40 protein-coding genes and 1 tRNA gene (1 of these 41 running past the window's edge) are annotated in these 57,671 nt (G+C 60.6%); 32 read left to right on the top strand and 9 right to left on the bottom strand.

Annotation, left to right across the window (positions count from 1 at the left end; translation table 11 throughout):
- Nucleotides 1-36 carry the 5' end (the start) of a LysR family transcriptional regulator gene (locus CAF63_RS05470; RefSeq protein WP_074690647.1) on the bottom strand. 879 nt of this gene lie to the left of the window's left edge, so only the first 36 of its 915 coding nucleotides appear in the window; its start codon is at nt 34-36; its stop codon lies beyond the left edge, outside the window.
- A gap of 270 nt (nt 37-306) precedes the next feature.
- Here CAF63_RS05470 and CAF63_RS05465 point away from each other — a divergent pair, with 270 nt between their 5' ends.
- The 4 genes from CAF63_RS05465 to pgm all read left to right on the top strand — a co-directional run bounded on the left by CAF63_RS05465 (nt 307) and on the right by pgm (nt 6,532).
- On the top strand, nt 307-1,329 hold the full coding sequence (locus CAF63_RS05465; RefSeq protein ID WP_085683703.1) for a zinc-dependent alcohol dehydrogenase family protein: 1,023 nt from the start codon (nt 307-309) through the stop codon (nt 1,327-1,329).
- A 545-nt stretch (nt 1,330-1,874) separates the two neighbouring features.
- Nucleotides 1,875-3,329 carry a hypothetical protein gene (locus CAF63_RS05460; protein WP_085683956.1) on the top strand — a complete coding sequence of 485 codons (1,455 nt, stop codon included), beginning with the start codon at nt 1,875-1,877 and terminating at the stop codon, nt 3,327-3,329.
- 49 nt (nt 3,330-3,378) lie between these two features.
- Nucleotides 3,379-4,809, top strand: a complete 1,431-nt coding sequence (locus CAF63_RS05455; protein ID WP_085683702.1) for a PLP-dependent aminotransferase family protein — start codon at nt 3,379-3,381, stop codon at nt 4,807-4,809.
- 76 nt (nt 4,810-4,885) lie between these two features.
- Nucleotides 4,886-6,532, top strand: a complete 1,647-nt coding sequence (gene pgm, locus CAF63_RS05450; RefSeq protein ID WP_085683701.1) for a phosphoglucomutase (alpha-D-glucose-1,6-bisphosphate-dependent) — start codon at nt 4,886-4,888, stop codon at nt 6,530-6,532.
- A 62-nt stretch (nt 6,533-6,594) separates the two neighbouring features.
- Here the strand turns inward: pgm and CAF63_RS05445 are convergent, their stop codons facing one another.
- Complete coding sequence (locus tag CAF63_RS05445; RefSeq protein WP_085683700.1) at nt 6,595-7,290, bottom strand: pirin family protein; 696 nt, start codon at nt 7,288-7,290, stop codon at nt 6,595-6,597.
- A 279-nt stretch (nt 7,291-7,569) separates the two neighbouring features.
- Between CAF63_RS05445 and CAF63_RS05440 the strand changes: the two genes are divergently transcribed.
- A complete protein-coding gene (locus CAF63_RS05440; protein WP_085683699.1) occupies nt 7,570-10,044 on the top strand; it encodes a UvrD-helicase domain-containing protein in 2,475 nt (824 codons plus the stop codon).
- A gap of 57 nt (nt 10,045-10,101) precedes the next feature.
- Here the strand turns inward: CAF63_RS05440 and CAF63_RS05435 are convergent, their stop codons facing one another.
- Nucleotides 10,102-10,374 carry a DUF1652 domain-containing protein gene (locus tag CAF63_RS05435; RefSeq protein ID WP_011334086.1) on the bottom strand — a complete coding sequence of 91 codons (273 nt, stop codon included), beginning with the start codon at nt 10,372-10,374 and terminating at the stop codon, nt 10,102-10,104.
- A 264-nt stretch (nt 10,375-10,638) separates the two neighbouring features.
- On the opposite strand from CAF63_RS05435, the gene CAF63_RS05430 reads away from it, so the two are divergent.
- The 14 genes from CAF63_RS05430 (at nt 10,639) to CAF63_RS05365 (ending at nt 32,135) form a co-directional block, all read left to right on the top strand.
- Nucleotides 10,639-11,454, top strand: coding sequence for an AraC family transcriptional regulator (locus CAF63_RS05430; protein WP_085683698.1), 816 nt, complete (start codon nt 10,639-10,641; stop codon nt 11,452-11,454).
- Nucleotides 11,455-11,505: 51 nt separating this feature from the next.
- Entirely contained in the window at nt 11,506-12,912 is a 1,407-nt protein-coding gene (locus CAF63_RS05425) for an FAD-binding oxidoreductase (protein WP_085683697.1), read from the top strand.
- A gap of 29 nt (nt 12,913-12,941) precedes the next feature.
- Complete coding sequence (locus tag CAF63_RS05420; RefSeq protein ID WP_011334089.1) at nt 12,942-13,286, top strand: cupin domain-containing protein; 345 nt, start codon at nt 12,942-12,944, stop codon at nt 13,284-13,286.
- Between the two features lie 56 nt (nt 13,287-13,342).
- Entirely contained in the window at nt 13,343-14,428 is a 1,086-nt protein-coding gene (locus CAF63_RS05415) for a polyamine ABC transporter substrate-binding protein (protein ID WP_085683696.1), read from the top strand.
- 386 nt (nt 14,429-14,814) lie between these two features.
- Nucleotides 14,815-16,281 carry a serralysin family metalloprotease gene (locus CAF63_RS05410; RefSeq protein WP_085683695.1) on the top strand — a complete coding sequence of 489 codons (1,467 nt, stop codon included), beginning with the start codon at nt 14,815-14,817 and terminating at the stop codon, nt 16,279-16,281.
- A 93-nt stretch (nt 16,282-16,374) separates the two neighbouring features.
- The gene (locus tag CAF63_RS05405; RefSeq protein ID WP_158090782.1) at nt 16,375-16,803 is read left to right on the top strand and encodes an AprI/Inh family metalloprotease inhibitor; all 429 of its coding nucleotides are present in this window, start codon (nt 16,375-16,377) and stop codon (nt 16,801-16,803) included.
- Between the two features lie 205 nt (nt 16,804-17,008).
- Nucleotides 17,009-18,796, top strand: a complete 1,788-nt coding sequence (locus CAF63_RS05400; RefSeq protein ID WP_011334093.1) for a type I secretion system permease/ATPase — start codon at nt 17,009-17,011, stop codon at nt 18,794-18,796.
- A complete protein-coding gene (locus tag CAF63_RS05395; protein ID WP_085683694.1) occupies nt 18,793-20,142 on the top strand; it encodes an HlyD family type I secretion periplasmic adaptor subunit in 1,350 nt (449 codons plus the stop codon). Before CAF63_RS05400 ends, CAF63_RS05395 begins: the two co-directional genes overlap by 4 nt.
- Nucleotides 20,143-20,144: 2 nt before the next feature.
- Nucleotides 20,145-21,512, top strand: coding sequence for a TolC family outer membrane protein (locus tag CAF63_RS05390; RefSeq protein WP_085683693.1), 1,368 nt, complete (start codon nt 20,145-20,147; stop codon nt 21,510-21,512).
- A gap of 57 nt (nt 21,513-21,569) precedes the next feature.
- Entirely contained in the window at nt 21,570-24,521 is a 2,952-nt protein-coding gene (locus CAF63_RS05385) for an autotransporter serine protease (protein WP_085683692.1), read from the top strand.
- A gap of 96 nt (nt 24,522-24,617) precedes the next feature.
- Nucleotides 24,618-27,704, top strand: coding sequence for an autotransporter serine protease (locus CAF63_RS05380; protein WP_085683691.1), 3,087 nt, complete (start codon nt 24,618-24,620; stop codon nt 27,702-27,704).
- Between the two features lie 57 nt (nt 27,705-27,761).
- On the top strand, nt 27,762-29,450 hold the full coding sequence (locus CAF63_RS05375) for a polyurethanase (RefSeq protein WP_085683690.1): 1,689 nt from the start codon (nt 27,762-27,764) through the stop codon (nt 29,448-29,450).
- Nucleotides 29,451-29,657: 207 nt separating this feature from the next.
- Nucleotides 29,658-31,511: a polyurethanase gene (locus CAF63_RS05370; protein WP_085683689.1), complete on the top strand. Its 1,854-nt coding sequence runs from the start codon at nt 29,658-29,660 to the stop codon at nt 31,509-31,511.
- A gap of 249 nt (nt 31,512-31,760) precedes the next feature.
- Complete coding sequence (locus CAF63_RS05365; RefSeq protein WP_085683688.1) at nt 31,761-32,135, top strand: hypothetical protein; 375 nt, start codon at nt 31,761-31,763, stop codon at nt 32,133-32,135.
- 58 nt (nt 32,136-32,193) lie between these two features.
- On the opposite strand, the gene CAF63_RS05360 is transcribed toward CAF63_RS05365, so the two are convergent.
- Entirely contained in the window at nt 32,194-32,418 is a 225-nt protein-coding gene (locus tag CAF63_RS05360; RefSeq protein WP_007951417.1) for a YgdI/YgdR family lipoprotein, read from the bottom strand.
- A 195-nt stretch (nt 32,419-32,613) separates the two neighbouring features.
- On the opposite strand from CAF63_RS05360, the gene CAF63_RS05355 reads away from it, so the two are divergent.
- From CAF63_RS05355 to CAF63_RS05340, 4 genes are all read left to right on the top strand, one after another.
- A complete protein-coding gene (locus tag CAF63_RS05355; protein ID WP_085683687.1) occupies nt 32,614-34,266 on the top strand; it encodes a VRR-NUC domain-containing protein in 1,653 nt (550 codons plus the stop codon).
- A complete protein-coding gene (locus CAF63_RS05350; protein WP_085683686.1) occupies nt 34,263-36,548 on the top strand; it encodes an ATP-dependent DNA helicase in 2,286 nt (761 codons plus the stop codon). The genes CAF63_RS05355 and CAF63_RS05350 overlap by 4 nt, the downstream gene beginning before the upstream one ends.
- 176 nt (nt 36,549-36,724) lie before the next feature.
- Nucleotides 36,725-37,639, top strand: coding sequence for a zeta toxin family protein (locus tag CAF63_RS05345; RefSeq protein ID WP_085683685.1), 915 nt, complete (start codon nt 36,725-36,727; stop codon nt 37,637-37,639).
- Between the two features lie 100 nt (nt 37,640-37,739).
- Nucleotides 37,740-39,659, top strand: coding sequence for a PAS domain-containing sensor histidine kinase (locus tag CAF63_RS05340; protein WP_085683684.1), 1,920 nt, complete (start codon nt 37,740-37,742; stop codon nt 39,657-39,659).
- A gap of 2 nt (nt 39,660-39,661) precedes the next feature.
- Here CAF63_RS05340 and CAF63_RS05335 read toward each other — a convergent pair whose 3' ends face one another.
- The 4 genes from CAF63_RS05335 to CAF63_RS05320 form a co-directional block, all read right to left on the bottom strand.
- Nucleotides 39,662-41,005 carry a sodium:proton antiporter gene (locus CAF63_RS05335; RefSeq protein ID WP_085683683.1) on the bottom strand — a complete coding sequence of 448 codons (1,344 nt, stop codon included), beginning with the start codon at nt 41,003-41,005 and terminating at the stop codon, nt 39,662-39,664.
- A 30-nt stretch (nt 41,006-41,035) separates the two neighbouring features.
- Nucleotides 41,036-41,647, bottom strand: coding sequence for a Yip1 family protein (locus CAF63_RS05330; protein ID WP_085683682.1), 612 nt, complete (start codon nt 41,645-41,647; stop codon nt 41,036-41,038).
- Nucleotides 41,648-41,738: 91 nt separating this feature from the next.
- Entirely contained in the window at nt 41,739-42,596 is an 858-nt protein-coding gene (locus CAF63_RS05325) for an SDR family oxidoreductase (RefSeq protein ID WP_085683681.1), read from the bottom strand.
- A gap of 204 nt (nt 42,597-42,800) precedes the next feature.
- Nucleotides 42,801-43,943 (bottom strand): MalY/PatB family protein, encoded by a 1,143-nt coding sequence (locus CAF63_RS05320; protein WP_085683680.1) that lies wholly within the window; start codon nt 43,941-43,943, stop codon nt 42,801-42,803.
- A 322-nt stretch (nt 43,944-44,265) separates the two neighbouring features.
- On the opposite strand from CAF63_RS05320, the gene fdnG reads away from it, so the two are divergent.
- The 7 genes from fdnG (at nt 44,266) to CAF63_RS05280 (ending at nt 53,332) form a co-directional block, all read left to right on the top strand.
- Complete coding sequence (fdnG, locus tag CAF63_RS05310) at nt 44,266-47,331, top strand: formate dehydrogenase-N subunit alpha (RefSeq protein WP_143492425.1); 3,066 nt, start codon at nt 44,266-44,268, stop codon at nt 47,329-47,331.
- 14 nt (nt 47,332-47,345) lie between these two features.
- Nucleotides 47,346-48,281 carry a formate dehydrogenase subunit beta gene (gene fdxH / locus CAF63_RS05305; RefSeq protein ID WP_085683677.1) on the top strand — a complete coding sequence of 312 codons (936 nt, stop codon included), beginning with the start codon at nt 47,346-47,348 and terminating at the stop codon, nt 48,279-48,281.
- Nucleotides 48,278-48,931, top strand: coding sequence for a formate dehydrogenase subunit gamma (locus CAF63_RS05300; protein ID WP_085683676.1), 654 nt, complete (start codon nt 48,278-48,280; stop codon nt 48,929-48,931). The genes fdxH and CAF63_RS05300 overlap by 4 nt, the downstream gene beginning before the upstream one ends.
- Before the next feature lie 3 nt (nt 48,932-48,934).
- Nucleotides 48,935-49,861 carry a formate dehydrogenase accessory protein FdhE gene (fdhE, locus tag CAF63_RS05295; RefSeq protein ID WP_085683675.1) on the top strand — a complete coding sequence of 309 codons (927 nt, stop codon included), beginning with the start codon at nt 48,935-48,937 and terminating at the stop codon, nt 49,859-49,861.
- Nucleotides 49,862-49,907: 46 nt separating this feature from the next.
- On the top strand, nt 49,908-51,317 hold the full coding sequence (gene selA / locus CAF63_RS05290; RefSeq protein ID WP_085683674.1) for an L-seryl-tRNA(Sec) selenium transferase: 1,410 nt from the start codon (nt 49,908-49,910) through the stop codon (nt 51,315-51,317).
- Nucleotides 51,314-53,230 carry a selenocysteine-specific translation elongation factor gene (selB, locus tag CAF63_RS05285; protein WP_085683673.1) on the top strand — a complete coding sequence of 639 codons (1,917 nt, stop codon included), beginning with the start codon at nt 51,314-51,316 and terminating at the stop codon, nt 53,228-53,230. Before selA ends, selB begins: the two co-directional genes overlap by 4 nt.
- 6 nt (nt 53,231-53,236) lie before the next feature.
- Nucleotides 53,237-53,332: transfer RNA gene (locus CAF63_RS05280), tRNA-Sec, on the top strand.
- A gap of 8 nt (nt 53,333-53,340) precedes the next feature.
- On the opposite strand, the gene CAF63_RS05275 is transcribed toward CAF63_RS05280, so the two are convergent.
- Complete coding sequence (locus CAF63_RS05275) at nt 53,341-54,633, bottom strand: OprD family porin (RefSeq protein ID WP_371807391.1); 1,293 nt, start codon at nt 54,631-54,633, stop codon at nt 53,341-53,343.
- A 166-nt stretch (nt 54,634-54,799) separates the two neighbouring features.
- On the opposite strand from CAF63_RS05275, the gene CAF63_RS05270 reads away from it, so the two are divergent.
- Together CAF63_RS05270 and CAF63_RS05265 are read left to right on the top strand one after the other, a co-directional pair.
- Nucleotides 54,800-55,264 (top strand): MaoC family dehydratase, encoded by a 465-nt coding sequence (locus tag CAF63_RS05270; RefSeq protein WP_085683671.1) that lies wholly within the window; start codon nt 54,800-54,802, stop codon nt 55,262-55,264.
- Nucleotides 55,265-55,342: 78 nt separating this feature from the next.
- A complete protein-coding gene (locus CAF63_RS05265) occupies nt 55,343-57,538 on the top strand; it encodes an OsmC domain/YcaO domain-containing protein (protein ID WP_085683670.1) in 2,196 nt (731 codons plus the stop codon).
- The last annotated feature ends 133 nt before the right edge of the window (nt 57,539-57,671 follow it).

The following is a 57,671-nucleotide window of genomic DNA, read 5'->3' as shown; positions in this document are numbered from 1 at the left end:
GTTGAGGTCGACACGACGCAGGTCATTACGATTCATCTGGAGTCCTGGCAGAGTCATCAAGCTTGACGAGAGCGACCATATGAGAACAATGGCCGGCATGAATCTTACGGGGAAAGGCTGGTAGTCTGCACCGGGTAATTCAGCTTTACTGAGAAGGCGGCAGCAGTTTTTTCATGGATTTTCTCAATGCTGACCATGCTGCGGAATCAATGACAGGCATGTCGACTATTAATAGCCACTGATAGTCTTGGCTGGAAAGCCCAGATAGAGTTCATGGCATTAGAGGTTACTTTGACGAGGTTTGCGATGTCCCGCACGATCCGTTTTCACAAGTTTGGTCCAGCCGAGGTGCTCAAATGCGAAGAGCATGCGGCTGCTCAGCCAGGTCCTGGCGAAGTGCAGGTGCGTGTCGAGGCGATCGGCATCAGCTGGTATGACACGCTCTGGCGCCAGAATCTGGCGTCGTCCCAGGCGCGTCTGCCTTCAGGCCTTGGCCATGAAATGGCCGGCGTAGTCACAGCCATCGGCGATGGCGTCGAAGATCTGGCCGTGGGCGACAAGGTGGCCAGTTTCCCGGCCGAAAGCCCCAATGATTACCCGGTCTACGGCGAACTGATCGTTCTGCCGCGTACTGCGCTGACCCGCTATCCGGACGTGCTCAGCCCGATCGAAGCCAGCGTGCATTACACGCCGCTGTTGATCGCCTATTTCGGTTACGTTGATCTGGCGCGGGTCAAACCCGGCCAGTTCGCCCTGGTGACCGACGCCAGCCACTGTGCCGGTCCGTCCTTCGTCCAGTTGGGCAAGGCGCTGGGTGTGCGGGTGATTGCTGCCACCAAGACGGCGGAGGAGCGTGAGTACCTGCTGTCCCTCGGTGCCGAGAAAGTGATCGTTACCGAAGAAGAAGACCTGTTGATGCGCATCAACAAGATCACTGACAACCGCGGTGTCGACGTGGTGTTCGACGGTCTTGGCGGCCCTCAGATGTCGCTGCTTGGCGATGTGCTGGCACCGCGTGGCAGTCTGGTGCTGTACGGATTGCAGGGTGGCAACCAGACACCGTTCCCGGCCTGCGCAGCGTTCCAGAAGAACATTCAGTTCTTCGTGCATTGCATCGGCAACTTCACCGGCAAGCCGGAGCTGGGCATCATTCAGGATCACGTCGCCTTGCAGCGTGCCCTGCGCGATATCAACCAGCTCACCGCCGACCGTGTGCTGCTGCCGCTCAAGACTCGTGTGTTCGCGTTCAACGAGTTTGTCGAAGCTCACCGGTACATGGATGAATGCCCTTGCCGCGAGCGGGTCGCCCTGCAAATCGAACCTGCCTGACCCTTCCGATCAGAGTCCGTGGCCCCACGGACTCTTGTGCGTACCTTCCTTCAGACATCGAGAAACCCTGGGCCAGGCGCCTGGGGAAGTTCAGCAACTGAACTGGTATTTGTTCTCGATCTGTATCTTCTAATCGCCATTCAGACCCTGATAATTGAATGACTACTTTCATCTCAAGGAATGAGCTATGGCTGTGCATTCTATTTGTCTCGTACCAGATCAGTCGGCTGTTTATAGGCGAACATCAAACTCCTGTTTAATATTTGTAGGGCTGCTACGTAATCCCTTCTTTTTTTCTTGTGCTCATCTTGCGCAGGACTCTGTAAGACGTTTCCTAAGTATTGGTTGCCTTGCGGAAAACCCTGTACCGACAAGGGGTTGCGCGAATGTGTCTGCCCGGCCTAAATCCATTGGGCTTAACTGTTTCAAATAACTACAAAAGCTTAAGTGTTAGCATTTAGCGTCTATTAATTAATGAAGAATGATTGTGCATCCGCTATTCGTGGCTGCGCGATATGAAACCTTTGATATCGGGTGAAGTACTGATGAGCACGATCCATGATCAGGCAATGAACTATGTCTACCAGCAAGTATTGCAGCGCCTGCTGAGTTTCTTTTCCCGTGCCGAGCGTACGGCGTTGCAACTGCTGATTCAGCGATTGGCGGTCGCTGCTGGCGGTATGGATCGCATCGGAGAGTTCAAGGTCCTGGTGAATCAGTCCGGCACACGTGACTGTTGCTACAACCTGGCTCTGTTGCGTGCGGCGCAATTGAGTATCGCCGGACGCGCGCCGGGTACGTTCCAGTTGCGGGTTGCGACCCAGCGCTGGAGCGGCGCGCCGGCCTCGGCATTGCAAAACATGCATCGTAGTTTCGGCGCGTTGTTTCTGTATGACGATCCGCGGGTTGAGCTTCTGATGGTGGATCATCGCGAGGTGCTCCCTTTCAGTCATCAGACGTGCGTCAGCGACGAAGGCCGTGAGGCCGGTCGCTTGAATCTGCTGATGTTGGGGCATCGTCGCGGATGGGATGAGGGGCTGGTGCTATGGGATGACCTGTATCTGACCACGGCCGAGTTCTACGGTCAGGTCGCACGCTGGAGCAATGGTGTCGATGCGTTGATCGGCAGTGAAAGCGTGAGCAATCAGGAGCAATTCATCGAAGGTCTGGATCGAGCCGCGCGCAAGGCGAACATTGGCGCTTTGCCGAGAACGGCTGGCGGATTCGGTGAACTGTTCAGCTTGCTCGACAGCATGGGCGGTGATTGTTACCGCGCGTTGTACCCCGAAGCGGAACTGGCATCATGGCGACCGCTTGGAGAGTTCGAGGCCTGCCGACGTACCAGCTACATCGGCATCGACGACGTGGTTGTCGGCAAGATGGAGGAACGATGGCCCTTGCTCAGTGACTTCCTCGGCTTCCAGGCCGATGAACTGATGTTCGAAGTCCGTACCGGCGAATGCGCCGATCCCTTGATAGGGGCTTACCTGAGCGGCCTGCAGGCCAGTCATATCGAAGGGCGCAGCTACGAAGACGGTGTGGCGGAGTATTTGCAGAACTGTCTGGCGTCGATGCGTCGCAGTGGCGCGCCGGAACAGCTCTGCGAACGTTTCCTCGCGACATTCGGCAATCTGTCCGATCTCGACGAACACAGATCGCTGGCTACCTCATCTCTGCAACGAAACTTCAGCGTCAATGAACCACAACTGACCTGTCTGCTGTTCGCCCCCTTTATCGATGGTGGTGTCGGGCTTGAGCGTTTTTTGCGCACCTGCCATCCGGGCATGCTGGTCGCGATGCCGGAACTGCACCGCGCCATGCAGGGGTTGCACGCACCGGAGCAAGTATTGCAATGGATGACCGATGTCAGCGGATTGCCCGTCCGGCTGATCAGCCGTTTGTACGCGATGGGCGGCATCCGGATGGACATGCCGGCAGCGAAAAAACCGGAGCTGTCAGATCGCGAGGTCTCCCTGGGTGACCGTTCGGCGGAAGGGTGAAGGTGATCGTATCGCTCGAGCACGGGAAAAATGATGTGGACACTGGCTCATGAGCATTTCGCGAGAAACTGATTTTGCCTATCAGGCGGTCTATCGCTACCTGACCCAACTGATCAATGAGCCGGGCAATCAGGGGGCGATTCGCCTGCCATCGTTAAGGCAGCTTGCCGAACGGTTGAGCGTGTCAATTTCGACCATCCAGTACGCATATGCCTTGCTGGAGAAAGAAGGCCGGGTCTATTCCGTGGCCAAGTCGGGTTATTTCGCGCAACCGACATCAGCGTTCATGACCCCGGGGCGAGGCGGGGACCTGCTGGAAACGGTCTATGTCAACGCCAGATGCTCCGGCATGCGGGTATTGAGCGCTGATGACCCGGCCTCGGTTCAACCTCTGGATCGTCCGCTGCTGATGCTGGAGAGAGAGTTATTGCGCCAGTATCCAAGGCACCTGCAAGCACCGGCCCAGCCTTGCGGCGAGCTTGAATTGCGCACATTGCTCGCAGCGCGTTACACCTCATCCGCGACACATAGCTGGCATGCCGAGGATGTCTATATCGGTGCGGACATGAGAGGGGTGCTGGAAATACTGATCGCAGTCCTCGAACTGCGCCACGCAACCGTACTGGTCGAATCACCCTGCGAATGGGTGATCCTGCGCCTGCTCCAGTCTTTCGACGTGCGGGTCATCGAATTGCCGGTGCAAACTGACGGTACGTTTGATACAGAAAAACTCGAAGCGTTGCTCACCGCCGAACCTGTTCGCCTGATCCTGCTGTCCTCGAAATTGCGGATGCCCCATGGCAGTCGATTTCCTCGGGACAACCGTCATGCGATTGCGCAGTTGCTCGTAAGCCATGGGACCTGGGTGCTGGAAAACGACTGTCATGGCGAGTTGCTGGACGACATGGAGGACCGGCCGCTGCGCGAGCTGCTGGACCCTGATCGCTTGTTGGTGTTTTCCTCGTTCGAGAAATATATCGGCGTCGAGGCTCCCTACGGCTTTGTACTGTCGCGGCAATGGCACCCTGATCTGCAACGTCATTTCCTGCTGCGTTCGTTCCGCCTATCTCCGATCCGCCAGAGAGCCATTGCGCGTCTGCATGCAAGCGGACGAGTCGATCTGCATCTGAGCGTTCTCAAACGTCAACTCAGGGAACGACGCACGCCATGGATCGAACTCATACATGAACGCCTGGGGGAAATGCTGGATGTTGTCGAGCCGCAGGGCGGCGGCACGATCTGGCTTCGTTCCCGGCACCCGATAACAATGGACGCGGTGTTTCAAAGACTGCTGAAACAAAACGTATTGATTGCACCTGGGGAGTTGTTCAGTATTCAGGGATTGCATGATCAGAGCCTGCGTCTTGGTGTGACCGGCGGAGCGGAGGACGAGCTGTTAATACTTGTCGGACTGCTCGGGGACGCATTGCGATTGGCCCCGCGGACGGATGTGTTTAAACACTCCCTTTGCACCGGATAGTTCCCGTCGCGCTCCGGTCTAACTGCCAGTAAACTCCGCTGTAATTTCCTGAACCACTCTATTTCAGAGGTTTTGCATGACACTCAGTCCTTTTGCGGGCAAACCGGCACCGGCAGAATTGTTGGTCGATATCCCGCGACTGGTAACGGCGTACTACACCGGTCAACCCGACGCCTCGGTTTCCACCCAGCGAGTGGCGTTCGGCACCTCCGGGCACCGGGGTAGCTCCTTTGATTTGAGTTTCAACGAATGGCACGTGCTGGCTATCAGCCAGGCGATCTGCCTGTATCGCGAGGCCCAGGGCATCACCGGGCCGCTGTTCGTTGGTATCGACACGCATGCACTGTCGACCCCGGCCGGGGCCAGCGCCCTGGAAGTGCTGGCGGCCAACGGCGTGACCGTAATGATCGCCGAAGGTGATGAATACACCCCGACCCCGGCGGTTTCCCACGCCATTCTTTGCTACAACCGTGGTCGTACGTCCGGTCTGGCTGACGGCATCGTCATCACGCCGTCGCACAATCCACCGCAAAGCGGCGGTTACAAGTACAACCCAACCAACGGTGGCCCGGCCGACACCCACATCACCAAGTGGATCGAAGCGAAGGCCAACGAGTTGCTGGCCAACAAACTGGCCGGCGTCAAACGCATCAGCTACGAGCAGGCGCTCAAGGCCAGCACCACCCATCGCCACGACTACGTCAACACCTACGTGGCCGACCTGATCAACGTCATCGACTTCGATGCCATTCGCGGCGCCAAACTGCGCCTGGGCGTCGATCCGCTGGGCGGAGCAGGGGTGCGCTACTGGTCGGCGATTGCCGAGCACTATCGTCTGGACCTGGACGTGGTGAACAAGGAAGTCGATTCGACGTTCCGCTTCATGACCGTCGACTGGGACGGGCAGATTCGCATGGACCCATCGTCCAGCCATGCCATGCAAGGCCTGATCGGTCTCAAAGAACGCTTTGACGTGGCCTTCGCCTGCGACCCGGATCACGATCGCCACGGCATCGTCACGCCATCCGGCGGTCTGCTGGCACCGAACAATTATCTGGCGGTGTCTATCGACTACCTGTTCCAGAACCGTCCGCAATGGCGTGCCGACGCAGCCGTGGGCAAAACCGTGGTCAGCAGCGGTCTGATCGATCGCGTGGCCAAGCGTCTGGGCCGTCGCCTGTACGAAGTGCCGGTCGGCTTCAAATGGTTTGCCGATGGTCTGTTCGACGGCTCGCTGGGTTTTGGCGGCGAAGAAAGCGCCGGCGCCTCGTTCCTGCGCAAGGACGGCGGCGTCTGGAGCACCGACAAGGACGGCCTGATTCCAGCCCTGTTGGCCGCTGAAATGACTGCCCGTACCGGCCGCGACCCGAGCCAGGCCTACCGTGCTCTGACTGATGAGCTGGGCGAGCCGTTCTCGGTGCGTGTCGACGCCAGGGCCAATCCTGAGCAAAAAGCGCTGCTGAGCAAGCTGTCGCCGGAGCAGGTCACCTCGACCGAGCTGGCGGGCGAGAAGATCCAGAGCATTCTCAGCAAGGCTCCAGGCAACGATCAGGCCATTGGCGGCCTGAAAGTGATGACCGAAAACGGCTGGTTCGCTGCGCGTCCGTCGGGCACCGAAGACATCTACAAGATCTACGCCGAAAGCTTCATCGGCGACCACCACCTCAAGCAACTGGTGGCTGAAGCGCAGACTCTGGTAGACGGTGCGATCAGCACCCAGTAAATCCAGGCAACGGAAAAGGGCGACCCTGAGGTCGCCCTTTTTTGTGCCCGCGATTCATGCGATCAGGCGAGATCCACCAATACGATTTCGCTGTCTTCCAGCGCCGTGACAGTCAACACCTGTTCATCAGCCACCGCTACACCGTCTCGAGCTTGTGCGCGCAAGCCATTGACTTCAATCACGCCCGTAGCCGGAACCAGGTACGCCCGGCGTCCTGCATCGAGGCGGTATTCAGCCGTTTCCCCGGCCTTGATATTGGCCGCCACCAAACGCGCGTCAGCGCGGATACGCAGACTCTGATCGTCCCCGTCCTTGCCGCTGGCGAGGGTCACGAAACCTTCGCGGTCGCCTTTTGGGAACGGTTTGGCGCCCCAGGACGGCGGTGCGCCGGTTTCGGTTGGCAGAATCCAGATCTGGAAAATCTTGGTGTCCGTGGCTTCCAGGTTGTATTCGCTGTGGGCGATCCCGGTGCCGGCGCTCATCACTTGCACGTCGCCCGCTTCGGTACGGCCTTTGTTGCCCAGGTTGTCCTGATGGCTGATCGCACCTTCACGCACGTAGGTGATGATCTCCATGTCGCGGTGCGGGTGAGTAGGGAAACCCGTGCCGGCGGCAATGATGTCGTCGTTCCACACACGCAGGTTGCCCCAGCTCATGCGTTGCGGATCGTAGTACTCGGCGAACGAAAAATGGTGATGGGCATCCAACCAGCCGTGATGGGCGCCGCCCAGCGAGCTGAAAGGTCTGAGTTCAAGCATGATCGTCTCCTCAAAAGGTTCGTCATGGGGCGTGATGCCTGAGCCACGAAGCGAGACCGGGTGATTGATGGCAAGCATCATCTATCAGTCGATCATCGATAAAAAGCGTAAAAAGTGCAGTATTCCCATCGAATCGATTGATATAAAAAAGGTTCAAAACCGTCTCATCCCACCTTCAATTCATCGCCTAAACCAATGACCTGTAAGCATTTCGCTAGAACAAAAAAGCAAATGCAGACACCATAGCCCTCAACAGCCTCACATCCGGAGTCCGTCAGCGTGGCGCAACACACCCCCGATCTTCCTCCCGAACTTCGCCCCCTGGCCGAAATGCCCTGGTTCAAACGCCTGGCGGCGCGTTTCCTTGGCCACGGTCTGACGCAGCTGCGTGCTCAGCACCGGGCCTCGTGGCTGCACGGCCAAGCTGACGGTTTTCGCAGCGGGCATACCGCCGGCGTGGATTACGGGTACAAGGAAGGCAAGGCTGACGGGCTGGAAGAGGGTCGCCAGGTCTTGTTGATCCGCGACAGCCGCAATACCGAGCATCGCCCGCCGGGTATCGATAATCACCTGTTCGACGACTGGCGACTGCCGCTTAGCGCTGAACTGAAGAAACGCATGAAAGCTGACGTCGCGCGTCTGTTGCCGGCCCACGCCCAGCCGAGCGCGGCGCAGTGGAAGATGATCTTCAGCGATACCCCGTCAACTTCGGTGATTGCCGGCGCCGGAGCCGGCAAGTCGACCACGCTGGTGCTGCGGATCCTGCTGCTGACTCATTATCTGGGCTTCGAGCTCGATTCGATGACCGTGGTGACGTTCACTCGAGAGTCGCGCAAGGACTTCATCAACAAACTGATCGAACTTTTCGCGTTGTGGGGCCGGGCACTCAGTCAGAAAGATGCACGGGATCTGGTGCGCACCTTTCACTCGCGGATCTTGCCGATGGTTCGCAGCCTGCCGGGATTCGAGCGCTTGCAGGCATTCGAAAACCTCAGCCACCGCGCGCCGGGTGGGGATGAAGACGTCGACAGCAATCCGTTTGATCTGCGCATCAACGACGCACAGCGCCAGCAGCTCAACGCCTGTTACCACCGTCTCTACAAAGAAGACCCGCGCTTTGCACAACTGATCCAGCCGTTGTCCCGGCACGCCTTGCAGCTCAAGGAGCTGGAGCGCGATCACCCGGACGTGCAGAAGCGCGTCGCTGTAACAGAGCTGGCGGCTCGCCGCGATGAAGAGCTGTGCGACATGATCGAGGACTTGTGGCTCCGCGCCGACGCCTGGCCGATCAAGGGCATCGAACCCAGCCGTCAGACATTCGAAATCAACGGCGCGTCATTCCATTGCCACGGCTACATTCCGAGCCTGGATGCCTGGGTGGTATTGGGTTTCGACCCTCGGGAAAACCCGCAGGTCTGCCGTCCCAACGCCAAGCTGACAGTGCGTGCAGAGTGGGCAGTCAAGCGCACCCTGTTTCAAGCTTTCTGTCGTAAACCATTGATTTGGCTTGATAGTTACGAGTCATCAAAACGATTATTGGCCACGCTTGCAGGCGATGTCAGCGCCGGTCCCGGCTTCGATTACAAGGTCAAAGGCGAGCTGGCGTCCGCGCCGTTGCTGGACTGTTTTGTTGCCGCCGCCGGTTTCATCGAGAACCTGGGCCTGGATGTGCCGGACGCCGTTGGCCGAATGAGTTTCGCCAAGGACGATCCGGACCGGTTTTTCTTCGAAGCCTTGAGTCTTTTCTGGCGAGCGCTGGAAGACCATTTGCTGGATCAGAAGCCACCGGTCATGACCTACAACCGCATGTTTGCACTGTTCAGCGAGCTCTCGCCGGAAAACTTCAAACTGCTCAGCGATGAATTACTGCGGCCGATGTCGCACCTGATGATCGATGAGTTTCAGGACGTTTCGCCGCAGATCGTCTCGTGGATTCGCGCCAGTCTGTCGGAAATACGTAGTCGCGGCCCAGCGATGCATGTCGGACGAGGCGCGCAGCGATCGTCGCTGCTTTGCGTAGGCGATGACTGGCAATCGATCTACGGTTGGCGCGGCAGTTCGCCGAGCTACTTCATGGAATTCAACAAGGAGTTCCCGTCGCCGAACACGACCCGGGTGATGCTCAGCGACAACTATCGCAGCCATCAGCACATCATCGACGCGGCGGAGCACATCGTTCGTGCAGCGCCGGCGATCCCGGGCAAGAAGGCCAAAGCGAGCGGCGAGGAGAGACCGTTGCAACCGGTCAACGTACTGGAGCGCGACGATCAGGCGCTCGGCCAGCGCTTGGCGGAACACTATCGAAAGGGCGATTCAATCCTGATGCTCTATCGAAAAAGTAGCGATAAGTTATTGATAGAGCAGCATATTCAGTCTGTAGTTAATGTAGATTCTAGCTTGCCGTACGAATCGCGGCGCCTGAAACAATTGACCTATCACAGCGCCAAAGGGCTGCAGGCCGACGCGGTTTTTCTGCTGGGCGATTGCCAGCACCTGACCAGTTCGCCGTACAAGAATCAGCTGTATCGCATGGCTGGGCTGGGCAAGGCCGGCGACAGCGAGCCGTACGACAGCGCGCAAAAAGACGAAATCCTGCGCTTGGCCTACGTCGGCATAACTCGCGCGGTCAGCCACTGTTACTGGTACGTCGAGCCGCAAGACACTCAGGCGGTCAACATGCCCCGGGCTTCGGACCGGGTTGCCAAAGGCAAACCGTTCTTCGTCGATCATCGTCCGGAAAAGAAAACAGCCTGAATTCAGCGCCCATAAAAAAGCCCGCACATGGCGGGCTTTTTATTGAAAATCAGTTAGTTACGCGTAACTCTTGAGCGATTCCGGAGGAATAAAAGCCTCCAGTTCGTCCTCAACAGCTTCGATTATTCGCTCCACATCCGCCGCGTTCATCACCGTGGCACAGGGAATGCCGGCGATCGCGATCAGGGTTTCGCCGCTGGCCCGATCGAACAGGCGCGCGACCAGACTGCCCGGCGCATCCATGGTCGCCTCGAAACCCATGGGATGAAAATGCCAGCGCATCAGCTGGCAGGCATTGGGGAACGTGACCTTGCTTGACCCTTTATTCATGTGTTGCCCGCCTTCTTCATCGAGCGCTTCCGTTTGCTCATGGTAGGTGGGAAGAGCCTTCATTGGCTCAACCGGTGACTGCCTTTAAAAGTAGCATCTGGATGTGAAATTCCTGTGAGAATTTTCAGTTCATTTAGCGATTGCGCGGATTTTTTTGATGTAAGTCACGGTCCACCCCAATCGTCGCCAAAGTGCCATTACGGTCGGGTTGTTGATGCAGGACCAGAAGTTGGGCAAGCTCGGTTCTTTTTCCAAGAGCCCCTTATGCACGCCGATGATGACGGCCCGGAACAGACGCGGGCCACGGCCGAAACGGTCATGCGCTATCACCTGTGCTGGAAACACCGGGACCTGGATGGCGTGATGGCGCTGTACCACCCGGACATTCAGTACAACGATTTCTTCCAGAACCGCGTGCTCGGCCTCGACGAGTTGCGCGAGTACGTCCGGGTCAGCATGCCGCGCGAATCCGACGAAGCGCTGGAGCATTGCGACCGCATCCGCATCGACGGCAACACCGCCTTCATTCAATACGAAGTGACGCTGCGCGGCGGCAACGGGCTGGTGTCGTTTCGCTCCAGCGAAGCGATCACCGTCAAGGACGGGCAGATCTGGCGGGTCAACGAATATGCGTCGCTGGTGCGCGAACAGGCCGACAGCCCTACGGCAACCAGCCAACGTCCGGCGGTGAGTCGCCTCGGTCTGTCGCCACGCCAGTTGAGTTTCATGGCCGATGACTTGCAGCAGTATTTCCAGCGTCAGCAACCGTATCTCGACCCCGAACTCGATCTGCAACGGGTGGCGAAGGAGTGCGGGTACAGCCGCAACCAGATTTCTTATTTGCTGAATCAGGTGCTGGGGCAAAGTTTCTACCGGTACGTCAATCAGGCTCGTCTGCAACATCTATTGCAGTCGCTGGACAACGCTACGCCGCCGCTGCGCATCGATGAACTGGCTTTCGCCGCCGGTTTCAATTCGCTGTCGGCTTTCTATAGCTGCTTTCGCCAGCACACCGGCCAGTCGCCCAAGGCCTACGCGAAGCAAATTTCTTTGCGGACACGCGCGCAAGACAATTCCTGAGTCCAGCCTCTAGGATCGTCGCCATCGAACCCTGGATTGGCGGAGTCTTGCATGCCGGCGTGGCGCACTATCAGTTTGTGGATGGATCAACTCGATGAGCCGCTGACCGCGCGCCCCTCGCTTGCGCAGGACCTGGACGTCGACGTGGCGATCATCGGCGCCGGTTACACGGGGCTGTGGACTGCGTACTACCTGAAACAACAGGCGCCGAGCCTGAACATCGCCATCATCGAAGCGCAAACCGCCGGGTTCGGCGCATCCGGTCGCAACGGCGGCTGGTTGATGGGCAATTTGCTGGGCGAGGATCGTTTGCTGGCGGGCCTCTCGCCACAACAACGCCGCGCTTCGTTCAACCTGTTGCACAGTATTCCTGATGAAGTAGAAGTCGTCCTCAAACGCGAAGGCATCGACTGCGATTACCGCAAAGGCGGGGTGCTGTACTGCGCCGCGCGCTATCCCGAGCAGGAAGTGAGTCTTCGCGACTACCTGAAAAAACTCCACGCTCAGGGCCTGACCGTCGACGATTACCGCTGGCTCAGCCCCGAACAGCTGGCGCAGCAGCTGCGCATCGCCAAACCTTACGGCGGCATCTTCGCGCCACACGTGGCGACCATTCACCCGGCGAAACTGGTGCGCGGCCTGGCGCGAACCGTTGAAAGCATGGGGGTGAAGATCTACGAAAACAGCCCGGTCACCCAATGGCAGGCCGGCAGCCTGCGTACCGACAAGGCCAGCGTGCGCAGCCGCTGGATTGTTCCGGCTATCGAAGGTTATTCCGTCACGCTGCCACCGCTGGGCCGTTATCAATTACCGGTGCAGAGCCTGATCGTTGCCACCGAGCCGTTGTCAGCCGCGACCTGGGACGCGATCGGCCTGAGCCGAGGCCAGGCTTTCAGCGAGTTCAGCCGTCAGGTCACTTACGGCCAGCGCAGCGCCGATAACCGGCTGATCTTCGGTGCCCGTGGCGGTTATCAGTTCGCCGGCAAGCTGCGCCACAACTTCGACCTTACGCGCGATGAAGTCGAGCTGCGCCGCTATTTGTTCGGCGAACTCTTCCCGCAATTGAAAAACGTACAGATTACCCACGCCTGGGGCGGCAACCTCGGCATGTCCCGGCATTTCAAACCGCACATGCTCTGTGACCGGGTCAACGGCATCGCACTGTCCGGCGGCTATGGCGGGGAGGGTGTCGGCGCTTCCAATCTGGGCGGTCGCACACTGGCCGATCTGATTCTCGAGCGCGACACCGAGCTGACGCATCAACCGTGGGTGCTGCCCGACGGCGGGATTCACGCGCTGCGGGCCTGGGAGCCGGAACCGTGTCGCTGGCTCGGCTACAACGCGATCATCAAAAGCTTCGTCCACGAAGACCAGACCCTGGCCAACCCGGCGACTGCGCCCTGGCGGCGCAAATTTGCCAGCCGGGTGGCCGGGTTCATGGAAGGTTTCATGCACTAAACGTTGTTTACTACGAGACAGGTAACGCCATGAGCATCACCCAATTCAAGAACACCGCCACGTTGCAACTGGATGAGTCCAATCCGGTGGCCGTGCCGCTCGGCACGCCGGTGGCGATTGCCTCGACCACCAGCGTCGAGCGCGACGACGGCGTCGAAACAGGCGTCTGGGAATGCACCCCCGGTCGCTGGCGCCGGCAGATCACCGCTCAGGAGTTCTGCCATTTCATTTCCGGTCGCTGCACGTTCACCCCGGACGATGGCGGCGAAACCCTGCACATACAAGGTGGCGACGCACTGATGTTGCCGGCCAACACGCTCGGGATCTGGGACATCGAAGAAACCGTGCGCAAGACCTATGTCCTGATTTTCTGACGTTTTGATCCTTTTGATTGCCTGCCAACAACAATAGCCAATACAGGAATCGATCCATGATCCGAAAGACCCTCGCGCTCGCACCCTTGATGCTCGCCGTTTCCATCGCTCAGGCGGCGGATTCGGTCAAGGTTTACAACTGGTCCGACTACATTGCGCCGGACACCGCCAAGAACTTCGAAAAGGCCAGCGGCATCGGCGTCACCTATGACGTCTACGACAGCAACGAAACCCTCGACGGCAAGCTGATGACCGGCAAATCCGGTTATGACGTGGTGTTTCCGTCCAACCACTTCATGGCGCGGCAGATCGAGGGCGGGGCGCTGAAGAAGCTCGACAAGAGCCAGTTGCCGAACTGGAAGAACCTCAACCCGGTGTTGCTCAAGGCCTTGCAGACCAACGATCCGGGCAACGAACACGGCTTTCCGTACCTGTGGGGCAGCACCGGCATCGGTTACAACATCGCCAAGGTCAAGGCTGTACTGGGTGACAACGCCCCGGTGGATTCCTGGGACTTGATCTTCAAGCCCGAATACATGGAAAAACTGCAGAAATGCGGCGTGGCGATCCTCGACAACGGCCCGGAACTGCTGCCGGCGGCGCTCAACTACCTGGGTTTGCCGCATCACAGCAAGAATCCCGAGGACTACAAGAAAGCTGAAGCGCTGCTGATGAAAGTGCGGCCGTATGTCAGCTATTTCCATTCCTCGAAATACACCAGCGATCTGGCCAATGGCGACATTTGCGTGGCCGTCGGTTTCTCCGGCGACATCCTGCAAGCGGAAAACCGCGCCAAAGAAGCGAAGAACGGCATCGAAATCGGCTACGAGATTCCCAAGGAAGGCGCCGCGATCTGGTTCGACATGGTCGCCATGCCCGCCGATGCACCAGACGAGAAGGCCGGTTACGCGTTCATGAACTACCTGCTGCAGCCCGACGTCATGGCCGGCATCAGCAACTATGTGCATTATGCCAACGGCAACGAACAGGCCGACAGCCTGATCGATCCGGCGATCAAGAGCGACACCAAGGTTTATCCGAGCCCGGAAATGATGGGCAAGCTGTTCGCGCTGGAAGCGATGCCGCTGAACATCGACCGGATCCGCACGCGGGTGTGGAACAAGATTCGTACAGGCAGCTGAAGAAAACAGGCGAGGGCAGTACAGCCCTCGCCTGATATGTACTGTTGAATCAACTTGATATCAAACCACTGGCATTGCACTGATAAAGTGCAGCAAAGTGAGACACTGCTAACAAAAAACAACTTACCGATATTTAATATTTAAATAAGAAATCGTCAGACAATTAGGCGAATTCACCATACTTACAAACTTCTTTCGGCGGCATGCGCTTTGTTTACGGGAGTTTCCCGGAACAGTTCAATTTGATCTCAAAAAAACGCTAGACGTTAGATTTCAAATTGTGTCAGGTTTCTGATGCCTTCATTGGGCGAGTGATAGGACAATCTCGCCAGAGGTTGTCGCTATCGGACAAAAACTGTTCCATTGCTAAACAAGGAAGTGTGTTTATGTCGAAAGTAAAAGCTAATGCTGTTGATACCGCCGAACAGGCTTTTCAGCTGGGCGCGGCGCCGCAACCTCTGGCAGCGACCAGTACGGCGTATAACCAGATCAACAGCTTCAGCCATCAGTACGATCGTGGCGGCAACCTCACGGTCAATGGCAAACCCTCCTTTTCCGTCGACCAGGCCGCAACCCAGTTGCTGCGCGACGGCGCTGCCTACCAGGACAAGGATGGCAGCGGCAAGATCGAACTCACCTACACGTTCCTGACTTCGGCATCGTCCAGCACGATGTACAAACACGGGATCAGCGGGTTCAGTCAGTTCAGCGCTCAACAAAAAGCCCAGGCCGTGCTCGCTATGCAATCCTGGGCCGACGTGGCCAACGTGACCTTCACCGAGAAAGCCTCGGGCGGTGACGGCCACATGACTTTCGGTAACTACAGCGGCGGCCAGGATGGCGCTGCAGCGTTCGCTTATCTGCCAGGCACTGGCGCCGGTTACGACGGTACGTCGTGGTACTTGATCAATAGCGGTTACACGCAGAACAAGAACCCGGATCTGAACAACTACGGTCGTCAGACTCTGACCCACGAAATCGGCCACACCCTCGGCCTGGCACACCCGGGCGATTACAACGCCGGCAACGGCAACCCGACCTATAACGACGCGACCTACGGGCAAGACACCCGCGGCTACAGCGTCATGAGTTACTGGAGCGAAAGCAACACCAGCCAGAACTTCAGCAAGGGTGGCGTGGAAGCCTATTCCTCCGGCCCGCTGATGGACGACATCGCAGCGATCCAGAAGCTCTACGGCGCCAACCTGACCACCCGTACCGGTGACACCACCTACGGCTTCAACTCCAACGCCGGTCGCGATTTCCTCAGCGCTTCGTCGTCGGCCGACAAGCTGGTGTTCTCGGTGTGGGATGCGGGCGGCAAGGACACCTTCGACTTCTCGGGTTTCACCCAGAACCAGAAGATCAACCTCAATGAAGCCTCGTTCTCCGACGTTGGCGGCCTGGTGGGCAACGTGTCCATCGCGAAGGGCGTCACCATCGAGAACGCGATCGGCGGTTCCGGCAACGACCTGCTGATTGGCAACAGCGTAGCCAACGAGCTCAAGGGTGGTGCCGGCAACGACATCCTCTACGGAGCCGGTGGTGCCGACAAGCTGTGGGGCGGTGCGGGTTCGGACACCTTTGTGTTCGCGGCCAGCTCTGACTCCAAGCCGGGTGCGATCGATCAGATCCTCGATTTCGTCAGCGGTCTGGACAAAATCGACCTGACGGGTATCACCAACGGTGCAGGCCTGCACTTCGTCAGCGCTTTCACCGGCGCGGCGGGTGATGCGGTTCTGACGTCCTCGGGCGGCAACAGCCTGTTGTCGGTGGACTTCTCCGGGCACGGCGTGGCTGATTTCCAGGTCAGCACTGTTGGCCAGGCGGCGTACAGCGACATCGTGGCGTGATGTAACAAGGGAAAGCGGCGCGTCATGCGCCGCTTTCTTCACTTGCATCGCCGTGACCGGTAAGCAAGGCTACGTGCCGGAGTGAAATTTCCTATGATCCAATTCGCTTTTACCCGCAAAGCGGTGGCGTATCTGTTGCCGATGCTGATGATGATTTCTGGAGAAACAACCATGGCAAGCAGCCTGAGACTTGAAGACCCATCAGTATTTGCCGGGCAGTGGCAAGCGACCCTGAGTGCCCGCAGTGACAGCCCCGAAGCGCAGGCCATGCAAGACAAACCGTCGAACACCTGCCAACTCGACCTCGAAGCCAATCAGACCCTGGGCAAAGGCGCCGATTGCCTGAGCGCGTGGTTGCAGGAGGGTGCCATTGGCTGGTTCCCCGATCCGGACGGTCTGTCGATCACCGGCAAGGAAGGCTCAAGAATCCAGTTTTTCAGCCGACAACGTGACGGGCTTTATCTGAGCACTTTGAAGTCAGGCCTGGTGATTACACTCAAGCGTTCAGCGCAGCAGCCGTAATGACCGGAACGGACTGACTGTTTGAATATAAAGCACCCCGTTACAGTTATAAGCGACAGTGCAATAAAACGCAGGCTCGCTTTAATCGCCGAAGTTGTTATTGAAGTGTAAGCAAGTATTGACGGTGTATGTCCCGCGCTCAAGGCGGACAATTAATTGGAAGTCTCGCCAAGCAGGGCGGGAAATATCATTTCAGGAATAATCAATGAAGATGGCGAAGGCCCCAGCCACCGCTCCCTTATTCAAGGCATTAGGTGACTATAAAAGCATTCTGATCAGCGTCGGATGCTTTACCGCACTGATTAACGTGCTGATGCTGGTGCCCTCCATATATATGCTTCAGGTCTACGACCGGGTGCTGTCTTCGCAGAACGAAACCACCCTGGCGATGCTGTCGCTGATGGTCGTCGGTTTCTTCGCCTTCATCGGTCTGCTGGAAGTGGTGCGCAGCTTTATCGTGATCCGCATCGGCAGCCAGCTGGAGCGCCGCTTTAACCTGCGGGTCTATCAGGCGGCGTTCGAGCGCAACCTGTTCAAGGGCGAGGGCAACGCCGGGCAGTCCCTGGGTGACCTGACCCACATTCGCCAGTTCGTCACCGGGCCAGCGCTGTTCGCGTTCTTCGATGCGCCGTGGTTCCCGGTCTACCTGTTCGTGATTTACCTGTTCAACGTCTGGCTCGGCGTGCTCGCCACGGCGGGTGCGCTGCTGCTGATCGCGCTGGCGTGCCTGAACGAATACATGACCAAAAAGCCGCTGGGCGAAGCCGCCGGCTTCTCGCAGAAATCCAGCCAATTGGCCACCAGCCATCTGCACAACGCCGAAACCATTCAAGCCATGGGCATGCTCGGTGCCTTGCGCAAGCGTTGGTTCCAGGTGCATTCGCGCTTTCTCGGCCTGCAGAATCAGGCCAGCGACACCGGCGCGGTGATCAGCTCGCTGAGCAAAACCTTGCGCCTGTGCCTGCAATCGTTGGTGTTGGGCCTTGGCGCACTACTGGTCATCAAGGGCGACATGACCGCCGGCATGATGATCGCAGGTTCCATCCTGATGGGACGGGTGCTGAGCCCGATCGACCAGTTGATTGCCGTGTGGAAACAGTGGAGCGGGGCGAAGCTGGCTTACCGTCGCCTCGATGCGCTGCTGCAAGCCTTCCCGCCGAGCGATGACGCCATGGCGCTGCCAGCGCCGAAAGGCCAGATCACCTTCGAACAAGTCAGCGCCGGCCCTCCGGGTCAGCGTGCCGCAACCCTGCACATGGTCAATTTCAACCTCGCGGCCGGTGAAGTGCTGGGCGTACTCGGTGCTTCCGGCTCCGGCAAATCGACTCTGGCGCGAGTGCTGGTTGGCGTATGGCCTGCTCTTGGCGGCACTGTGCGTCTGGATGGCGCCGATATTCACCGCTGGAACCGCGATCAGCTCGGCCCGTACATCGGCTATCTGCCGCAGGACATTGAGCTGTTCAGCGGCAGCATCGCCGAGAACATCGCCCGCTTCAGCGAAGCCGATCCGCAAAAGGTCGTGGCCGCCGCGCAACAGGCCGGCGTACACGAACTGATCCTGCGCATGCCGCAAGGCTACGACACGCAACTGGGCGAGGACGGCAGCGGTTTGTCCGGCGGCCAGAAACAGCGCGTGGCACTGGCCCGTGCGCTATACGGCAACCCGAGCCTGGTGGTGCTGGACGAGCCGAACTCCAACCTCGACACCGTCGGCGAAGCCGCATTGTCCAGTGCCATCGTGCAGCTCAAGGCCCAAGGCACCACCGTGGTGCTGGTGACTCACCGTTCTTCGGTACTGGCCCAGGCCGACAAGCTGTTGGTGCTCAACGACGGTCGCCTGCAAGCCTTCGGCCCGAGCCACGATGTGCTCAAGGCACTGTCCGGCAATCAGCCCGGCAACCAGCCACAACAAAATGAAAAACCTGCGCAAGCACCGGCCGGGCTCAGCATGAGCCGACAGTATCAGCCGACGACAAGGAATTCGGGTGTATGAGCAGCGCAAGCATGAACACGCAGAACGAAGCCACCATGGAACATGCGTACATCACCGAACGCCCGGAGCGTGATGCGAAGTTCTTCGCCCGCATGGGCTGGATTCTGGCGCTGGTCGGCGCTGGCAGCTTCTTTACCTGGGCCGCATTGGCGCCGCTGGATCAAGGCATTCCGGTGCAGGGCACCGTAGTGGTGTCGGGCAAGCGCAAGGCCGTTCAGTCGATGAGCAGCGGCGTCGTCAGCCGGATTCTGGTGCGTGAAGGCGAAATCGTGAAGCAGGGCCAGCCGCTGTTCCGGCTCGACCAGACTCAGGTTGCCGCCGACGTGCAATCGCTGCAGGCGCAGTATCGCATGGCCTGGGCCAGCCTCGCGCGCTGGCAGGCCGAGCGTGACAACCTCAAGCAAGTGACCTTTCCGGCAGAACTGAGCGATAACGCCGATCCGCGCCTGGCGCTGGTGCTGGAAGGCCAGCGGCAATTGTTCAGCAGCCGCCGCGAAGCGTTTTCCCGCGAGCAGGCCGCCCTGCGCGCCAGCATCGAAGGCGCCACCGCGCAACTGGCAGGCATGCGTCGCGCTCGCACCGACCTCAACGCACAAGCCGACTCCCTTCAACAGCAGTTGAGCAACCTGCAACCGCTGGCCGACAACGGCTACATCCCGCGTAACCGCTTGATGGAATACCAGCGTCAGTTGTCGCAGGTTCAGCAGCAACTGGCGGAAAACACTGGTGACAGCGGCCGGGTAGAGCAGGGCATTCTCGAATCCCGGCTGAAACTGCAACAGCACGGCGAGGAATACCAGAAGGAAGTCCGCACTCAACTGGCCGATGCGCAACTGAAAAGCGTCACCCTGTCCGAGCAACTGACCTCCGCCGGTTTTGACCTGCAACACAGCGAAATCCTCGCCACCGCCGACGGCGTGGCGGTCAACCTCGGCGTACACACCGAAGGCGCCGTGGTGCGTCAGGGCGAAACCCTGCTGGAAATCGTTCCGCAAGGCACGCGCCTGGAAGTCGAAGGGCACTTGCCGATCAACCTGATCGACAAAGTCGGCACACACTTGCCGGTCGACATCCTGTTCACCGCGTTCAACCAGAGCAAGACGCCACGGGTGCCCGGCGAAGTCAGCCTGATTTCCGCCGACCAGATGGTCGACGAGAAAACCGGCGTGCCGTACTACGTGTTGCGCAGCAGCGTCAGCGATCAGGCCATGGAGAAACTCAACGGTCTGGTGATCAAGCCCGGCATGCCGGCGGAAATGTTCGTGCGCACTGGCGAACGTTCTCTGCTCAATTACCTGTTCAAACCGCTGCTCGACCGGGCCGGCTCCGCGTTGACTGAAGAATAAGGATGTTCGGCTGTATGAATAAGCTTTCCATGCTGGCGGCAGCGTTCGCGCTGCTCGCGGGCAACAGTGCAGTGGCGGCCATGGGGCCGTTCGAGATCTACGAACAGGCGTTGCGCAATGACCCGGTGTTCCTCGGCGCGATCAAGGAGCGCGACGCAGGCCTTGAAAACCGCGCCATCGGCCGCGCCGGGTTGCTGCCAAAACTGGGTTACAACTACAACAAGGGTCGCAACTCGTCGAAAGCCACGTCCCTCGACGAACGTGCGCGTAATCGCACCGATGAGCGTAACTACAACAGCTACGGCTCGAGCCTGACCCTGCAACAACCGTTGCTCGACTACGAAGCCTACGCGGCGTATCGCAAGGGCGTGGCTCAGTCGCTGTTTGCCGACGAAAACTTTCGCGGCAAGAGCCAGGAGCTTCTGGTTCGCGTACTGGATAACTACACCAAAGCCTTGTTTGCCCAGGATCAGATCGACATCGCGCAGGCCAAGAAGAAGGCGTACGAGCAGCAATTCCAGCAGAACGAGCACATGTTCAAGCAGGGCGAGGGCACTCGCACCGATATTCTCGAAGCCGAGTCGCGTTACGAACTGGCGACCGCCGAGGAAATCGAGGCCCGCGACGAGCAGGACGCCGCTCTCCGGGAGCTGGGCGCATTGGTCGGCGTGCCGGCGATGGACATCAGTGATCTGGCGCCGCTGGATCAGAACTTCCAGACGTTCGCCTTGATGCCGGCCAACTACGATACCTGGCATGAGCTGGCAGTCAGCAACAACCCGAACCTCGCGTCTCAGCGTCAGGCAGTGGAAGTGGCGCGGTACGAAGTCGAGCGCAATCGCGCCGGGCACCTGCCGAAAGTCAGCGCTTACGCCACGATGCGCCAGAACGAATCGGAAAGCGGCAACACCTACAACCAGCGCTACGAAACCAACACCATCGGTTTCGAAGTCAGCGTGCCGTTGTATGCCGGCGGCGGCGTGTCGGCCTCGACTCGTCAGGCCAGCCGCACCATGGAACAGGCTGAATACGAACTGGACGGCAAGACCCGCGAGACGCTGATCGAACTGCGCCGCCAGTTCAGCGCATGCCTGTCCGGGGTCAGCAAATTGCGCGCCTACCAAAAGGCGCTGGCCTCGGCCGAAGCGCTGGTGGTGTCGACCAAGCAAAGCATTCTCGGAGGCGAGCGAACCAACCTCGACGCACTGAACGCCGAGCAACAACTATTTACCACCCGCCGCGATCTGGCCCAGGCGCGCTATGACTACCTCATGGCCTGGACCAAATTGCATTACTACGCGGGCACCTTGAGCGAGCAGGATCTGGCGCGGGTGGATGAGGCCTTCGGACAAGGCCCACGGACGCAATAACACCGTAGTTTCAACGCATAAAGCTTCGACTCAAAACAACAAAAACGAGTGGTGAACATGGACGTACGCATCAAGCCGATTTCGGTCGGCACCCTGCTGCTTGTGATTTCTGCAGCCCAGGCTCAAGCCCAATACCTCGAATCCGGTAAACCCGGCGATCCGGCCAGTTGGCGCAGCGCGGAATTCCTGCGTGACTGGGGCCTGGGCCGGATGCAGGCCGATCAGGCCTATGCCGCTGGCATCACCGGCCAGGGCGTGAAGATCGGCGCACTGGACTCCGGTTTCGACGCCGCTCATCCTGAGTTCGCCCGTGACCGTTATCACCCGGTACTGGCCAGTGGCAGCTACCTCGACGGCTCGCTGTTCAACGTCAACGGCACCCTCAACCCGAACAACGATTCCCACGGCACCCACGTGGTCGGGACTATGGGTGCGTCCCGCGATGGCACCGGCATGCATGGTGTGGCGTACAACGCCCAAATCTACGTCGGCAACACCAACAAGAACGACAGTTTTCTGTTCGGCCCCAATCCTGATCCGCGCTACTTCAAAGCGGTGTACGACGCCCTGGCCGACGCCGGTGTGCGGGCGATCAACAACAGTTGGGGCAGCCAGCCGCCGGATGTCAGCTACCGAACGCTCGCGGATTTGCACGCCGCTTATGCCCAGCACTGGAACAAGGGCACCTGGCTGGACGCGGCGGCGGACGTTTCCCGTCGTGGCGTGATCAACGTGTTCAGCGCCGGCAATAGCGGCTATCCGAATGCCAGCGTGCGCTCGGCGCTGCCGTACTTTCAGCCGGATCTGGAAGGCCATTGGCTGGCGGTTTCCGGTCTCGATCAAAGCAATCAGCAGAAGTACAACCAGTGCGGCCTCGCCAAATACTGGTGCATCACCACGCCGGGCGCGAAGATCGACAGCACCATTCCCGACGGCGGTTATGCGATCAAGTCCGGCACCTCGATGGCCGCGCCTCATGCCACCGGCGCACTGGCGCTAGTGATGGAGCGCTATCCGTACATGAACAATCAGCAGGCACTCGAAGTGCTGCTGACCACGGCCACTCAGCTCGACGGTTCGGTAACCGACGCGCCGACCGAGCGAGTCGGCTGGGGCGTGGCCAACCTGTACCGGGCGATGCGCGGGCCGGGGCAATTGCTCGGTGCCTTCAATGCCAATCTGGCGGCCGGACAAAGCGATGTCTGGAGCAATGACATCAGCGACAAAGCGCTGATCCAGCGCCAGAACGAAGACCTCGCCGAGCACAACGCCTGGCAGCAGACGCTGCAAAGCAAAGGCTGGCAGAACGGGCTGCCGGCCGGCGCCAGCCAACAGGATCAGACCGATTACGCCGTGGGCACAGCTCGCGATGCAGCGGCGGCCGGTCGCGTCTATCAGGGCAGTCTGATCAAGTCCGGTGACGGACGACTGATTCTGACCGGTGAGAACACTTATCGCGGGCCGACCACGGTCAATGGCGGTCTGCTGACAGTGAACGGTTCGCTGACGTCGGCCGTGACCGTCAATGACGGTGGTACCCTCGGCGGCTCCGGGCGGATCGGCGCACTGACCGCCAACAGCGGCGGCCGCGTGGCACCGGGCAATTCGATCGGTACTTTGAACGTGGCCGGTGACGTGACCTTCGCGCCGGGTTCGACCTACGCGGTGGAATTGTCGCCGACCAGCAGCGACCGCATCGTCGCCGGCGGCACTGCATCCATCAACGGCGCTACCGTCAGCCTGTCGCTGGAAAACAGCCCGACGCTGCTCAGCACCACCGAGGCCAGCAGCCTGCTCGGCCGGCAGTACGACATTCTGCAAGCGGCGGGCGGCATTCAGGGGCGGTTCGGTGCAGTGCTGCCGGATTACCTGTTCATCGGTGGCAGCCTGGCCTATAGCGGTAACGGCATCGGCTTGAATGTCGAGCGCAACGCAACATCGTTCGCCAGCGTCGGCCAGACCCCGAATCAGCGCTCCGTGGCCACTGCCGTCGAAGGTCTGGGCGCGGGCAATTCCGTGTACGAAAGCCTGCTGTTGTCGGCAACCGTCAGTGATGCGCAACAAGCCTTTCAACAGTTGAGCGGCGAAATCTACCCGGCCCTCGGCGCGGTGCTGATCAACGACAGCCGCCAACTACGCGACGCCATCGGCGAACGCCTGCATGACTCGAATGCCACGCAAAGCAATGGCTGGATCAAAGCCCTCGGCGCCTGGGGTACAACCGACTCGCGCCACGACACCGCTGGATACAGCACGTCGATTGGCGGCCTGCTGGCCGGTGTCGACGGAGCGCTGGACGAGCAAACTCGCATCGGTCTGGTCACCGGTTACAGCGACAGTTCGCTGAGCATGGGGTCGGGCACGCATTCCTCGGCCAAGGTCGACAGCTATCACCTCGGCGCCTACGCCGGGCACGACATCGGCGCCTGGCGTCTGAGTACCGGCGCGGCCTACAGCTGGCATCGCGCAGACGTGAAACGTGATTTGCAGTACGGCAACGTCAGCGCCAAACAGAAAGCCAAGGTCGATGCCGCCACCACTCAGGTGTTCGGCGAGGCGGCCTATCGACTGAACCTGCAACCGCTGGCCCTGGAGCCGTTTGCCAACCTGGCCTACGTGCACCTCGACACCGACGGTTTCACCGAGAAGGGCGATGCCGCCGCGCTGAAAAGCGGCGACGACCAGCGCGACGCAGTGCTGAGCACCCTTGGCGTGCGGGCGATCAAGGCCTTCGACCTGCCGTCCGCACAGAAGCTGGAAGTGAGCGGACACCTTGGCTGGCAGCACAGCCTGACCGACATCGAATCCGAACAGCATTTGCGTTTCGCCAGCTGCAGCGCACCGTACACGGTCGAGAGCTCGCCGCTGGTGCGCGACGCTGCGCTGGTTGGCCTACAGGCCAGCCTGGCGCTGACCCGCGACGTGCGGATCAACCTTGATTACACCGGACAACTGGCCAGCCGCGAGAAGCAGCACGGCGTGGGCCTGAGCCTGAACTGGCAGTTCTGACTCACCGAGAGATGATCGTTCCCACGCAGAGCGTGGGAACGATCACGAGGCTGAATACACGGATTTTTTCGCAACATCACTAAGGAAGGTCGCTGGATGAAAAACAACAACACCCCCGCGCAATCGGGTGGATGCTTTCGCCTGAAAACTCTCAACTTCGCCTTGCTCTGCGCACTGGCCACCTGGGGCAGCGCACACGCGGCGCCCTACGTCGAAAGCGGTCGGGCAGGGGATCCGGGCAGTTGGCGCAGCGCCGAATTCCAGGCCGACTGGGGCCTGGGCGCCATCGGCGCGGATTACGCCTACGCCGCCGGTTACACCGGTAAAGGCGTGAAACTGGGGATCTTCGACCAGCCGGTCTACGCCGCGCACCCGGAGTTCTCCGGCAGCAACAAGGTCATTACCCTGGTGACCTCGGGAATCCGCGAATACACCGACCCCTACATCCCGGTCAAAGCCGGGGACGCGTTCCGTTATGACGGTTCGCCCTCGGTCGGTTCCGACGGCAAGCTTGGCGCCCACGGCACCCACGTCGGCGGTATCGCCGCCGGCAGCCGTGACGGCGGGCCGATGCACGGCGTGGCGTTCGGCGCGCAGATCATCAGCGCCGACAACGGCGACCCGGGCCCGGAAGACGGCATCGTGCGCGGCAACGACGGCGCGGTGTACAAGGCCGGCTGGGATGCGCTGATCGCCAGCGGTGCGCGAATCATCAACAACAGCTGGGGCATCGGCATCACCGACCGTTTCGACCTCGGCGGCCGTGACCCGGCGTATCCGCACTTCACCGTTAACGATGCGCAAGTGCAGTTCAACGAAATCCGCACATTGCTGGGCACCAGACCCGGCGGCGCCTACGACGGCGCAATCGCCGCCGCGCGCAGCGGGATCGTGACGATTTTCGCGGCGGGCAACGACTACAACCTGAACAACCCGGACGCCATCGCCGGTCTCGGTTACTTCGTCCCGGACATCGCGCCGAACTGGATCACCGTCGCCGCCCTGCAAAAGAACCCGGATCTGGCCAGTGCCAATCCGTACATCATGAGTACGTTCTCTTCGCGCTGCGGCTACACCGCGAGCTTCTGCGTCTCGGCACCGGGTACGAAAATCTTCAGCTCGATCATCGAAGGCACCAACGCCGACAACCTCACCACCGGCTACAAGAACTACAACGGCACCTCGATGGCCGCGCCGCACGTGGCCGGTTCCATTGCCGTGCTGATGGAACGCTTCCCGTACATGTCCGGCGATCAGGTCGCCAGCGTGTTGCGCACCACGGCCACCGACCTCGGCGCACCGGGCATCGATGCGTTGTACGGCTGGGGCATGATCAACCTGCGCAAGGGCATCGATGGCCCGGCGATGTTCGTCACCGAGCAGGACATTCCTGAAGAGTTCCGCATCCAGGGTGCCTACGGCTCCGGCCAGTTCGTGGCCGATCTGCCGGGCATCGGCGCGATCATCGATGCGGGCAAACCCACCGAGCGCGTGTGCAACGACATCACCTGCGGGCTCGACACCTGGCGCAACGATATTTCCGGCCATGGTGGTCTGACCAAGCAAGGCATCGGCACCCTGGTGCTGACCGGCAATAACACCTACAGCGGCCCGACCCTGGTCAATCAGGGGCGACTGGCAATCAACGGCTCACTGCAATCGGCGGTCACGGTCAATGACGGCGGCATCCTCGGCGGTAACGGCCGGATCGGTGCGCTGACCGCCAACAGCGGCGGTACTGTGGCGCCGGGCAATTCCATCGGCACCTTGAATGTGGCGGGTGACGTGACCTTCGCGCCAGGTTCGACCTATGCGGTAGAAGTGTCGCCGACCAGCAGCGACCGGATCGTCGCCGGCGGCAAAGCGGTGATCGAAGGTGCAACCGTAACCATGTCGCTGGAAAACAGCCCGACGCTGTTGACCACCGGCGAAGTGAAGAGCCTGCTGGGCAGCCAGTTCAACATCTTGCAGGCAGCGGGCGGCATTGAAGGGCAGTTCGGCCAAGTGTTGCCCGACTACGCGTTCCTCGGCGGCACCCTGGCTTACTCGGCAAGCGGTGTGCAACTGGACGTCGGTCGTAATGGCGCCTCGTTCGCCAGCGTCGGCCTGACCCCGAACCAGCGCGCGGTCGGTGCCGCTGCCGAACGCCTCGGCGCCGGCAATGCGCTGTTCGAAACCCTGTTGCTGTCGCCGTCGGCGGCCGCTGCGCAGGATGCTTTCCAGCAACTGTCCGGCGAGATTCATCCGGCCATCGGCACGCTGCTGATCAACGACAGCCGCTACCTGCGTGATGCCGTGGGCGAACGCCTGCGCGAGCGTGATCTGTTCGATGCCGGCGCGCCGACCGATGACCGCAGCAACGCCTGGGTCAAAGTGCTGGGTTCATGGGGCAAGAGCGATGGAGGGGCCAAATACGCCGATTCCACCAGCTCCATCGGCGGCCTGCTGGCCGGTGTCGACGGTTTGATCGCTGAAGATACCCGTCTCGGTTTCGTTACCGGTTATAGCGACAGCTCGTTGAGCATGGGCGAGGGTACGCATTCGTCCGCCTCGGTCGATAGCTATCACTTGGGTGCATACCTGGGACATCAGATCGATGCGCTGCGTCTGACCGCCGGTGCGGCCTACAGCTGGCATCGCATTGACGTCAAACGCGACCTGCAATTCGGTGGCGTCAGCGGCAAACAGAAAACCAAGCGCGATGCGACCACCGCGCAACTGTTCACCGAAGCGGCCTACGACCTGGGCCTGCAACCGATGAACCTGGAGCCGTTCGCCAATCTGGCCTACGTGCACCTCAACAGCGACAGCTTCACCGAGAAGGGTGATGCCGCCGCACTGAAGGGCGGTGAAGACAACCGCGACGTGGTGTTGTCGACCTTCGGTGTACGGGCCAAACGCACGTTTGCCCTGTCGGAGAAACACCAGCTGGAACTGGGCGCAAGCCTGGGCTGGCAGCACAACCTGAGTAGCGTGGATGCCGACAGTCACTTGGCCTTCGTCAATGGCAACAGTGCGTTCACCGTGCAAAGCGTGTCGATGGATCGAGATGCAGCGGTGGTCGGCGTACGCGCCGGGCTGGCGCTGAATCGCGATGTCCGGGTCAACCTGGACTACAACGGGCTGATCGGCTCCAACGAAAAGGACCACGGTGTGGGCCTGACGCTGGACTGGCAGTTCTAAGGGGTAGCGGCAGTTCTTTAGGGAACTGCCGTTTTTGAAAGGAAGAGAGAGCACAACATGGGATTGTTCGATTACAAAAATGCCGACGGCAAAGCGCTGTACAGCGATGCCATCGCCCTGACGCTGTATGCCTACACGCCGACCGGGCAGGCGTTGCCCGGCACTGGCTGGAAGCCGATCGGCGCCACGGCGCTGGGCTATCAGGGCAAGGTCGGGGCGCAGGGCACGTTCTTCGGCGAGAAGGACGGCTTCACCAGTGCCGAAGCCGAAGTGCTCGGCAAGTACGACGCCGCGGGCAAGCTGATCGGCATCGGCGTGGCCTTCCGGGGCACCGGCGGGCTGGGTTACAGCGACACCTTCGGCGACATGAAAAACAACCTGCTGGCCGCCATCGGTCCGACGGATTACGCCACCCAGTACGCGAAAAACGCCTTCGACAACCTGCTCAAATCGGTGGCCGCTTTCGCCGTCGCCCACGGCATCGCGGCCAAGGACGTATTGATCAGCGGCCACAGCCTCGGCGGTCTCGGGGTCAACAGCGTGGCGGAGCTGAGTGCGAGCAACTGGGGCGGTTTTTTCAAGGACGCCAATTACATTTCGTTCGCCTCGCCGACCCAGAGCAGCACCGGCACCAACGTGCTGAACATCGGTTACGAGAACGACCCAGTGTTCCGCGTGCTCGACGGCACCACGTTCAGTACCGCGTCGATGGGCAAGCACGACAAGCCGCACGACTCGACCACCGACAACATCGTCAACTTCAACGACAACTACGCATCCACTGCGCAGAACCTGGTGCCGTTCAGCATCGCCAATCCGCTGAACTGGTCGGCCCACAGCTCGCTGGGGTATGCCGACGGCCTGAATCGGGTGATCGCGTCGAAGTTCTACGGCCTGACCCACAAGGACTCGACCATCATCGTCTCCAACCTTGAGGAAGCGTCGCGGGGCAAGACCTGGGTCGAGGATCTGGGCCGCAGCGGCGAGCCGCACACCGGCAGCACGTTCTTCATCGGCACCGACAGCGGTGACTGGCTCAAGGGCGGGGCGGGCAACGACTTCCTGGAAGGCCTGGGCGGCGATGACCGTTTCCGTGACGACGGCGGTTTCAACATCCTGCTCGGTGGCCAGGGCCACAACACTTTCGAGCTGCAAAAGCCGTTGCAGAACTTCAGCTTCGCCAACGACGGCGACGGCACACTGTACGTGCGTGACGCCTATGGCGGCATCAGCATGACCCGTGACATCGGCGCGCTGGTGAGCAAGGAGTCGGGTTCGTGGTGGGGCAGCAAGGAAATCACCTGGTCCGTCACCGCCAAAGGCCTGGCCAACGGTGCCGAACTGACCCAGTACAACCATTCGCTCAGCGGCGGCGCCATGGGCGACACCCTGAAAGCCACCGCTGACGGCGACTGGCTGTTCGGCCTCGGCGGTAACGATCTCCTGCAAAGCGACAAGGCCCACGTGATCTTCGTTGGCGGCGCCGGCAATGACGTGATGAGCGCGGTGGGTGGCAACAACACCTTCCTGTTCAGTGGCGCCTTCGGCTTCGACGCGATCAATGGCTACCAGGGCAACGACAAACTGGTGTTCATGGGCGTCGAAGGCGCGGGGCAGGGCTACGACTACAAGCAACACGCGTCGCAGTCCGGGAGCGATACCGTGCTGAAGATTGGCGACTTTGCCGTGACGCTGATCGGGGTGGGTGTGGCTAACCTGTCGGATTCGAGTTTCGTCTTCGCCTGACAAACCTTGTGGGAGCGAGCTTGCTCGCGAAGAGGGCGTGTCAGTCACCCAACCGGTAACTGACAGACCGCTATCGCGAGCAAGTCGAATCGTCGCACCGTCGCTCCCACATTGTGACTGTGTAGTAAATGCTCCGGGGCGCCTCGGGAGGGCGTTCTGGTTGTGAGCTATCTCTGAACAATTCCAACAAAGAGAGAGGCAACAGCAATGGGTGTGTATGACTACAAGAATTTCGGTACGGCGGAATCCAAGGCGCTGTTCAGCGACGCCATGGCCATTACGCTGTATTCCTACCACAACCTCGATAACGGCTTTGCCGTCGGTTATCAGCACAACGGCTTCGGCCTCGGCCTGCCGGCCACGCTGGTGACCGCGCTGATCGGCGGCACGGATTCCCAAGGGGTGATCCCCGGCATTCCGTGGAACCCCGATTCGGAAAAAATCGCACTCGACGCGGTGAAAAAAGCCGGCTGGACCCCGATCAGCGCCTCGCAACTGGGCTACGAGGGCAAGACCGATGCCCGCGGCACCTTCTTCGGTGAGAAAGCCGGCTACACCAGCGCTCAGGTGGAAATCCTCGGCAAATACGACGCCCAGGGCCATCTGACGGAAATCGGCATCGCCTTTCGCGGCACCAGCGGCCCACGGGAAATCTTGATCGGCGACTCCATTGGTGACGTGATCAACGACTTGCTCGCCGCGTTCGGGCCCAAGGATTACGCCAAGAACTACGTCGGCGAAGCCTTCGGCAACCTGATGAACGACGTGGTGGCGTTCGCCAAGGCCAACGGACTCACCGGCAAGGACGTGCTGTTCAGCGGCCACAGCCTCGGCGGGCTGGCGGTCAACAGCATGGCGGACTTGAGCACCAGCAAATGGGGCGGGTTCTTCCAGGATTCCAACTACATCGCCTACGCCTCGCCGACCCAAAGCAGCACTGACAAGGTGCTCAACGTCGGCTACGAAAACGATCCGGTGTTCCGCGCCCTCGACGGCTCGACCTTCACTGGCGCCTCGCTCGGCGTACACGACGCGCCCAAGGAGTCGGCGACCGACAACATCGTCAGCTTCAACGACCACTACGCCTCGGCGGCGTGGAACGTGCTGCCGTACTCGATCGTCAACATTCCGACCTGGATCTCGCACCTGCCGACCGCCTACGGCGACGGCATGAACCGGGTGATCGAGTCGAAGTTCTACGACCTGACCAGCAAGGACTCGACGATCATCGTCGCCAACCTGTCGGATCCGGCGCGGGCCAACACTTGGGTGCAGGACCTGAACCGCAACGCTGAAACCCACAAGGGCAGCACCTTCATCATCGGCAGTGACGCCAACGACCTGATCCAGGGCGGCAGCGGCAACGACTATCTGGAGGGCCGCGCCGGCAACGACACGTTCCGCGACGGCGGGGGGTACAACATCCTGCTTGGTGGCTCGGGCAACAACACCCTGGAGTTGCAGAAGTCGGTCAATACCTTCGACTTCGCCAACGACGGCGCCGGCAACCTGTACATCCGCGATGCCAACGGCGGGATCAGCATCACTCGCGACATCGGCAGCATCGTCACCAAGGAGCCGGGCTTTCTCTGGGGCCTGTTCAAGGACGACGTGACCCACAGCGTCACCGCGACCGGCCTGAAGGTCGGCAACAACGTCACCCAGTACGAATCGAGCGTGAAGGGCACCGGCGGCGCCGATACCCTCAAGGCCAAGGCCAGCGGTGACTGGTTGTTCGGGCTGGACGGCAACGACCATCTGATCGGTGGGGCTGGCAACGACGTGTTCGTCGGCGGCGCCGGCAATGATCTGATGGAATCCGGCGGCGGGGCGGATACCTTCCTGTTCAGCGGCGCGTTCGGTCAGGATCGCGTGGTGGGTTACACCGCCAACGACAAACTGGTATTCCTCGGCGTGCAGGGCGTGTTGCCCAACGACGACTTCCGCGCCCATGCCACGGCGGTCGGGCAGGATACGGTGCTGAAGTTCGGCGCTGATTCGGTGACGCTGGTCGGGGTAGCGCTGGACAGCCTGAGTGCCGACGGGATTGTGATCGCCTGATGTTGATCGGGCGCCGTTAAGGGCCTCTTCGCGAGCAAGTCGAATCGTCGCACCGCCGCTCCCACATTTGACCGAGTACTGGCCTTTTGCGGGAGTGGGCTTGCCCGCGAAGAACGATAACGCGGTATCGAAAGTGACTCACCAGCCATTCTCTGACTCCAATCCCTGCACTAACAGGAAATGCGGCCTAAAGCCATGACGGCAACGTTCGTCATGTAAGGGTCGCCAACGAGTACAGGAGATTCACACGTGAAAGGTTTCAAGAGGTTTATCGGTATCGCGGGACTGGCGCTGCTCTCGGCCAATACCCGGGCCGATCTGCCTCACAGCTCGATTCTGAGCCGCTATGGCGTCACCACCGATCAACTGCCAAAGCCGGCCGACAGTGATGACGTCAAACCCGTTGAAGAGAAAAGCCGCTTTCATATCCAGCCCGAGCAACCGTTCGTGACGATTCGCATCGGCGAAGACCATGAACCGGAAATGACCGGCAATCTGAGCATCGACCGCATGGCGCAGCAGGAGCGCCAACGGTGCCAGCGCTTACAGGAAGAGCTGGTTCGCAGGGGGGAGCGTCCTTTCAGTTGCGACGGCTCCCTGCCGGGCATGGCATTACCCCGCTGACAAATGCAAAAAAGGCTGCGCTCCAACAGGAACGCAGCCTTTTTTGATCGGGTAATCGTCAGTCTTCTTTACGCACCGTGGCCACTTCATCGGCACGTACACGGATCTTGGCGCCGGAAATATCCTTGAACTCGTAGAAGCCGTCCTCGTTTTTGGTATCGGGCATGTCTTCGGTCAGGTACTGAGTGCCGTTCTGCAGGGTGACCACCGTCGGGGTCGAGCAACCGGCCAGGGTCAGCAGGGCCGCAACAGCCAACGGGATCCCGAGAGTCTTGATTTTCATAAGCAGCATTCCTGTTCATTTCGACCATTGTCGGCCTCTAAGGCGGTTGGTGCCATTACGCCCGGAAAAGTTCGATGGCCACCTGAAAAAATCCGCAATGAAAGTGCCACTGATCTTTTTCCGTTTGCGCCCGCCGGGGCAGGCTGGTATCTGTACGCATAACCAGTACTCGCTTGCCATGGCCCCGAAATCACCGTGACTGCCAATCCCCTCGACGATCCGTTCTATTACCTCAACAACTTTCGCCAGGTGCTTGATTGGCTTGAGCTTCGCTACGCCGACGTGATGAGCGAAGCGGAGCACGCCTTCATCCGCGACTTCAAGGCACTGCCGCGTGGATCTCAGGGGTTGCTGGTGCGGATGGTGATGCGCAAGGGCGTGCATTTTCGTGCCGGCAAGCTGAATTATCCGGAAATCGGCGACATCGCCGAGGCGGCGCAACCGCTGCTGGAACATGGCTGGCTCGATGAACAGGCAACGTTGTCGATGACGGATCTGTTCGAGGTGTTGCTCAAGGCCGAGATCCTGCAAGCCTTCGGCCCGGCCATCGACCAGCCCAAAGGCAAGAAAGTCGACTGGCTGCCGCTGTTGCACGAACAATTCCCCGAGCCCCGCAGTTTTCAGCAATGGTGCCCAACGCTGGCGGATCGGCTGTTCAGCCTGACGCTGATGGACCTGTGCGACCGTTTTCGCCTGATGTTCTTCGGCAACCTCTATCAGGACTGGTCGGAGTTCGTGCTCGCCGACCTCGGCATCTTCACTTATGAAAAAGTCGAATTCAGCGCCGATTCCCGGGGCTTGCGCAGCCGCGCCGACGTCGATGCGTGTCTGTTTCTGCACGACTGTCAGCTGTATTTCGAAGCCGGCGAGCCGCTGGAGCCGATCGTCGAACAGGTTGCGGCGCTGCAGTTCGACAATCCGTGGCTGCAACGCCGGCGCGGCAAGCTGTTGTTCCAGATCGGCCAATACTGCGAGCGCCTCGGCGAATTCGCCCTGGCGCTGAAGATCTATCGCGACTGCGCGTATCCCGGCGCGCGATTGCGGATGATCCGCGTGCTGGAGCGCAGCACCGAATATGCGTTGGCCCTGGAACTGGCGGTCATTGCCGAGCAGGCGCCGGAAACCGCCACCGAACAGCAGGGCCTGCAACGGGTGTTGCCGCGCTTGCGGCGCAAGCTCGGCGGGCCACCGATCAAGCGCACCGCGCCGGGCATGGTGGAGCGTCTGGATCTGCACCTGCCGCGTCTCGATCCGGCGTTGTCGGTGGAATATCACGTTCAGGCGCACCTGCACGAAGAAACGGGCCCGGTGCATTACGTGGAAAACAGCCTGATCAATTCATTGTTCGGCCTGCTGTGCTGGCCGGCGATCTTCGCGCCGTTGCCGGGCGCATTCTTTCACCCGTTCCAGCGCGGACCAGTGGATCTGCTCAACGAGGACTTCCAGCCCCGACGCGCCGAGCTGTTTCAGGCCTGTCTGGCCGAACTCGACGATGGCCGTTATGCCGACACCATTCGCGCGCGGTTCGCCGCCAAATGGGGCGTGCAGTCGCCGTTCGTGTTCTGGGGCGCGCTCAATGAAGAGCTGTTGGATCAGGCGCTAGCCTGTCTGCCGGCCGAACACCTCAAGCACTGGTTCAGCCGTCTGCTGCTCGATATCAAGGCCAATCGTGCCGGCATGCCAGACCTGATCCAGTTCTGGCCGCAGCACAAGACCTACCGGATGATCGAAGTCAAAGGCCCCGGCGATCGTCTGCAGGACAATCAACTGCGCTGGCTGGAGTTCTGCCACACGCACCGGATGCCGGTCGCCGTGTGTTACGTGCAATGGGCGGAGCAGGGCGCTTGAGCTACAGCATCGCGGTGCGGGCGTTGTGCGAATTCACCGCGAAAACCGGTGACCTCGACTTGCGCTTCACCCCGTCACCGACCGCACTGGAGGGGATTGCCGGGCATCGCACCGTGGCGTCCCGGCGCAACGACGCCTACCAGAGCGAAGTGGCGCTGGAGGGCGCCTTCGGGCCATTGAAGGTCAAGGGCCGGGCGGACGGCTACGACCCGACGCAGAACTGCCTGGAAGAAGTCAAAACCTACCGCGGCGACCTGAGCAAGCAACCGGCCAATCACCGTTCACTGCATTGGGCCCAGGCGAAAATCTACGGCTGGTTGATGTGCTGTCGTTTGCAGCTTGAGCAGATCAATCTGGCGCTGGTGTATTTCGACATCGTCACGGAAAAGGAAACCTGCCTGGTCGAAGCGTTCAGCGCCGATGCGTTGCGGCAGTTCTTCGAACAACAGTGCGGTTTGTTCCTGGCATGGGCCGAACAGGAAATGGCCCACCGCGAAGCGCGCAACCGGGCGGCGCAGCTGTTGGGTTTTCCCCATGCTGCCTTTCGCCCCGGCCAGCGTCACCTCGCCGAGTCGGTGTTCAAGGCCGTCAGCACCGGCCGCTGCCTGATGGCCCAGGCCCCGACCGGGATCGGCAAGACCCTCGGCACCCTGTTTCCAATGCTCAAGGCGTTGGCGCCACAGCAACTGGACAAGGTCTACTTCCTCACCGCCAAGACACCCGGACGCAAACTGGCGCTGGATGCGGCGCAAGTGCTGTTCGATCACAGCGAAACCTTGCCCCTGCGGGTGCTGGAAATGGTCGCCCGGGACAAGGCCTGCGAGCACCCGGACAAGGCCTGTCACGGCGAGTCCTGCCCGTTGGCCCAAGGCTTTTACGACCGCTTACCCGCCGCCCGTGAGGCTGCCAGCCAATTGCGCCTGCTGGATCAGGCCGCACTGCGAGACGTCGCGGCGCAGCACGGGGTGTGTCCGTACTACCTGAGCCAGGAAATGGCCCGCTGGGCCGACGTGGTGGTGGCGGACTACAACTATTACTTCGATTTCAGCGCGCTGCTGTTCGGCCTGGCCCAGTTCAATCAATGGAACGTGGCGGTGCTGGTGGACGAGTCGCATAACCTGGTCGAACGCGGACGGCAGATGTACAGCGCCATCCTCGATCAGGCGACACTGGGCAGCGTGCGCAAAACCGCCCCCGAGGCGTTGAAGAAATCGTTGCAACGGGTCAACCGCGAATGGAACGCCCTGCACAATGACCAGTTGGCGCCGTATCAGGCCTACGACAAGGCGCCGGAAAAACTGTTGCAGGCTCTCTCATCCTGCACGGCGAGCATCGGCGACTACCTCAACGATCACCCGCAAGGGCTCGACAACGGATTGCAGAACTTCTACTTCGAGATGCTGCAATTCGGCCGGGTGGCGGAACTGTTCGACGCGCATTACCTTTTCGACATCAGCAAGCGTGACCTCGAGCGCAAACGCCCGTTATCGCAACTGTGCCTGCGCAACGTGGTGCCGGCGGCGTTCATTGGCCCGCGCCTGACGGCGGCGCGCAGCAGCGTGCTGTTTTCCGCAACCCTCAGCCCGCGCCACTATTACGCGGACTTGCTCGGCACGCCGGCCGACACGGTCTGGATCGATGTCGAGTCGCCGTTCAGCGCCGAGCAATTGCAGGTGCAGATCGTCAGCCGGATTTCCACCCGTTTCACACACCGGCAGGCGTCGCTGGAGCCGATTGTCGAGCTGATCGCCCGCCAGTTCAGCGAGCGGCCGGGCAACTACCTGGCGTTCTTCAGCAGTTTCGATTACCTGCAACAGGTCGCGCAGCTGCTGGCCGAGCGACACCCGCACATCACCCGCTGGCTGCAATCCCGGGGCATGGCCGAGGGGGCACGACAGGAATTTCTCGATCAATTTACCGCCGACAGCCAGGGCGTCGGTTTTGCCGTACTCGGCGGCGCGTTCGGCGAGGGCATCGATCTGCCCGGCGCAAGGCTGATCGGCGCGTTCATCGCCACCCTCGGGCTGGCTCAGCTCAACCCGGTCAATGAACAGATGAAGCGGCGCATGGCCGCGATCTTTGGTGCCGGTTACGACTACACCTACCTGTTCCCCGGCGTGCAGAAAGTGGTGCAGGCTGCCGGGCGAGTGATTCGCACGCAGCAGGATCGCGGTGTGGTGATGCTGATCGATGATCGCTTTGCCGAGAGTCGCGTCCGCCAGTTGCTGCCGCGCTGGTGGTCGCTGGAGGAGAGTGAATGCGTAGGAAACCTGTCGGATTGACGTACGTTTTCGGGAATTTGAACAGGGCGTTTTTTACCGTTATCTGTACGAATAAATCCTCTACAAAACAGTGACATACCCTGTAAATATCTTGTCTTTGATGAAGTCTGAAAACCGGTCTTTAGTCAAAGGACCGGTCACCGGTATCCCTAAAGACGAGATAAGGAAATCACTGCATGTCTGTCACCGCTGCCTACCACTACACCTACACGCCAGAGCAGGTCACTGCCGCTTTCGATACTCTCAGCCCAACGCTGTTTTCCGCAGTAACGGCCGAGACCACACCCCGGATGTTGGTCACTGCCGGAGTACAAAGCTCGGGCAAAACCTACCTGCTGGAAAAAAGCCTGCTGCCTTCCGGTCGCTATCAAAACCATGTTCGTCTTTACCTTCCCCAGTATCGGGAGAAGCATCCGCAATATGAGGAAATGATCAAAATCGGCGTATTGCATGCCTACGAACACACAGAGACTTTCGTCCGCGACCTGTGCCAAAAGATTTTTGAAAGAGCTTTCAAAGAGAAACTCAACATCATTCTGGAGTGCGCATTCGACACCATCGAATTTGCCGCCTTGCCTGAATACGCCGCCAACGCCGGCTATCAGCTGGAAGTGCACGTGGTCGCCTGCAACTATCCCTTTGCCTTTATTTCCGGGGTCCAACGCGGGTTCAAAAGCCTCGAAAAGGGCGAGCTTGAGCGTTTCGTCAAACCGTCGGCGCTGAAATCCAGCCTGGATAATGCTCATGCGGTGCTGTACACACTGGAGACGGCCGCAAAAAAAGCCAGCGGCTCGCAGATTTTCCTGTACGAACGCGGCCTGGGAGCCTTGCAGGATCGGGTCCTGCGCGCGCACAGCACATACTGCCTGGACACCCAGAACACGCTTTCCATTACCTCGACATCCACGCTTTACAGCTACGAGGCCTATGAGCGCATCTTCAGCAAATCGGTCAATGACGCAAGCGAGCGTAACGAGATGGTCAGGGAGTGCCACCTGGCCTTGTCCAAGGCAACGCAATACGCGACGCAGGTACCGGATTTCCTCTTCAATGCGCTTTACGCAAGGATCATCAAATATGTCCAGCGATGAGCTGCTGTCCCTTGCCTGGCCCGGTATGCTTTTGCGGCTATCCAAACCGCCGGTTTGACGCATACTCCAGTCATTGAAAACCTGCTTTGAGCCAAGCCTGATGAGCGAGAACAAGAAGTCCGCTGCAACAGAAGACATGCGCTTTCGATTGTTGATCGATGCGGTGGTCGATTATGCGATCTACATGATCGATCCCGAGGGCATCATCATCAGCTGGAACTCCGGCGCCAAACGCTTCAAAGGTTACGAAGAAGCGGAAATTATCGGCGAACACTTTTCCCGGTTTTACACCGACGAAGACCGTGCAGCCGAGATGCCACGCCGCGCCCTGGATACGGCAATCCGCGAGGGCCGCTTCGAAGGTGAAGGCTGGCGGGTGCGCAAGGACGGCACGCATTTCTGGTGTCACGTGGTGATCGACCCGATCCACAGCCCCGACGGGCAATTGCTCGGGTTCGCCAAGATCACCCGCGACCTGACCGATCGCAAGATGGCCGAAGAAACCCTCAAGCAGAGCGAACAGCAATTTCGCCTGCTGGTACAGAGTGTCACCGACTATGCGATCTACATGCTCAGCCCGGAAGGCCGGGTGACCAACTGGAACCCGGGCGCCCAGAGAATCAAGGGTTATACGCCGGATGAAGTGATCGGCCGGCATTTCTCGATGTTCTATACCCCCGAAGACCGTGAAGCAGGCGAACCGCAGCGGGCGCTGGAAACGGCTGTGCGCGAAGGGCGCTTCGAAAACAGGAGCTGGCGCCTGCGCAAGGATGGCACGCGGTTCCTGGCGCATGTGGTGGTCGACGCCATCCATGGCGAGACAGGCAGCCTGCTCGGTTTCGCCAAGATAACCCGTGACGTCACCGAAGCTGCCGAAGCGCAACAGGCCCTGGAGCAAACCCGTGAAGCGCTGTTCCAGGCGCAGAAGATGCAGGCCATTGGTCAACTCAGCGGCGGGATCGCGCACGACTTCAACAATTTGCTGACGGTCATCCTCGGCAACCTGGAAATCGTGCGCAAACGAGTCGGTGACGACCCGAAAGTCAGCCGACTGTTGGAAAACGCCACCCAGGGCGCGCTCAGGGGCGTGTCGCTGACCCAGCGCATGCTGGCCTTCGCCCGGCGTCAGGAGCTCAAGACCGAAGCGGTTGACATTCCAACGCTGGTGCAAGGCATTACAGGACTTCTGCGCAGTTCACTGGGGCCCGGGATCCGCATCGAGACACGGTTTCCCGAGGATCTGGAGGCGGTTCTCGCCGACACCAACCAACTGGAACTCGCGGTACTCAATCTGGCAACCAATGCCCGTGATGCCATGCCGGATGGCGGCAGTGTCGTCATCAGTGCCGAACCCGAAGTCATGCTTGAGCAATGCGATGCAAGGCTGGCGGCGGGACGTTATGTCCGTCTTAGTGTGACCGATACCGGCGAAGGCATGGATGATGCGACGCTGGCGTCGGCGACCGATCCGTTCTTCACCACCAAAGGCCTGGGCAAAGGCACTGGCCTGGGTTTGTCGATGGTGCACGGTTTCGTAGAGCAACTGGGCGGGCGATTCATTCTGAAAAGCAGCAAAGGCAAGGGCACCACGGCTGAACTCTGGCTTCCGGTCGCCGTCGAGGGTGCCGCCGCCAAATCCTTCAGCCCGAACGAAACCGTAGCGAAGGTGCCGAGACTCAGCGTGCTGGTGGTGGACGACGACAATCTGGTGCGCACCAGTACCGTCCTGTTGCTGGAGGACCTCGGTCACCGGGTGATCAGCGCAACTTCGGGCGCTCAGGCGCTGACGCTGTTCGATCAAGGGGAAGTCATTGATCTGATGATCACCGACATGGCCATGCCGCAGATGAGTGGCGCACAACTGGCACACGCTGTGCGCCTGCTCAAACCGGATCTGCCGATCATCATCGCCACCGGCTATACCGAGCGTCTCGAAGGGTTTGCCGCGGGGCTGCCTCGATTGTCGAAACCGTTCACCCAGGCTCATCTGGTGGAAATCATTGCCCAGGCGATGAAGTGAATTCAGGTTTGCGGTTTCTTGCGTCGTTGATAGCGGGCAAGAATCGGCTGGGTACTGACACCGTGCAGCAGAATGCTCAGTGCCACCACCGACAGGGTCAGATCGGTACACACCGTGGCTACGGTGTCGGTCAGTCCGTGATTGAGGGCGTAAAACAGGTAAAACAGACTGCCGATGCCGCGAATGCCGAACCAGCCGATCAATATTCGTTGAGGTCCTGCAAGCAGCGATCCCCACGGCATCAGCGCCACGCAGACTGGACGTATCACGCAGAACAACCCGCCTGCAACCAATAGCGCCCGCGAGTCCCAGTGAGCAATCAGCACCACTCCGAGCAAGGTGACCAGAAACACTTCCATTGCCCGCTCCACCAAACTGCCGAACGCAAGCATGTCGCCCATCATGATCCCGGCGGCAACCTGACTGTCTTCCAGCCGTTCAGTATCGCCGTGCACCGCATGTTGTGGTTCGACGTTCTGGTGGCCAACCACCGGTTGTACCAGGTGTTCGGCGGGTGGTTGGTGGGCGCCGGTGGATTTGACTTCCTCCTGACGCAATCCCAGGCCTGCTGCGAACACCGACAGAAACCCATAACCGCCGATGGAATCAGCCGCGACGTAAGCCAGTGCAATCAGCGCCAGCGCCAGATAATCGTTGGGACTGAGAGTGCTGTCATCGTTGCGGATGCGCAGGAGCAGGGTGACGCGTCCGATGCCACGCCCCATCCAGTAACCACACAGCAATCCGGCGGGAACGGCCCAGATGACGCTGCGCAAAACCCAGTCGCTCCACTCCGTGGAGAGCCCGTCTCCGTGCAAAAGCAACAAGCCCAGAATCACGAAGGGAAAGGCAATCCCGTCATTGAGTCCGGCCTCGCCGGACAGCCCGAAACGCACGCTGTCGACGTCTCGTGCATCGTTGACCTGCACCAGCGCAGCCAACACCGGGTCGGTGGGAGCGAGTATCGAGCCGATCAGCAACGACGGCCCCCAAGACAGATTCAGACCAAAATGCAGCAATAGACATACACCGACGATCGTCACGACCATCATCGGGCCTGCCAATCCAAAAGCTATCCACCAACGCCTGTCGCGCAGCGGCAAACGCAGCTTCAGGCCGCAGACAAACAGCGAAAACAGCACGGCGATTTCTGTCAGGTGTTCCATCCACAAGGTCGCGTCGTCCAGCGACAGTTTCAGCAGATCGAGCCCGCTCGGGCCGATGGCGACACCCAGCAACAGGCACACCGCCGACGTGGTGACCGGCATCCAGCGCAGGTATGACGAAGTCAGCGCCAGGATCAGCAGCACGGCGCCGAGGACTGCCACCCAGACAACGAAACTCATGACGCGGGGCCTGCCTGCGACATGGCAGGGCTAACCGACATGTGTGCGCAGGTATTCGGGCGTCAACACGTTGAACCACAACAGAATCATCGATACCAGAATGGTCACCAGTACCAGTAGCCCCACGCCCCAGACGCTGGCGGAGTACAGCAGACCCTGTTGCTTGCGCTCGTGCATGAAGGTCGGCAGACCGATGAACAGCAGGAAGGTCGAATAGACGGCTGCCGCACCGAGCACCAGTACCGCCAGCCAGCGGCTGGGATAGAGCCCGGCGATACCGGCAATGAAGAACGGGCTGACCGTGTAAGCCGCAAACCCGATGCACTGATTGAGTGTGGGTCGAGCATCGAAGGTGCGCGACATCCAGCGAATGAACCCGCCGATGACAGCCACACCAAGGATGATGGTGACGTACAGCAGGATACTCAGCTGCAAAGCGCTGGCACTGCTTAGTCTTACGGTTTCGCCCGCTGCCAGACTCCAGCCGACATACGTCGTACCGATGAACAGACAGACGGGCGGGATGAGGGCCAGTACCAGCAAATGGGCCAGGTAATGACGTGGATGTGCCTCTTCTTCACGCCGGATATCGGTCCAGGCGAAGTTCGGTTGCGTGAAGAGCTTGACGATAGGTGCGGACATGACGGCCTCCTGATCTCTCGTGACCCGAAAGGGGCCTTAAAGGTATGGAGAGGCCGTCGTGCACGACGGTTCACTTTTTTCGCCAGACCGTTCAGAGCATCGGTTTGCCGCCGGTGACCCCGTAACGCTGACCGGTGATGTAACTGGCTTCGTCCGAGGCCAGCAACACGTAGATCGGCGCAACTTCCACGGGTTGGCCCGGCCGGCCGAGCGGGGTGTTTTCGCCGAAATTCTGCACCTCGTCATCGGGCATGGTCGAGACGATCAGCGGCGTCCAGATCGGCCCTGGTGCCACGCAATTCACGCGGATTTCCTTTGGGCCGAGCATCTGCGCCAGACCTCCGGTGAAATTGGCGATGGCGCCTTTGGTAGTGGCGTAGGCGAGCAGGGTGGGCTTGGGCATGTCCGAGTTGACCGAACTGGTGTTGATGATCGAAGAGCCCGCACCCATATGTTTGAGGGCCGCCTGACACAACCGGAAAATTGCGGTGATGTTGACGTCGAACGTCATCACCCATTCCTCATCAGGAATGTCCTCGAAATTCTCATGGGTCATCTGGAACGCGGCGTTGTTGACCAGCACGTCGATGCGGCCGAACCGCTCAACGGTTTGGTCTACCAACGCCTGGCACTGGGCTTTCTGAGCAATGTCTCCGGGCAGCAACAGGCACTGGCGGCCGGCCTGTTCGACCCAGCGCGCGGTTTCCTTTGCATCTTCGTGTTCATCCAGATAGGCGACCGCTACATCGGCGCCTTCACGGGCGAAGGCAATGGCCACCGCCCGGCCAATCCCACTGTCGGCACCGGTGATCAAAGCGATCTTGCCGGCCAGCCGACCGGAACCGACGTAGCTCTGTTCGCCGCAATCGGGGTACGGCTCCATTTTTCGTTGGGAACCGGGCACCGGTTGCGCCTGTTTCGGGAAGGGTGGTTTCGGATAGTCAGTCATCGTCAATCTCCAGGACTTTTGGCAGGTACGGGCGGTTGACCCGGCCCGTTTGCCGCAAGTTCGATTGGATTGTCGGTGCTGCTTTTCCGGATCGCTCCCGATTGCCCCAAGGGGCGCTCCGAGTTCGGCTCTGGAGGGGACGCAGAGCGTCCCGGGCTGAATTCCCACGCAGAGCGTGGGAACTATCAGGACAGGCAGAAGCGATTACTTGAGGCTGCGCGCCATCCGCGCAATGCCTTCTTCCAGCAGCGAACGCGGGCAACCGAAGTTCAGGCGCACGAACTGTTGGCTGTGATCACCGAAGTCCAGACCCGGACTGAGACCGACGCGAGCCTGTTCGAGGAAGAACTGTTGCGGATTGTTCAGCCCAAGCGCCGAGCAATCGAGCCACGCCAGATAAGTGCCCTGCGGCACATTGATCTTCACGCCCGGCAGACGGCTGCGAACCGCTTCGACCAGATAATCGCGGTTGGCTTGCAGGTATTGCTTGAGAGCCTGAAGCCAAGGCCCGGCCTCGCTGTACGCCACGCGGGTGGCTTCCATGCCCAGCGGGTTGACGCTGTCGACCATGCCGCAACGGGCGTGGTTGACGCGTTCGCGCAGGGCGGCGTCTTGGATGATCATGAACGAAGTCTTGAGACCGGCGATGTTGTAGGCCTTGCTCGCCGACATCAGGGTGATGGTGCGGCGAGATATTTCCGGGCTCAGGGACGCGGTCGGAATGTGGACGCGGCCGTCGTAGCACAGCTCGGCGTGGATCTCGTCGGAGATGATCCAGGCGTCCTGCACCATGCAGATGTCCGCTACCGCTTGCAGTTCTTCACGGCCAAAGACCTTGCCGATCGGATTGTGCGGGTTGCTCAGCAGCAACGCGCCGCCACCGGTCAGGGATTCACGCAGGGCGTCCAGCGGGGTGGCGTAGGTGCCGTCGGCCTGGGCGTTGAACTCCAGCTCAACCTTGTTCAGGCCCCAATGGCCCGGCGCGTGGCGCAGCGGCGGATAGTTGGGGGTTTGCACCACGACGTTCTGCTGCGGTTGCACCAGCGCCTTGAGCGCCATGTTGAAACCCGATTCCACGCCCGGCAGGAAGATCAGCTCCTGCGGTTTGACCCGCCAGGCGAACTTGTTCCAGAGGTCGGCGACGATGGCCTCGCGCAGGTTGTCCTGGGCCACACTGTAACCCACCAATGGGTGCAGCAGGCGTTGTTGCAGCGCCTCGATGACCACCGGCGGCGCCGCGAAATCCATGTCAGCGACCCACATCGGCAACACGTCGGCCGGATAGCGGCTCCACTTGGTGCTGCCGGTGTCGTGGCGGTCGAATACCTGATCAAAATCGAAAGTCATGCGCGGTCTCTGAAGGCGGAGATGGGTCGTGCCCGCCATGATAAGCCGATGCCCTTTAAGGAGCACACAAAACCTCTGGGAGCGAGCTTGCTCGCGAATGTGTCTGGTCAGGCAGCATCAATGTTGAATGACACACCGCTTTTCGCGAGCAAGCTCGCTCCCACAGGGAGATGGTGATCCGACAAACGGCCGACGGTCGGTTTTCACACAGGCGGCGGGGGCGTTGTCTACAGTGAAAAGGTCGGCACTCGTGTGCCGCAACCGTGATTGTCCAGAATAAACCCGGCACCAGTACCGGGTTCCACCTGATCAGGAGTGCACGATGGATCTCAGCCGTCGTCAGTTCTTCAAGGTCGCTGGTATCGGCCTTGCAGGCTCTAGCCTGGGCGCGTTGGGCATGGCCCCGACGCTGGCCTTCGCCGAGCAGGTGCGCCACTTCAAGCTTGCCCACACCCATGAAACCCGCAACACCTGCCCGTATTGCTCGGTCGGCTGCGGCTTGATCATGTACAGCCAGGGCGATGCCGCGAAGAACGTTGCGCAAAACATCATCCATATCGAGGGCGACGCCGACCACCCGGTCAACCGCGGCACTTTGTGCCCGAAAGGCGCCGGTCTGCTGGACTTCATTCACAGTCCCGGCCGTTTGCAGTACCCGCAGGTGCGCAAGCCCGGCAGCAGTGAGTGGACCCGAATCAGCTGGGACGAAGCTCTCGACCGCGTCGCCGACCTGATGAAGGCCGACCGCGACGCCAATTTCGTCGAGCAGAACGCCCAGGGCCAGACAGTCAATCGCTGGCTGACCACCGGATTCCTCGCAGCGTCGGCAGCGTCCAACGAAGCGGGTTACATCACCCACAAGGTGGTTCGCAGTCTCGGCATGCTGGGGTTCGATAACCAGGCGCGTGTCTGACACGGCCCGACGGTGGCAAGTCTTGCCCCGACGTACGGCCGTGGAGCCATGACCAACACCTGGACCGATATCGCCAACGCGAATCTGATCCTGGTGATGGGCGGCAACGCAGCAGAAGCCCATCCTTGCGGCTTCAAATGGGTGACCGAAGCCAAGGCGCACAACGCCGCGCGGCTGATCGTGGTCGATCCTAGGTTTACCCGGACCGCGTCCGTGGCCGATTACTACGCGCCGATTCGCACCGGCAGCGACATCGCGTTCATGGGCGGGCTGATCAATTACCTGCTGACCGAGGACAAGATCCAGCACGAATACGTGCGCAACTACACCGACGTGTCGTTCATCGTCAAAGCCGGGTTCGGCTTCGAGGACGGGCTGTTCACCGGTTACGACGCAGCCAAACGCAGCTACACCGACAAATCCACCTGGGGTTACGAACTGGGCGAGGACGGCTTCGTCAAAGTCGACCCGACCCTGCAGGACCCGCGCTGCGTCTATCAATTGATGAAGCAGCATTACAGCCGCTACAACATCGACCTGGCGAGCCAGATCTGCGGCATGCCGGTCGATGCGATGAAAAAGATATGGGAGGAAATCGCCACTTGCTCGCAACCGGGCAAGACCATGACCATCCTTTATGCGTTGGGCTGGACCCAGCACTCGATCGGCTCGCAGATCATCCGCAGCGCAGCAATGGTGCAACTGTTGCTGGGCAACGTCGGCATGCCCGGCGGCGGGGTCAACGCGTTGCGCGGGCACTCGAACATTCAGGGCCTGACCGACCTCGGCCTGCTGTCCAACGCGCTGCCGGGTTACCTGACCCTGCCCACCGACATGGAGCAGGATTACAACGCCTATATCAAGAAACGCACGCAAGTACCGCTGCGGCCGGGGCAATTGTCCTACTGGCAGAACTACAGCAAGTTCCATGTCAGCCTGATGAAAGCCTGGTACGGCGCCAATGCCACCGCCGAGAATCAGTGGGCCTACCACTACCTGCCGAAACTCGACATCCCCAACTACGACATCCTCAAGGTGTTCGATCTGATGGGGCAGGGCAAGGTCAACGGTTACATGTGCCAGGGCTTCAACCCGATTGCCGCGTTGCCGGACAAGAACCGGGTGATGGCGGCACTGGCCAAGCTCAAATGGCTGGTGGTAATGGACCCGCTGGCCACTGAAACCTCGCAGTTCTGGGAACACGTCGGGCCGTTCAATGATGTGAAGAGCGCCGACATCCAGACCGAAGTGATCCGCCTGCCAACCACCTGTTTTGCTGAAGAGGACGGTTCGCTGGTCAACAGCAGCCGCTGGCTGCAATGGCACTGGAAAGGTGCCGACGGCCCCGGCGAGGCGCGCACCGACGTGCAGATCATGAGTGCGCTGTTCCTGCGCCTGCGTGAGCGTTATCAGGCCCAGGGCGGCAAATTCGCCGATCCGCTGTTGAAGCTGTCGTGGCCGTACAAGATCGCCGAAGAACCCTCGCCGGAAGAGATCGCCAAAGAGATCAACGGCTACGCCACCACGGATTTCACCGACGCCACCGGCGCGACGATCAAGGGCAATTCGCAACTGGCCGGGTTCGCCCAGCTCAAGGATGACGGCAGCACCGCGTCCGGCTGCTGGATCTTCTGCGGCAGCTGGACCGAGGCCGGCAACCAGATGGCCCGCCGCGACAACAACGACCCTTACGGCATGCATCAGCATCAGGGTTGGGCGTGGGCCTGGCCGGCCAACCGGCGGATTCTGTACAACCGCGCTTCTGCGGACGTTGCCGGCAAACCGTGGGATCCGAAAAAACGCCTGGTCTGGTGGAACGGCAAGGCCTGGGGCGGCACCGACGTGCCGGACTATAAGGCCGACGTACCGCCGGAAGCGGGGATGAACCCGTTCATCATGAACCCCGAAGGCGTGGCGCGGTTCTTCGCCGTCGACAAGATGAACGAAGGGCCATTCCCCGAGCACTACGAGCCGTTCGAAACGCCGATCGGCATCAACCCGCTGCACCCGGAAAACAAGAAAGCCACCAGCAACCCGGCGGCACGGATCTTCGATTCGGTGTGGGACAGCCTAGGCGTGGCCAAGGATTACCCGTACGCCGCCACCAGCTACCGGCTGACCGAGCATTTCCACTTCTGGAGCAAGCACTGCAAGTTGAACGCGATTGCCCAGCCCGAGCAGTTCGTGGAAATCGGCGAGGTGCTGGCCAAAGAGAAGGGCATCGTGGCCGGCGACCGGGTGCGGGTCAGCAGCAAGCGCGGGTTCATTGAAGCGGTGGCGGTGGTGACCAAAAGGATCCGGCCGCTGCAGGTCAACAACCAGGTGGTGCACCAGATCGGCATTCCGTTGCACTGGGGCTTCACCGGCCTGACCCGCCACGGTTACCTGACCAACACCCTGGTGCCGTTCCTCGGCGATGGCAATACACAGACCCCGGAATCCAAGTCATTCCTGGTCAACGTGGAGAAGCTCTGATGGAGAATCTTTAAATGGCCAGCCAAGACATCATTGCCCGCTCGGCCACCACCACCCCGGCGCCTTCGATTCGCGGCCAGGAACAGGTGGCCAAGCTGCTCGACACCACCAAATGCATCGGCTGCAAGGCCTGCCAGGTCGCGTGCTCGGAATGGAACGAGCTGCGCGACGAGGTCGGCCACAACCATGGCACCTACGACAACCCGCAGGATCTGAGCGCCGACTCATGGACGTTGATGCGTTTTACCGAGCACGAAACCGACGCCGGCAACCTCGAATGGCTGATCCGCAAGGACGGCTGCATGCACTGCGCCGAGCCCGGTTGCCTGGCGGCGTGCCCGAGCCCGGGGGCGATCATCAAGCACGCCAACGGCATCGTCGACTTCGATCAGGATCACTGCATTGGTTGTGGTTATTGCATCACCGGTTGCCCGTTCAACATTCCGCGCATTTCGCAGAAGGACCACAAGGCCTACAAATGCACCCTGTGTTCGGACCGAGTGGCGGTGGGGCTGGAGCCGGCCTGTGTGAAAACCTGCCCGACCGGCGCCATTGTGTTCGGCACCAAGGACGACATGAAGACCCACGCCGCCGAACGCATCGTCGACCTGAAAAGCCGTGGCTTCGACAACGCCGGTCTCTACGACCCTGAAGGCGTCGGCGGCACCCACGTCATGTACGTGCTGCACCACGCCGACACGCCGAAGATCTACGCCGGCCTGCCGGACAACCCCGAGATCAGTCCGCTGGTGGGCTTGTGGAAAGGCATCAGCAAACCGCTCGGCCTGCTGGCCATGGGCGCGGCGGTGCTCGCCGGGTTCTTCCATTACGTGCGGATCGGCCCGAACCGGGTCGAGGAAGATGAACATCCCGAACCGCCCGACACCTCGGTGCACGTCGTCGATCCTGCGGTGCACACCTTCGACCCACGCGGGGAGGGCCGGCCATGAGCAACAAGACGATCCTGCGCTACACCGCCAACCAGCGCACCAATCACTGGCTGGTGGCGATTCTGTTCTTCATGGCCGGGCTGTCGGGGCTGGCGCTGTTTCATCCATCGATGTTCTGGCTGACCCATCTGTTCGGTGGCGGGCCGTGGACGCGAATCCTGCATCCGTTCATGGGCGTGCTGATGTTCGTGTTTTTCATGGGCCTGGTGTTTCGCTTCTGGCGCTCGAACTTCTTCATAGACAACGACTGGAAGTGGCTGCGGCGAATTGACCGGGTAATGGTCAACGACGAAGAAACCGTGCCGCCGGTGGGCAAGTACAACGCCGGGCAAAAACTGCTGTTCTGGACTTTACTGCTGTGCATGCTCGCATTGCTGTTCACGGGGCTGGTGATCTGGCGCGCGTATTTCAGTCATTACTTCGGCATCACCACGATTCGCTGGGCGATGTTGCTGCACGCACTGGCGGGGTTTGTGCTGATCCTGAGCATCATCGTGCACATCTATGCCGGGATCTGGATCAAGGGTTCGGTGGACGCGATGATGCACGGCTGGGTCAGCCGCGCCTGGGCCAGGAAACACCATGCACTCTGGTATCGCGAGGTGGAAAGCAAAGATCCGCCAGAGCGACCGGTCACGAAAAAGGGCTGACAGTTGCCAACCATCCTTGAACCCGGAGAAATCGAAGCGGCGGCCAGTTCACCGCCGTTTCTGCACCTGCCGCCGCATAACCTGTTCACACTGCGGGCCCAGCGTCTGGAGCGCTTGGCCGACGGGCATCCGCTGGCCGATTACCTGCATTTGATCGCCGGGTTGTGCCATGTCCAGCAGCAGATTCTCGATGATCCGCCCTCGACCGCGCCGCTTGATGAACAGCGGCTGGAAGTCTGCCGGCAACACGGCATGCCACCGTTTGCCGCCGAGACCCTGATTCGCGAGGACACCTGGCAGCTGTATCTCGAGGCCTTGCTCCAGCACTATGTCGCCCCCGAACAACCAGCGGTGATCGAAGCCGTGACCACACTGCGCATCGCCAGCCCCGGCCAGTTGCGGGCGTGGGCCGTGGCGCTGGTCAGCGGCCAGTACTCGCTAGTGCCGGCGGCGCTGGTGCCGTTTCTCGGCGCGGCTTTGCAAGCGGCGTGGAGTCATTGGCTGCTCAGCGCAGCGAATCTGCAACTGACACCCGGCGACAGTCTCAGCCAGTGCCCGGCCTGTGGTTCGCCGGCCATGGCCGGGGTGATCCGCCATCGCGGCAAGCACAACGGCTTGCGCTATCTGGTGTGTTCGCTGTGCGCCTGCGAATGGCATGTGGTGCGGGTCAAGTGCGTGTATTGCGAGCAGAGCAAAGGGCTTGAATATCTGAGCCTTGAGGATGACCGTCATGCCGCCAATCAGGCGCCGTTGCGGGCCGAAGTCTGTCCGGGCTGCAACAGCTATCTGAAGTTGCTGTATCTGGAAAACGACGGGGAGGGCGAGGCGCTGTCGGCAGATCTGGGCAGTCTGCTGCTCGACATGCGCCTGGCTCAGGACGGTTATCAGCGGCTGGCGCCGAATCTGCTGCTGGCACCAGGAGACGAATGACGCAAGGGTCTACACTCAGGCGCATCGGTTTTTTCCGGAGTGCCTGATGTCCGTCAGTGTCTTTGCCTTGCGTTTACCTTCCATCGACAGCCTGTTGCGCCATCCCGCGTGTCAGCCATTGGCCGAGCGTTACGGGCGCGAGGCGCTGTTGACGGGGTTTCGCCAGTTGTTGGATGACTTGCGCGAAGCCGTGCTGGCGGGGCAATTGACCGCCGTTGAAATCAGCCCCGAAGCCCTGGCCGGAAGGGTTGCCGAACGTCTGGCGTTGAAGCAGCGCAGCCAGGTGCACCGGGTGTTCAACCTGACCGGCACCGTGCTGCACACCAATCTCGGTCGCGCCTTGTTGCCCGATGAAGCCATCGAAGCCGTGCAACTCGCGGCGCGCTATCCGCTGAATCTGGAGTTCGACCTGGCCAGCGGCAAACGCGGCGACCGCGATGACCTGATCGAAGGCCTGATCCGCGAACTGACTGGCGCCGAAGCCGTGACCGTGGTCAACAACAATGCCGCTGCCGTACTGCTGACCCTCAACAGCCTCGGCGTGCGCAAGGAAGGGATCATTTCCCGGGGCGAGCTGATCGAAATCGGCGGCGCGTTCCGCATCCCCGACATCATGGCCCGCGCAGGCGTGCGTCTGCATGAAGTCGGCACCACCAACCGCACCCACACCCGCGATTACGAGGCAGCGATCAGCCCGCGCAGCGGCTTGATCATGCGCGTGCATGCGAGCAACTACAGCATTGAAGGTTTTACCGCCTGCGTGCCGACGTCCGAGCTGGCCGAACTGGCCCACCGGCATGGTTTGCCGCTGCTCGAAGACCTCGGCAGCGGCAGTCTGCTCGACCTGACGCGCTGGGGGTTGCCGGCGGAGCCGACGGTGCGTCAGGCGCTGCTCGATGGCGCCGATATCGTCACGTTCAGTGGCGACAAACTGCTTGGAGGGCCACAGGCCGGGGTGATTGTCGGGCGCAAGGACTTGATTGCGAAGATCAAGAAGAACCCGCTGAAACGGGCATTACGGGTCGACAAGTTGACGCTGGCCGCGCTGGAAGCGGTGCTTGGCCTGTATCGCGATCCGGACCGGCTGGCCGAGCGCTTGCCGAGCCTGCGCCTGCTGACCCGGCCGCAGGCCGATATTCTGGCCCAGGCCGAACGCCTGCAACCGGCCTTGTCCCGAGTGTTGGGCGATGCCTGGATCGTCAGCGCCGTACCGGCATTGGGCATGATCGGCAGTGGTAGTCAGCCGGTGGCGCGTCTGCCGAGCGCAGCGCTGTGCCTGCGTCCGCAGGTATCGAAACGCCTGCGTGGGCGTTGCCTGCTCAATCTGGAAAGTGCCTTGCGCGCACTGCCGATTCCGGTGCTCGGTCGCATCGACGATGACGCGTTGTGGCTGGATCTGCGGCAACTCGACGACGAGTCCGCGTGGCTCGCCCAGCTAGGGCAATTGCAGACATGATTGTCGGCACGGCCGGGCATATCGACCACGGCAAGACTTCGCTGCTCCAGGCGCTGACCGGGCAAACCGGCGACCGCCGCCCGCAGGAACGTGAGCGCGGGATGACCATCGACCTGGGTTATCTGTACGCGGAACTGGCGCCCGGTACGGGGCTTACCGGTTTCATCGACGTACCGGGCCACGAGAAATTCACCCACAACATGCTCGCCGGAGCGCAAGGCATTGATCTGGTGTTGCTGGTAGTGGCGGCGGATGACGGGGTGATGCCGCAGACCCGCGAGCATCTGGCGATAGTCGAACTGCTCGGCATCCCACGGGCGCTGGTGGCGATCACCAAATGCGATCGGGTCGAACCGGGCAGGGTGGAGGAGGTTCACCGGCAGGTTGAAGCCCTGCTGGCATCGGGACCTTACGCGAAAGCCTTGTTGGCGACGGTTTCCAGCGTGACCGGCGAGGGCATCGACGCACTGCGCCAGACTTTGCTGCAAGCGCAGGGCGAGATGCAGGCACGCAGTCGCGAAGGCGGTTTTCGCCTGGCTATCGACCGGGCGTTCACGGTTGCCGGTGCCGGGATCGTGGTGACCGGCACGGCGCTGTCCGGGTCGGTCCGGGTCGGTGACAAGCTGAACCTGGAACCCTCGGGCAAGTCCGTGCGAGTCAGAGGTCTGCATGCGCAAAACCAGACGGCCGAGCAGGCGTTCGCCGGCCAGCGCGTGGCGTTGAACATCAGTGCCGAACGCCTGGACCCCAAACAGATCCATCGCGGTCAATGGCTGTTGGCCGAATGGCTGCACGCACCGACCCAACGACTGGACATCGAATTCCGGCTGTTACCGGGGGAGCGAACGTTCGGACATTTCCAGCCCGTGCATCTGCACTTGGGGACGCAGGATGTCATCGCGCGGGTCGCCTTGCTGGAAGGTTCAAGCCTGGCGCCCGGCGAGCGCATGTTTGCGCAACTGCTGACGAACGTCCCGGTACACGGCGTCCACGGTGATCCGCTGATCCTGCGTGATGCCAGCGCCCAGCGAACCCTTGGCGGCGGGCGCGTGCTCGATCCTTTCGCCCCGGCCCGCCAGCGGCGCAGCCCGGAACGGCTGGCACAACTGCGGGCACTGGCGATCAGCTCCGAGCTGGAACAGGCCTTGCCGACGTTGCTGGAATACAGCGCAAGCGGCCTCGATCCGCAGCGCCTGGAGCGCCAGTTCAATCGTCCGCGTGACAGTTGGTCACTACCGGACAACGTCCGCCTGATCGAAACCCGTCAGGGCCCGGTGCTGTTCAATGCGCAACGCTGGGGCATGCTCAAGTTCACCTTGCTGGAACAACTGGCGCGCTTTCATGAGTTGGAGCCCGACCAGATGGGGCCGGATCGCGACCGTCTGCGGCGTTTCAGCGGTTTGAGCCTCGAACGCGCGACCTTTATCAGCCTGCTGGAAGAACTGCTCGGCGCCGCTTCACTGGCCGCCAGCGGCCCGTGGCTGCATTTGCCCGACCATCAAGTGCGCCTGAGCACCGACGACGAAACCCTGTGGCAGGCGCTGCAGCCATTGTTCGAGCAGGCCGGTTTCGATCCACCGTGGGTTCGTGACGTGGCGAAAGTCGTCGGTCAGGAAGACGCGACCGTGCGTTTGCTGCTGCGCAAACTGGCGCGCCTTGGCGTGATGCATCAGGTGGTGCGCGACCTGTTTGTCACCGACATCACGCTGCGGCAAATGGCGGCAGTGCTGCTGCGCCTGGCCGAAGAAAATCCGCAGATCGAAGTGACAGCGTTCCGCGATGCGCTAGGCTTGGGACGCAAGCGCAGTATTCAGATCCTTGAATACTTCGATCGGCTGGGCCTGACCCGGCGCGTCGGCGAAGGCCGGCAAATCCGCACCGACAGTGCGCTGGCCAACCCCGGCGCAGATTGAGTTCAAGGAAGGCAATCGCGCCCGGTGGCGCGGCCGGGCTTCAAACCCGGTTGGGGACGGCATCCGTTCCCGGGCAGGTTCGACTCCGGCTGCCTTCCGCCAATTTCCCCTCAAAAGCCCAACGGATACTGGATCACCACGTAGATCCGGTCGATGTCATCGCCTGCCTGAGCGCTGTTGGCCCTATGCGAAACGTGAGACAGCTGCAGCGACAGATCCTTGGCCGCGCCGGACTGGACGATGTAGCGCAGGTCGATGTCGCGTTCCCAGTGTTTGCCGCCATCCCCTTGCTGAGGCTGATATTCACCGGAGTCCGCGTCGAACGAGTTATAGGCGCCGCCCTTGGGCGCGTGGGTGCCGTCGATGTGGCTGCCGGAAACGTAACGGGTCATGAAAGTCAGCCCGGGAATGCCGAAGGCGCCGAGATCGAGATCGTAACGCGCTTGCCAGGAGCGCTCGTGAGCGCCGTTGAAGTCGGCGTATTTGATCGAGTTGGCCAGGTAAATCGAGTCGCCACCGACGAAATCGAAGGGCGTGTCGCCATTGATGCGTTGCCAGCCGAGCATCACCGCGTGGGCGCCGAAGGTGTATTTGCCCGAGAGGCTGAACGCGGTGTTGTCGATGTCGCCGGCCAGTGCCTGCCCGGTGTCGCGGGTGTGGTAGACGTTGGCGTCGAGCAACAGACCGGACTGTTTGAAATGCAGGTTGGCGTAGTACTGGCGCCAAGTGTCGCTCAGGTCGGACGCATACAGTGCGCCGCCCACCGGGCTGTCACTGAACAGGTCGGTGCCGATAAAGCTGATGCTTTCGCCTCGGGTGCTGGCGCCATAGCCCTGAAAATCGCCTCTGCCGGAAGAGCTGTCCTGATTCTTGAACGCCGTGAAACGCCCGGCGACAAGGCGCGCGTTATCGATCTCATGGCTGTCGAGCAGAAAACCCGTGGCGTATTCCGGTTGCAGACGTTTGTCCGAGGTGTCGAACACCGGCGTTTCCACGGTCATTTCACCGAAGGCGAGGGTGGTTTTCGAAGTCTTCAACTTCAGCGCACCGCCGGCGCTGGAATAGTCGCTTTCGCTACGGCCATCACTGTCCACCGGCAACAGCCCCGTGCCGGAATGCCCTTTGCCGCCATCGAGTTTCAAACCATAAAAGGCATGAGCATCGAGGCCAAAGCCGACGGTTCCGTCCGTGAAACCGGATGCGAAAGTGCCGATAAACCCTTGAGCCCATTCCTGTTTGTAATTCTTCCCGGCGGGTGAGGGTGAGCGGTAATCGTTGCTCAGGTAGAAGTTGCGACTGAGCACTTCGGTCTTGGCGTCGTCGAGAAATCCGTTGGCGCACGCGGTATCGGCGAGCCCGCCAATCAGTAGGGCCAGCGCGAGGCGCGGCGTGGATAAAACCATCATGAGTCAGCGACCAGCATTGGCGGAAGGTGACGCCATGCTCGCGCGGATCGGCTGCCAGCGATTGAGCGCATGTGCTGAGTTGATTTGTGACCAAACGTCACGGAACGGGCCTGCCCGCCGGGGCATCGACTAGCCTCAAGGGAAACCGCCAGAGGGCGAGATCATGACCGTTCATGAGTGGGAAAAACTCTACCTGGATGACTTGAGCGTCGGACAAACCTTTGAAAGCGACCCCGTGACCGTCGAGCGTGAATCGATGCTGGCATTTGCCCGGGAGTTCGACCCGCAGCCGTTTCATCTCGACCCAGCCGAAGCTGAAGTGAGCTTGTTCCGTGGCCTGGCCGCCAGCGGCTGGAACACCGCAGCGCTGACCATGAAAATGCTGGTGGCCAGCGTGCCCCTGGGCAATGGCATCATCGGTCTCGGCATCGAACTGGCCTGGCCGACACCGACTTATCCGGACGATGTGCTGCATTTGAACTGCACCGTGCTGGCCATCGACCACTCGGCCTCGAAAGCGGACAGGGGCGTGGTGACGATGTTGATGGAGACGCGCAACCAGCATGACAAGGTGGTGCAGCGGGCGACGGGGAAACTGCTGGTGTTCCAGCGGCCGGCGGAGGATTGATTGTTCAAAGCACAAGACTTCACGCTCAAAAGCCGGATAATGGCGGCCAATTCGTTTAGCGCTATTCTGGTAACCCGCATGGAAATCAAGGTCAATTTTCTCGACAACCTCCGACTCGAAGCCAAATTCGATGACTTCACGGTGGTGGCCGATCAACCGATCCGTTACAAGGGCGATGGCTCTGCACCGGGTCCGTTCGACTATTTCCTGGCGTCGTCGGCCTTGTGCGCGGCTTACTTCGTAAAGTTGTACTGCAGCACCCGCAATATCCCGACCGAAAACATTCGTTTGTCGCAGAACAACATTGTCGATCCGGAAAACCGCTACAACCAGATCTTCAAGATCCAGGTCGAGCTGCCGGCGGACATCTCCGAGAAAGATCGCCAGGGCATCCTGCGCTCGATCGACCGTTGCACGGTGAAGAAGGTGGTGCAGGCCGGGCCTGAGTTCGTGATCGAGGAAGTCGAGAACCTCGACGCGGATGCCCAGGCCCTGCTGATGCCGGCTTCCACGTCCGGCGCAGGCACCTGCATTGCCGGTAAAGACCTGCCGCTGGAACAGACCATTGCCAACATGTCGGGGATTCTTGCCGACCTGGGCATGAAGATCGAAATCGCTTCATGGCGCAACATCGTGCCCAACGTCTGGTCGCTGCACATCCGCGATGCGCAGTCGCCGATGTGCTTCACCAACGGCAAGGGATCAAGCAAAGAGAGCGCGCTGGCCTCGGCGCTGGGCGAGTTCATCGAGCGGCTGAACTGCAACTTCTTCTATAACGATCAGTTCTGGGGCGAAGAGATCGCCAATGCCGAGTTCGTGCATTACCCGGACGAGCGCTGGTTCAAACCCGGCGCCAAGGATGAATTGCCTGCAGAAATTCTCGACGAATATTGCCTGGGCATTTACAACCGCGACGGCGAACTGCGCGGCTCGCACCTGTACGACACCAACTCCGGCAACACCCAGCGCGGCATCTGCTCGCTGCCGTTCGTGCGTCAGTCTGACGGTGAGGTGGTGTATTTCCCGTCCAACCTGATCGAAAACCTGTACCTGAGCAACGGCATGAGCGCCGGCAACACCCTGGCGGAAGCGCAAGTGCAGTGCCTGTCGGAAATCTTCGAGCGGGCGGTCAAACGCGAAATCCTCGAAGGCGAAATGGCTCTGCCGGATGTGCCGCAAGAGGTGCTGGCGAAATACCCGGGCATCCTCGCCGGGATCAAGGCGCTGGAAGAGCAAGGCTTCCCGGTGCTGGTCAAGGACGCGTCGCTGGGCGGTGAATTCCCGGTGATGTGCGTGACGCTGATGAACCCGCGCACCGGCGGCGTGTTCGCCTCGTTCGGCGCGCATCCGAGCTTCGAAGTGGCGCTGGAACGCAGCCTCACCGAGTTGCTGCAGGGCCGCAGTTTTGAAGGCCTCAACGATCTGCCGCAGCCGACCTTCTCGGGCCAGGCCGTCACCGAACCGAACAACTTCGTCGAGCACTTCATCGATTCCAGCGGCGTGGTGTCGTGGCGTTTCTTCAGCGCCAAGGCCGACTTCGAATTCGTCGAGTGGGACTTCTCCGGCAACGGCGAAAACTCCAACGCCGAAGAGGCCGCGACGCTGTTCGGTATCCTTGAAGACATGGGCAAGGAAGTCTACATGGCGGTCTACGAGCACATCGGCGCCAAGGCTTGCCGCATTCTGGTGCCGGACTATTCGGAGATCTACCCGGTAGAAGACCTGATCTGGGACAACACCAACAAAGCGCTGCAATTTCGTGCCGACATCCTCAATCTGCACAACCTGAGCAAAGTCGGCCTGCGCAATCTCGCCAAAGGCCTGGAGCACAGCGAGCTGGACGATTACACCGACATCACCACGCTGATCGGCATCGAGTTCGACGACAACACCCCATGGGGCAAGTTGACCATCCTTGAACTGCGCCTGCAGATCTACCTCTCCTTGCAGAAGTACGAGCAGGCCAAGGATCTGGTCGAGGCCTTCCTGCAATACAACGACAACACCGTCGAGCGTGGCTTGTTCTATCAAGCGGTCAACGTGGTGCTGGAAATGGAGCTGGACGAGGATCTGGAGCTGGAAGATTACGAAGCCAACTTCCGCCGCATGTTCGGCGACGAGCGCATGGATGCGGCGATCGGCTCGGTCAATGGTAGCGTGCGCTTCTACGGTCTGACGCCGACCAGCATGAAGCTGGAAGGGCTGGATCGACACCTGCGCCTGATCGAGAGTTACAAGAAACTGCACGCAGCGCGGGCCAACTTCGCAGGTTGATTCCGCTGGCGGCGCGCACAAAAAAGCACCTTCGCAGACTGTGTGAAAACACACTGACAGGCCTTAGACCAAACGCCCCGACTTATTCGGGGCGTTTGTTTTTGTGCTGAAAAAGGCTCTTCAGCCCATCAGT

The sequence above is a fragment of the Pseudomonas sp. B20(2017) genome (assembly GCF_002113125.1).
Taxonomy (GTDB): Bacteria; Pseudomonadota; Gammaproteobacteria; order Pseudomonadales; family Pseudomonadaceae; genus Aquipseudomonas.
This window is presented reverse-complemented; position numbering and strand designations above follow the sequence as displayed.

Bases quoted from the DNA above. Each gene is read 5' to 3' on its own strand.
- CAF63_RS05465 (WP_085683703.1), top strand. From the start codon at position 307: ATGTCCCGCACGATCCGTTTTCACAAGTTTGGTCCAGCCGAGGTGCTC.
- CAF63_RS05460 (WP_085683956.1), top strand. From the start codon at position 1,875: ATGAGCACGATCCATGATCAGGCAATGAACTATGTCTACCAGCAAGTA.
- CAF63_RS05455 (WP_085683702.1), top strand. From the start codon at position 3,379: ATGAGCATTTCGCGAGAAACTGATTTTGCCTATCAGGCGGTCTATCGC.
- pgm (WP_085683701.1), top strand. From the start codon at position 4,886: ATGACACTCAGTCCTTTTGCGGGCAAACCGGCACCGGCAGAATTGTTG.
- CAF63_RS05445 (WP_085683700.1), bottom strand. From the start codon at position 7,290: ATGCTTGAACTCAGACCTTTCAGCTCGCTGGGCGGCGCCCATCACGGC.
- CAF63_RS05435 (WP_011334086.1), bottom strand. From the start codon at position 10,374: ATGAATAAAGGGTCAAGCAAGGTCACGTTCCCCAATGCCTGCCAGCTG.
- CAF63_RS05430 (WP_085683698.1), top strand. From the start codon at position 10,639: ATGCACGCCGATGATGACGGCCCGGAACAGACGCGGGCCACGGCCGAA.
- CAF63_RS05425 (WP_085683697.1), top strand. From the start codon at position 11,506: ATGCCGGCGTGGCGCACTATCAGTTTGTGGATGGATCAACTCGATGAG.
- CAF63_RS05420 (WP_011334089.1), top strand. From the start codon at position 12,942: ATGAGCATCACCCAATTCAAGAACACCGCCACGTTGCAACTGGATGAG.
- CAF63_RS05415 (WP_085683696.1), top strand. From the start codon at position 13,343: ATGATCCGAAAGACCCTCGCGCTCGCACCCTTGATGCTCGCCGTTTCC.
- CAF63_RS05410 (WP_085683695.1), top strand. From the start codon at position 14,815: ATGTCGAAAGTAAAAGCTAATGCTGTTGATACCGCCGAACAGGCTTTT.
- CAF63_RS05405 (WP_158090782.1), top strand. From the start codon at position 16,375: ATGATCCAATTCGCTTTTACCCGCAAAGCGGTGGCGTATCTGTTGCCG.
- CAF63_RS05400 (WP_011334093.1), top strand. From the start codon at position 17,009: ATGAAGATGGCGAAGGCCCCAGCCACCGCTCCCTTATTCAAGGCATTA.
- CAF63_RS05395 (WP_085683694.1), top strand. From the start codon at position 18,793: ATGAGCAGCGCAAGCATGAACACGCAGAACGAAGCCACCATGGAACAT.
- CAF63_RS05390 (WP_085683693.1), top strand. From the start codon at position 20,145: ATGTTCGGCTGTATGAATAAGCTTTCCATGCTGGCGGCAGCGTTCGCG.
- CAF63_RS05385 (WP_085683692.1), top strand. From the start codon at position 21,570: ATGGACGTACGCATCAAGCCGATTTCGGTCGGCACCCTGCTGCTTGTG.
- CAF63_RS05380 (WP_085683691.1), top strand. From the start codon at position 24,618: ATGAAAAACAACAACACCCCCGCGCAATCGGGTGGATGCTTTCGCCTG.
- CAF63_RS05375 (WP_085683690.1), top strand. From the start codon at position 27,762: ATGGGATTGTTCGATTACAAAAATGCCGACGGCAAAGCGCTGTACAGC.
- CAF63_RS05370 (WP_085683689.1), top strand. From the start codon at position 29,658: ATGGGTGTGTATGACTACAAGAATTTCGGTACGGCGGAATCCAAGGCG.
- CAF63_RS05360 (WP_007951417.1), bottom strand. From the start codon at position 32,418: ATGAAAATCAAGACTCTCGGGATCCCGTTGGCTGTTGCGGCCCTGCTG.
- CAF63_RS05345 (WP_085683685.1), top strand. From the start codon at position 36,725: ATGTCTGTCACCGCTGCCTACCACTACACCTACACGCCAGAGCAGGTC.
- CAF63_RS05340 (WP_085683684.1), top strand. From the start codon at position 37,740: ATGAGCGAGAACAAGAAGTCCGCTGCAACAGAAGACATGCGCTTTCGA.
- CAF63_RS05335 (WP_085683683.1), bottom strand. From the start codon at position 41,005: ATGAGTTTCGTTGTCTGGGTGGCAGTCCTCGGCGCCGTGCTGCTGATC.
- CAF63_RS05330 (WP_085683682.1), bottom strand. From the start codon at position 41,647: ATGTCCGCACCTATCGTCAAGCTCTTCACGCAACCGAACTTCGCCTGG.
- CAF63_RS05325 (WP_085683681.1), bottom strand. From the start codon at position 42,596: ATGACTGACTATCCGAAACCACCCTTCCCGAAACAGGCGCAACCGGTG.
- CAF63_RS05320 (WP_085683680.1), bottom strand. From the start codon at position 43,943: ATGACTTTCGATTTTGATCAGGTATTCGACCGCCACGACACCGGCAGC.
- fdxH (WP_085683677.1), top strand. From the start codon at position 47,346: ATGGCCAGCCAAGACATCATTGCCCGCTCGGCCACCACCACCCCGGCG.
- CAF63_RS05300 (WP_085683676.1), top strand. From the start codon at position 48,278: ATGAGCAACAAGACGATCCTGCGCTACACCGCCAACCAGCGCACCAAT.
- selA (WP_085683674.1), top strand. From the start codon at position 49,908: ATGTCCGTCAGTGTCTTTGCCTTGCGTTTACCTTCCATCGACAGCCTG.
- selB (WP_085683673.1), top strand. From the start codon at position 51,314: ATGATTGTCGGCACGGCCGGGCATATCGACCACGGCAAGACTTCGCTG.
- CAF63_RS05275 (WP_371807391.1), bottom strand. From the start codon at position 54,633: ATGGTTTTATCCACGCCGCGCCTCGCGCTGGCCCTACTGATTGGCGGG.
- CAF63_RS05270 (WP_085683671.1), top strand. From the start codon at position 54,800: ATGACCGTTCATGAGTGGGAAAAACTCTACCTGGATGACTTGAGCGTC.
- CAF63_RS05265 (WP_085683670.1), top strand. From the start codon at position 55,343: ATGGAAATCAAGGTCAATTTTCTCGACAACCTCCGACTCGAAGCCAAA.